This window comes from Streptomyces sp. NPDC046915 (assembly GCF_040644935.1).
In the GTDB taxonomy this organism is placed as follows: Bacteria; Actinomycetota; Actinomycetes; order Streptomycetales; family Streptomycetaceae; genus Streptomyces.
In genome coordinates this window covers 167,604-224,872 of sequence record NZ_JBEYXB010000011.1, presented here as the reverse complement: position 1 = coordinate 224,872, position 57,269 = coordinate 167,604, and the positions used below count along the sequence as shown (strand labels likewise).

General features: G+C 71.7%; 50 protein-coding genes (2 of these 50 cut by a window edge). 35 read left to right on the top strand and 15 right to left on the bottom strand.

Going from position 1 to position 57,269, the window contains the following annotated elements:
• From ABZ915_RS28080 to ABZ915_RS28060, 5 genes are all read left to right on the top strand, one after another.
• Positions 1-884, top strand: the 3' portion of a protein-coding gene (locus ABZ915_RS28080; protein ID WP_361808881.1) for a L,D-transpeptidase family protein. It extends 37 nt beyond the left edge of the window; 884 of the gene's 921 nt are visible here — the last part of the coding sequence; the start codon falls outside the window, past its left edge; it ends in the stop codon at positions 882-884.
• A 59-nt stretch (positions 885-943) separates the two neighbouring features.
• Positions 944-2,122 (top strand): alanine racemase, encoded by a 1,179-nt coding sequence (gene alr / locus ABZ915_RS28075; RefSeq protein ID WP_361808878.1) that lies wholly within the window; start codon positions 944-946, stop codon positions 2,120-2,122.
• A 79-nt stretch (positions 2,123-2,201) separates the two neighbouring features.
• Positions 2,202-3,470 (top strand): alpha/beta hydrolase, encoded by a 1,269-nt coding sequence (locus ABZ915_RS28070; RefSeq protein ID WP_361808876.1) that lies wholly within the window; start codon positions 2,202-2,204, stop codon positions 3,468-3,470.
• Entirely contained in the window at positions 3,436-3,948 is a 513-nt protein-coding gene (gene tsaE, locus ABZ915_RS28065; protein ID WP_361808873.1) for a tRNA (adenosine(37)-N6)-threonylcarbamoyltransferase complex ATPase subunit type 1 TsaE, read from the top strand. The genes ABZ915_RS28070 and tsaE overlap by 35 nt, the downstream gene beginning before the upstream one ends.
• 131 nt (positions 3,949-4,079) lie before the next feature.
• Positions 4,080-4,247, top strand: a complete 168-nt coding sequence (locus tag ABZ915_RS28060) for a hypothetical protein (protein ID WP_361808870.1) — start codon at positions 4,080-4,082, stop codon at positions 4,245-4,247.
• Positions 4,248-4,259: 12 nt separating this feature from the next.
• Here the strand turns inward: ABZ915_RS28060 and ABZ915_RS28055 are convergent, their stop codons facing one another.
• Positions 4,260-4,811 carry a hypothetical protein gene (locus ABZ915_RS28055; RefSeq protein ID WP_361808867.1) on the bottom strand — a complete coding sequence of 184 codons (552 nt, stop codon included), beginning with the start codon at positions 4,809-4,811 and terminating at the stop codon, positions 4,260-4,262.
• 138 nt (positions 4,812-4,949) lie between these two features.
• Between ABZ915_RS28055 and tsaB the strand changes: the two genes are divergently transcribed.
• Genes tsaB through ABZ915_RS28035 form a run of 4 tightly spaced genes read left to right on the top strand, consistent with a single transcriptional unit; the run spans position 4,950 to position 7,486 of the window.
• The gene (tsaB, locus tag ABZ915_RS28050) at positions 4,950-5,606 is read left to right on the top strand and encodes a tRNA (adenosine(37)-N6)-threonylcarbamoyltransferase complex dimerization subunit type 1 TsaB (RefSeq protein ID WP_361808864.1); all 657 of its coding nucleotides are present in this window, start codon (positions 4,950-4,952) and stop codon (positions 5,604-5,606) included.
• Positions 5,603-6,154, top strand: a complete 552-nt coding sequence (gene rimI, locus ABZ915_RS28045; protein WP_361808861.1) for a ribosomal protein S18-alanine N-acetyltransferase — start codon at positions 5,603-5,605, stop codon at positions 6,152-6,154. Before tsaB ends, rimI begins: the two co-directional genes overlap by 4 nt.
• Positions 6,147-7,232 (top strand): tRNA (adenosine(37)-N6)-threonylcarbamoyltransferase complex transferase subunit TsaD, encoded by a 1,086-nt coding sequence (gene tsaD, locus ABZ915_RS28040; RefSeq protein ID WP_361808858.1) that lies wholly within the window; start codon positions 6,147-6,149, stop codon positions 7,230-7,232. The genes rimI and tsaD overlap by 8 nt, the downstream gene beginning before the upstream one ends.
• Positions 7,229-7,486, top strand: a complete 258-nt coding sequence (locus ABZ915_RS28035; protein WP_361808855.1) for a hypothetical protein — start codon at positions 7,229-7,231, stop codon at positions 7,484-7,486. The genes tsaD and ABZ915_RS28035 overlap by 4 nt, the downstream gene beginning before the upstream one ends.
• 497 nt (positions 7,487-7,983) lie before the next feature.
• On the opposite strand, the gene ABZ915_RS28030 is transcribed toward ABZ915_RS28035, so the two are convergent.
• Positions 7,984-10,290: a glycoside hydrolase family 3 N-terminal domain-containing protein gene (locus ABZ915_RS28030; protein ID WP_361808852.1), complete on the bottom strand. Its 2,307-nt coding sequence runs from the start codon at positions 10,288-10,290 to the stop codon at positions 7,984-7,986.
• A 111-nt stretch (positions 10,291-10,401) separates the two neighbouring features.
• Here ABZ915_RS28030 and ABZ915_RS28025 point away from each other — a divergent pair, with 111 nt between their 5' ends.
• From ABZ915_RS28025 to ABZ915_RS28005, 5 genes are all read left to right on the top strand, one after another.
• On the top strand, positions 10,402-11,433 hold the full coding sequence (locus ABZ915_RS28025) for a LacI family DNA-binding transcriptional regulator (protein WP_361808849.1): 1,032 nt from the start codon (positions 10,402-10,404) through the stop codon (positions 11,431-11,433).
• A gap of 101 nt (positions 11,434-11,534) precedes the next feature.
• Positions 11,535-12,905: an endo-1,4-beta-xylanase gene (locus ABZ915_RS28020; protein WP_361808847.1), complete on the top strand. Its 1,371-nt coding sequence runs from the start codon at positions 11,535-11,537 to the stop codon at positions 12,903-12,905.
• Positions 12,906-13,019: 114 nt separating this feature from the next.
• Positions 13,020-14,069: an LCP family protein gene (locus ABZ915_RS28015; RefSeq protein ID WP_361808844.1), complete on the top strand. Its 1,050-nt coding sequence runs from the start codon at positions 13,020-13,022 to the stop codon at positions 14,067-14,069.
• A 115-nt stretch (positions 14,070-14,184) separates the two neighbouring features.
• A complete protein-coding gene (locus ABZ915_RS28010) occupies positions 14,185-14,538 on the top strand; it encodes a YciI family protein (protein WP_361808841.1) in 354 nt (117 codons plus the stop codon).
• Positions 14,539-14,670: 132 nt separating this feature from the next.
• Complete coding sequence (locus tag ABZ915_RS28005; RefSeq protein WP_361809109.1) at positions 14,671-15,894, top strand: RNA polymerase sigma factor; 1,224 nt, start codon at positions 14,671-14,673, stop codon at positions 15,892-15,894.
• A gap of 1 nt (position 15,895) precedes the next feature.
• Here the strand turns inward: ABZ915_RS28005 and ABZ915_RS28000 are convergent, their stop codons facing one another.
• Positions 15,896-17,074, bottom strand: a complete 1,179-nt coding sequence (locus tag ABZ915_RS28000; RefSeq protein ID WP_361808838.1) for a class I SAM-dependent methyltransferase — start codon at positions 17,072-17,074, stop codon at positions 15,896-15,898.
• Positions 17,075-17,164: 90 nt separating this feature from the next.
• On the opposite strand from ABZ915_RS28000, the gene ABZ915_RS27995 reads away from it, so the two are divergent.
• From ABZ915_RS27995 to ABZ915_RS27970, 6 genes are all read left to right on the top strand, one after another.
• The gene (locus tag ABZ915_RS27995; RefSeq protein WP_361808835.1) at positions 17,165-18,112 is read left to right on the top strand and encodes a polysaccharide deacetylase family protein; all 948 of its coding nucleotides are present in this window, start codon (positions 17,165-17,167) and stop codon (positions 18,110-18,112) included.
• A complete protein-coding gene (locus ABZ915_RS27990) occupies positions 18,109-18,816 on the top strand; it encodes a hypothetical protein (RefSeq protein ID WP_361808832.1) in 708 nt (235 codons plus the stop codon). The genes ABZ915_RS27995 and ABZ915_RS27990 overlap by 4 nt, the downstream gene beginning before the upstream one ends.
• 319 nt (positions 18,817-19,135) lie before the next feature.
• The gene (groES, locus tag ABZ915_RS27985) at positions 19,136-19,444 is read left to right on the top strand and encodes a co-chaperone GroES (RefSeq protein ID WP_132856129.1); all 309 of its coding nucleotides are present in this window, start codon (positions 19,136-19,138) and stop codon (positions 19,442-19,444) included.
• A 133-nt stretch (positions 19,445-19,577) separates the two neighbouring features.
• The gene (groL, locus tag ABZ915_RS27980; protein ID WP_361808829.1) at positions 19,578-21,203 is read left to right on the top strand and encodes a chaperonin GroEL; all 1,626 of its coding nucleotides are present in this window, start codon (positions 19,578-19,580) and stop codon (positions 21,201-21,203) included.
• Positions 21,204-21,438: 235 nt separating this feature from the next.
• Complete coding sequence (locus ABZ915_RS27975) at positions 21,439-21,717, top strand: type II toxin-antitoxin system Phd/YefM family antitoxin (protein WP_361808826.1); 279 nt, start codon at positions 21,439-21,441, stop codon at positions 21,715-21,717.
• The gene (locus ABZ915_RS27970; RefSeq protein WP_361808823.1) at positions 21,714-21,971 is read left to right on the top strand and encodes a Txe/YoeB family addiction module toxin; all 258 of its coding nucleotides are present in this window, start codon (positions 21,714-21,716) and stop codon (positions 21,969-21,971) included. The genes ABZ915_RS27975 and ABZ915_RS27970 overlap by 4 nt, the downstream gene beginning before the upstream one ends.
• 133 nt (positions 21,972-22,104) lie before the next feature.
• Here the strand turns inward: ABZ915_RS27970 and ABZ915_RS27965 are convergent, their stop codons facing one another.
• The 5 genes from ABZ915_RS27965 to ABZ915_RS27945 form a co-directional block, all read right to left on the bottom strand.
• Positions 22,105-22,668 (bottom strand): GNAT family N-acetyltransferase, encoded by a 564-nt coding sequence (locus tag ABZ915_RS27965; protein ID WP_361808820.1) that lies wholly within the window; start codon positions 22,666-22,668, stop codon positions 22,105-22,107.
• Between the two features lie 208 nt (positions 22,669-22,876).
• Positions 22,877-23,503, bottom strand: a complete 627-nt coding sequence (locus tag ABZ915_RS27960; protein WP_361808817.1) for a hypothetical protein — start codon at positions 23,501-23,503, stop codon at positions 22,877-22,879.
• 203 nt (positions 23,504-23,706) lie between these two features.
• Positions 23,707-24,414, bottom strand: a complete 708-nt coding sequence (locus ABZ915_RS27955) for an ester cyclase (protein WP_361808814.1) — start codon at positions 24,412-24,414, stop codon at positions 23,707-23,709.
• Positions 24,415-24,497: 83 nt separating this feature from the next.
• Entirely contained in the window at positions 24,498-25,271 is a 774-nt protein-coding gene (locus ABZ915_RS27950; RefSeq protein WP_361808812.1) for an SDR family oxidoreductase, read from the bottom strand.
• Between the two features lie 51 nt (positions 25,272-25,322).
• The gene (locus ABZ915_RS27945; RefSeq protein ID WP_361808809.1) at positions 25,323-25,991 is read right to left on the bottom strand and encodes an MOSC domain-containing protein; all 669 of its coding nucleotides are present in this window, start codon (positions 25,989-25,991) and stop codon (positions 25,323-25,325) included.
• 80 nt (positions 25,992-26,071) lie between these two features.
• On the opposite strand from ABZ915_RS27945, the gene ABZ915_RS27940 reads away from it, so the two are divergent.
• Entirely contained in the window at positions 26,072-26,968 is an 897-nt protein-coding gene (locus tag ABZ915_RS27940; protein WP_361808806.1) for a LysR family transcriptional regulator, read from the top strand.
• A gap of 80 nt (positions 26,969-27,048) precedes the next feature.
• On the opposite strand, the gene ABZ915_RS27935 is transcribed toward ABZ915_RS27940, so the two are convergent.
• The gene (locus ABZ915_RS27935) at positions 27,049-27,378 is read right to left on the bottom strand and encodes a WhiB family transcriptional regulator (RefSeq protein ID WP_361447963.1); all 330 of its coding nucleotides are present in this window, start codon (positions 27,376-27,378) and stop codon (positions 27,049-27,051) included.
• Between the two features lie 384 nt (positions 27,379-27,762).
• On the opposite strand from ABZ915_RS27935, the gene ABZ915_RS27930 reads away from it, so the two are divergent.
• From ABZ915_RS27930 to ABZ915_RS27915, 4 genes are all read left to right on the top strand, one after another.
• On the top strand, positions 27,763-28,374 hold the full coding sequence (locus tag ABZ915_RS27930; RefSeq protein ID WP_003948568.1) for a response regulator transcription factor: 612 nt from the start codon (positions 27,763-27,765) through the stop codon (positions 28,372-28,374).
• A 485-nt stretch (positions 28,375-28,859) separates the two neighbouring features.
• Positions 28,860-29,447 (top strand): sigma-70 family RNA polymerase sigma factor, encoded by a 588-nt coding sequence (locus tag ABZ915_RS27925; protein WP_361447966.1) that lies wholly within the window; start codon positions 28,860-28,862, stop codon positions 29,445-29,447.
• A 165-nt stretch (positions 29,448-29,612) separates the two neighbouring features.
• A complete protein-coding gene (gene guaB / locus ABZ915_RS27920) occupies positions 29,613-31,115 on the top strand; it encodes an IMP dehydrogenase (protein WP_361808802.1) in 1,503 nt (500 codons plus the stop codon).
• A gap of 128 nt (positions 31,116-31,243) precedes the next feature.
• A complete protein-coding gene (locus ABZ915_RS27915; RefSeq protein WP_361447972.1) occupies positions 31,244-32,368 on the top strand; it encodes a GuaB3 family IMP dehydrogenase-related protein in 1,125 nt (374 codons plus the stop codon).
• A gap of 150 nt (positions 32,369-32,518) precedes the next feature.
• Here ABZ915_RS27915 and ABZ915_RS27910 read toward each other — a convergent pair whose 3' ends face one another.
• Positions 32,519-33,049 (bottom strand): hypothetical protein, encoded by a 531-nt coding sequence (locus ABZ915_RS27910; RefSeq protein ID WP_361808799.1) that lies wholly within the window; start codon positions 33,047-33,049, stop codon positions 32,519-32,521.
• Positions 33,050-33,207: 158 nt separating this feature from the next.
• A complete protein-coding gene (locus ABZ915_RS27905) occupies positions 33,208-34,416 on the bottom strand; it encodes a nucleotide sugar dehydrogenase (protein WP_361808796.1) in 1,209 nt (402 codons plus the stop codon).
• 294 nt (positions 34,417-34,710) lie between these two features.
• On the opposite strand from ABZ915_RS27905, the gene ABZ915_RS27900 reads away from it, so the two are divergent.
• The 5 genes from ABZ915_RS27900 (at position 34,711) to ABZ915_RS27880 (ending at position 45,139) form a co-directional block, all read left to right on the top strand.
• The gene (locus tag ABZ915_RS27900; protein ID WP_361808793.1) at positions 34,711-36,417 is read left to right on the top strand and encodes a glycerol-3-phosphate dehydrogenase/oxidase; all 1,707 of its coding nucleotides are present in this window, start codon (positions 34,711-34,713) and stop codon (positions 36,415-36,417) included.
• A 217-nt stretch (positions 36,418-36,634) separates the two neighbouring features.
• Positions 36,635-38,815, top strand: coding sequence for a serine/threonine-protein kinase (locus ABZ915_RS27895; protein WP_361808790.1), 2,181 nt, complete (start codon positions 36,635-36,637; stop codon positions 38,813-38,815).
• A gap of 164 nt (positions 38,816-38,979) precedes the next feature.
• Positions 38,980-41,544 (top strand): protein kinase, encoded by a 2,565-nt coding sequence (locus ABZ915_RS27890; protein WP_361808787.1) that lies wholly within the window; start codon positions 38,980-38,982, stop codon positions 41,542-41,544.
• A gap of 147 nt (positions 41,545-41,691) precedes the next feature.
• The gene (locus ABZ915_RS27885; RefSeq protein WP_361808784.1) at positions 41,692-43,449 is read left to right on the top strand and encodes a serine/threonine-protein kinase; all 1,758 of its coding nucleotides are present in this window, start codon (positions 41,692-41,694) and stop codon (positions 43,447-43,449) included.
• A 76-nt stretch (positions 43,450-43,525) separates the two neighbouring features.
• A complete protein-coding gene (locus ABZ915_RS27880; RefSeq protein WP_361808781.1) occupies positions 43,526-45,139 on the top strand; it encodes a serine/threonine-protein kinase in 1,614 nt (537 codons plus the stop codon).
• On the opposite strand, the gene ABZ915_RS27875 is transcribed toward ABZ915_RS27880, so the two are convergent.
• Positions 45,132-47,183 (bottom strand): glycosyltransferase family 2 protein, encoded by a 2,052-nt coding sequence (locus ABZ915_RS27875; protein ID WP_361808778.1) that lies wholly within the window; start codon positions 47,181-47,183, stop codon positions 45,132-45,134. The genes ABZ915_RS27880 and ABZ915_RS27875 overlap by 8 nt on opposite strands.
• Positions 47,184-47,543: 360 nt before the next feature.
• Positions 47,544-48,458 (bottom strand): AraC family transcriptional regulator, encoded by a 915-nt coding sequence (locus ABZ915_RS27870; RefSeq protein ID WP_361809106.1) that lies wholly within the window; start codon positions 48,456-48,458, stop codon positions 47,544-47,546.
• Positions 48,459-48,530: 72 nt separating this feature from the next.
• Here ABZ915_RS27870 and ABZ915_RS27865 point away from each other — a divergent pair, with 72 nt between their 5' ends.
• From ABZ915_RS27865 to ABZ915_RS27850, 4 genes are all read left to right on the top strand, one after another.
• Positions 48,531-49,442 (top strand): MBL fold metallo-hydrolase, encoded by a 912-nt coding sequence (locus ABZ915_RS27865; protein ID WP_361808775.1) that lies wholly within the window; start codon positions 48,531-48,533, stop codon positions 49,440-49,442.
• Between the two features lie 47 nt (positions 49,443-49,489).
• Complete coding sequence (locus ABZ915_RS27860) at positions 49,490-50,404, top strand: serine/threonine-protein kinase (protein WP_361808772.1); 915 nt, start codon at positions 49,490-49,492, stop codon at positions 50,402-50,404.
• A gap of 104 nt (positions 50,405-50,508) precedes the next feature.
• Complete coding sequence (locus ABZ915_RS27855; protein ID WP_361808769.1) at positions 50,509-52,122, top strand: succinic semialdehyde dehydrogenase; 1,614 nt, start codon at positions 50,509-50,511, stop codon at positions 52,120-52,122.
• A 49-nt stretch (positions 52,123-52,171) separates the two neighbouring features.
• Positions 52,172-54,001: a GMC family oxidoreductase gene (locus ABZ915_RS27850; RefSeq protein ID WP_361808766.1), complete on the top strand. Its 1,830-nt coding sequence runs from the start codon at positions 52,172-52,174 to the stop codon at positions 53,999-54,001.
• Between the two features lie 82 nt (positions 54,002-54,083).
• On the opposite strand, the gene ABZ915_RS27845 is transcribed toward ABZ915_RS27850, so the two are convergent.
• Both ABZ915_RS27845 and ABZ915_RS27840 read right to left on the bottom strand, forming a co-directional pair.
• Positions 54,084-55,118, bottom strand: coding sequence for an LAETG motif-containing sortase-dependent surface protein (locus tag ABZ915_RS27845; RefSeq protein ID WP_361808763.1), 1,035 nt, complete (start codon positions 55,116-55,118; stop codon positions 54,084-54,086).
• A gap of 531 nt (positions 55,119-55,649) precedes the next feature.
• A complete protein-coding gene (locus ABZ915_RS27840; protein WP_361808760.1) occupies positions 55,650-55,952 on the bottom strand; it encodes a chorismate mutase in 303 nt (100 codons plus the stop codon).
• Between the two features lie 338 nt (positions 55,953-56,290).
• Between ABZ915_RS27840 and guaA the strand changes: the two genes are divergently transcribed.
• Positions 56,291-57,269, top strand: the 5' portion of a protein-coding gene (guaA, locus tag ABZ915_RS27835; protein ID WP_361808757.1) for a glutamine-hydrolyzing GMP synthase. Its footprint extends 599 nt past the window's final position; only the first 979 of its 1,578 coding nucleotides appear in the window; the start codon lies at positions 56,291-56,293; the stop codon falls past the right edge of the window.

Genomic DNA, 57,269 nt, shown 5'->3' with positions numbered 1-57,269 from the left:
ACCGGGTCATCGCCGTGCTCCTGGCCGCCGCCGCCACCGTCCTCCCGACGGCGGGGACCACCCGGGCCGCCGCCGCCCCGGCGTCCCCGCCGCCCGCCGCGGGCGCCACGACCGAACTGGTACCCGGCATCCCCCCGGGCCCGCAGCAGCCCTGGCAGTTCGACACCCCCGACCAGATGCTGCCGCCGAAGGTGTACACGCCGACCCCCGAGGAGGACGCCGTCGAGCCGCGGGAGGCGCCGCCGGGGACGTACGACCTCATCGAGTACGTGCCGCTCGGTGACGCCGTCGCCAAGGTGGCGTGCAGCAAGCAGGCCGGGCCCTACCAGCGGCAGGTCGAGCGGTGGCTGAAGCTCAAGGCGGACGGGAAGCAGTCCGCGGCGGACTGCAAGGCCATCCGGAACTTCCAGAAGAAGCACGGGATCAAGCCCGCGATCGGGTTCGCCGGCCCCGTCACCTGGGCGCAGATGATGCTCATCTCGGCCAGGAAGAACCCCAACGCGGCCAAGAAGTGCCCGGTTCGGACCTACCGGGTCGCCTGCGTGGACCTCGACCGGCAGGTCACCTGGGTGCAGAAGGGCAAGAAGGTGGTGTTCGCGCCGGTGCCGATGCGCAGCGGCCGCAAGGGGTACGCCACCCGGGCCGGCTGGCACACCGTGTACTGGCGGCACAAGAACCACTGGTCGACGCTGTACAACCAACCGATGCCGTACGCCCAGTTCTTCGACGGCGGCCAGGCCTTCCACGCCGTCTACGGCAGCATCCACACCACCGTCGGCTCCTGGGGCTGCGTGAACCTCAAACTGGCCGACGCGCGCAAGCTGTGGGGCGTGTTGAAGAAGGGCGACCGGGTATTCGTCTGGGGCCGCAGGCCCGGCTCCTAGACCGTGCGAGGGGCCTGCGCCCGGAGGTTGCCGGGGGCCTCTGAGACACTGGGGGCGCGATGACTGAAAGACCACCTGCGCCGACCGCGCCCCTGCGCGCCCGCGCCGAGATCGACCTGGCCGCCCTGCGGGCCAACGTGCGGGCGTTGCGTGCCCGCGCGCCCAAGTCGGCCCTGATGGCCGTGGTGAAGTCCGACGGGTACGGCCACGGTGCGGTGCCCTGCGCCCGCGCGGCCGTCGAGGCGGGCGCGAACTGGCTCGGCACCGCCACACCCGAGGAGGCGCTCGCGCTGCGCGCCGCCGGGCTGCCGGGGCCGATCCTGTGCTGGCTGTGGACCCCGGGCGGGCCGTGGCGCGAGGCGATCGAGGCCGGCATCGACGTGTCGGTCAGCGGTATGTGGGCGCTGCGGGAGGCCGTCGAGGCGGCCCGGCAGGCCGGCCGGCCCGCGCGCGTGCAGCTCAAGGCAGACACCGGACTCGGCCGCAACGGCTGCCAGCCGGGACCGGACTGGGCCGAACTCGTCGCCGAGGCGCTGCACGCCGAGCGTGAGGGGCTGGTGCGGATCACCGGGCTGTGGTCGCACTTCGCCTGTGCCGACGAGCCCGGACACCCCTCGATCGACGCCCAGCTCGTCCGCTTCCGGGAGATGCTGGCGTACGCGGAGGGACGGGGCGTGCGCCCCGAGGTGCGGCACATCGCCAACTCCCCGGCCACGCTCACCCTGCCGGAGACCCACTTCGACCTCGTCCGCACGGGCATCGCCCTGTACGGGATCTCGCCGAGCCTGGAGATCGGCAGCCCGGCGGACTTCGGGCTGCGTCCCGTGATGACACTGTCGGCGTCGCTGGCGCTGGTGAAGCACGTACCGGGCGGGCACGGCGTCAGCTACGGGCACCACTACATCACTCCGGGCGAGACGACCCTCGGCCTGGTTCCGGTCGGTTACGCGGACGGCATCCCCCGGCACGCCTCCGGCAGCGGCCCTGTCCTGGTCGGCGGCAAGTGGCGTACGGTCGCCGGGCGGGTCGCGATGGACCAGTTCGTGGTCGACCTCGGGGGGGACGAGCCCGAGGCGGGAGCACAGGCCGTGCTGTTCGGGCCGGGCGACCGGGGCGAGCCCACGGCCGAGGACTGGGCGCAGGCGTCCGGCACGATCGCGTACGAAATCGTCACGCGCATCGGAACGCGCGTTCCTCGCGTCTATGTGAACGGGGAACAGGACCGGCAGGACGGGTGACCCGCCCGGAGGGAACTCGCGGTGGCGTGGCCCCGGTGACGCCTGTGACGGCAGCAGCAGTCGTGATGAGGAGCGGTACGTGAGCGAGAGCAGTGCGGAGGTCGTTGCGGACGTGGCGGACGCCGCCGCGGCCGTCGTCGTCTCCGCCGCGGGGGCGGCCGGAAGCTGGCGCAGGGCGACCGGCCTCGCCGGTGCCGCGATAGGTGTGCTCGCCGCGGGCGCGGCGGCCGGTGTCGCCATCGAACGGATGACCGTCGGCCGGGGGATGCGCAGGAAGGCCCGGCTGGCGCTGGACTCGACGGGCCCGTACGGGGCGCTGCGCGGCACCCCGGGCAAGGCGCGCGCCGACGACGGCACCGAGTTGTACTACGAGGTCGACGACGTCGAGCCCGACACCGGTGGCCCGAACCTCTCCCCGCGCCGGCGCCGGCTCTTCGGCCGCAAGGCGCCCGCCCCGGTCACCGTGGTCTTCAGCCACGGCTACTGCCTCAGCCAGGACTCCTGGCACTTCCAGCGCGCCGCCCTGCGCGGTGTCGTACGCACCGTGCACTGGGACCAGCGCAGCCACGGACGGTCGGCGCGGGGAGTGGGCCAGGTCCAGGACGGAGTGCCCCTCACCATCGACCAGCTCGGGCGGGACCTCAAGGCCGTCATCGACGCGGCCGTGCCCGAGGGTCCGATCGTGCTGGTCGGGCACTCCATGGGCGGGATGACGGTGATGGCCCTGGCCGCGCAGTACCCGGAGCTGATCCGGGACCGGGTGGTCGCCACCGCCTTCGTCGGTACGTCGTCCGGACGGCTCGGCGAGGTCAACTTCGGGCTGCCCGTCGCCGGCGTCAACGCGGTGCGCCGGGTGCTGCCCGGGGTGCTGAAGGCGCTCGGGCAGCAGGCGGCGCTGGTGGAGAAGGGGCGGCGGGCCACCGCCGACCTGTTCGCGGGGATCATCAAGCGGTACTCGTTCGCCGGGCGGGACGTCGACCCGGCGATCGCCCGGTTCGCGGAACGCATGATCGAGTCCACGCCGATCGACGTGGTCGCCGAGTTCTACCCGGCGTTCACCGACCACGACAAGACCGAGGCCCTCGCCTGCTTCACCGACATGCCGGTGCTCGTGCTGGCCGGGGTCCAGGACCTCGTCACGCCCAGCGAGCACAGCGAGGCCATCGCCGACCTGCTGCCCGAGGCCGAACTGGTCCTCGTGCCGGACGCCGGGCACCTGGTCATGCTGGAGCACCCGGAAGTGGTCACCGACCGCCTCGCCGACCTCCTCACCCGCGCGGGTGCCGTGCCCGCAGGGGCTACGGTAAGTGGCTATGGAAGCACCAGCAGCACCGCACAACCCCGTTGAGACCCAGCTGACCGTCACCTCTCCGGAGCAGATGCGGGAGCTGGGCCGCCGCCTGGCCGAGCTGCTGCGCGCGGGCGATCTGGTGATGCTCAGCGGTGAGCTGGGCGCGGGCAAGACGACGCTCACCCGCGGGCTGGGCGAGGGGCTCGGTGTACGCGGCGCGGTCACCTCGCCAACCTTCGTGATCGCCCGTGTCCATCCGCCGCTGGGCGACGGCCCGCCGCTCGTCCACGCCGACGCCTACCGGCTGTCCGGCGGTCTGGACGAGATGGAGGACCTCGACCTGGACGTCTCGCTGCCCGACTCGGTGATCGTCGTGGAGTGGGGCGAGGGCAAGGTCGAGGAGCTGACCGAGGACCGGATGCAGGTCGTCATCCACCGCGCCGTCGGAGACACCACCGACGAGGTACGCCAGGTGACCCTCACCGGCCTGGGCGAGCGGTGGGCGTCCGTGGACCTGGAGGCACTGGCGGTCTGAGACCGCCCGACACTTTCCGACAAGCCGTCGGCAACATATTGCGCCGGGCCTGGCAGCCGTGATGACATGGTAGCCAGTCCGTAGTTAGGTCTGCCTAACTACACCCGCCCCCGCACCTCAGGAGGCGTCCCATGCCCGCTCCCCAGCCCACGGTGCCGTGGCGGCCGCCCATGTCCGCCGGGGTGTCCATGCGCGACCTGCTGGCCTCCTGCGCGGCGGCCGAGGCGATCTCGAACCCCCCGCGGAACCCCGAGCCGGAACAACTGGATCCGGCAGAGCGGCACCGCGACGCGGCATAGCGTTACCGCGCGCTACCGGACCACGACGACCGGCACCCCGATCGTCCCGAACATCCACATCGCCTGCCCGTCCGTACGGGTCTCCCTGATGCCGCCGGTGCGCACGGCCGGGTCCGGTGCCGGGGTCAGGTCCGGGTTCACCGCGGCGCTGAAGCCGATGGCGACGTCGTCCACGCTGGTGAAGCGCACGACGTGCTCGACGGGGACGCCGTCGGTGCCGGTGACCGCGTGCGAGCGGGACGTCACCACGTACGCGCCCGGGTACGGATCGACCCGGCCGGGCTTCACCTTGAAGGTGCGCACGACCTGGTTGTGCTCGCCGACCAGCCACACCCGGTCGTCGTCCACCGAGTACACGACCCGTTCACCCGATCCGGAGACGGCGGGCAGCGCGGTGGGATTCCTCCGGTCCCGGGGTGCCTTGGCCAGGAGTGACGCGCTCGCCCGGGGCTTGTCGCCGAGGCCGGCCGGGACCGTGGCGGAGGCCTGGTAGGCGAGGAAACCGACCGTACCGACGGCCGCCGCGGTGAGCCCGGCCACGATTCCCGCGCTGGTCCCTGCCACGTACGCCCACCTCTGTCTCGCGTCGCCGTATTACATCATTTGTCGTACTTCGTACAGAACTTTATGCAGACGGTAGCAGTCGGTGACCACCTGACCGGGACGGCCGCCGCGTACGCGCTGGAGCCGTAGGCTGTTCGCGTGCTCTTGCTCGCTCTGGATACCGCCACCCCCGCCGTCACCGTCGCGCTGCACGACGGCACGGACGTCATCGCCTCGTCGAGCCAGGTGGACGCGCGCCGGCACGGCGAGCTGCTGCTGCCGGCCGTCGACCGCGTGCTCGCCGAGGCCGGGCTGAAGCTCGACGCCGTCACCGGGATCGTCGTAGGCATCGGGCCCGGCCCCTACACCGGGCTGCGCGTCGGCCTGATGACCGCCGACACGTTCGGGCTCGCGCTCGGCGTGCCCGTGCACGGCCTGTGCACGCTCGACGCCCTCGCCTACGCGGCCGACATCGAGAAGGGCCCCTTCGTCGTGGCGACCGACGCCCGCCGCAAGGAGGTCTACTGGGCGAAGTACGCCGACTCCCGCACCCGGCTGACCGACCCCGCCGTCGACCGGCCCGCCGACATCGCCGAGCGGGTGACGGGGCTCCCGGCCGTCGGCGCGGGCGCCCTGCTCTACCCCGACACCTTCCCGCAGGCGCACGCACCCGAGCACGTCTCCGCCGCCGCCCTCGCCTCGCTGGCCGCCGGGAAGCTGGCCGCGGGCGAGGAACTCCAGGCTCCCCGGCCGCTGTACCTGCGCCGCCCCGACGCCCAGGTCCCCAAGAACTACAAGGTGGTCACCCCCAAGTGACCGAACCCGCAACCCCTCGACTGCGCGAGATGCGCTGGTGGGACATCGACCCCGTGCTGGAGCTGGAGAAGGGCCTCTTCCCCGAGGACGCCTGGTCGCGGGGCATGTTCTGGTCCGAGCTGGCCCACTCCCGGGGCGCCGAGGCGACCCGGCGGTACGTCGTGGCCGAGACGGGCGGCCGGATCGTCGGCTACGCCGGCCTGGCCGCGCAGGGCGAGTTGGCCGACATCCAGACCATCGCCGTCACCCGCGACCTCCAGGGCACCGGCCTGGGCGGCCTGCTGCTGGCCGAACTGCTGCGGGCCGCGACCGCCTTCGAGTGCACCGAGGTGATGCTGGAGTGCCGCGTGGACAACGTCCGCGCGCAGAAGCTGTACGAACGCTTCGGCTTCACGCCCATCGGCTTCAGGCGCGGCTACTACCAGCCGGGGAACGTGGACGCCCTGGTGATGCGCCTCACCACGGAACCCGACGGCGGCTCCGTCCCCGGTTCCGTCCCCGGTTCCACCCCTGAACAAGGAACAGAGAGCACAGAGAGCAATGGCTGACGAACCCTTGGTCCTGGGGATCGAGACCTCCTGCGACGAGACCGGCGTCGGCGTCGTCCGCGGCAACACCCTGCTGGCGGACGCCGTCGCCTCCAGCGTCGACGAGCACGCCCGCTTCGGCGGAGTGGTGCCCGAGGTCGCCTCCAGGGCGCACCTGGAGGCGATGGTGCCCACCATCGACCGCGCGCTGAAGGAGGCCGGTGTCTCCGCCAGGGACCTGGACGGCATCGCGGTGACCGCGGGCCCGGGGCTCGCGGGCGCCCTGCTGGTCGGCGTCTCGGCGGCGAAGGCGTACGCCTACGCCCTCGGCAAGCCCCTGTACGGCGTGAACCACCTCGCCTCCCACATCTGCGTCGACCAGCTGGAGCACGGCCCGCTCCCGGAGCCGACGATGGCGCTGCTGGTGTCCGGCGGCCACTCCTCCCTGCTGCTGTCCTCGGACATCACCTCGGACGTGCGCCCGATGGGCTCGACCATCGACGACGCGGCGGGCGAGGCCTTCGACAAGATCGCCCGTGTGCTCAACCTGGGCTTCCCCGGCGGCCCGGTCATCGACCGCTACGCCAAGGAGGGCGACCCGCAGGCCATCGCCTTCCCGCGCGGCCTGACCGGCCCGCGGGACCCTGCGTACGACTTCTCGTTCTCCGGCCTCAAGACGGCCGTGGCCCGCTGGATCGAGGCCAAGCGGGCGGCGGGCGAGGAGGTCCCGGTCCGTGACGTGTCCGCCTCCTTCCAGGAGGCCGTGGTGGACGTGCTGACCCGCAAGGCCGTGCGCGCCTGCAAGGACGAGGGCGTCGACCACCTGATGATCGGCGGCGGCGTGGCCGCCAACTCCCGCCTGCGCGCCCTCGCCCAGGAGCGCTGCGAGGCCGCCGGTATCCGGCTGCGCGTCCCGCGCCCCAAGCTGTGCACGGACAACGGCGCCATGGTGGCCGCCCTCGGCGCCGAGATGGTCGCCCGCAACCGGGCCGCCTCCAGCTGGGACCTGTCGGCGGACTCCTCCCTGCCGGTGACCGACCCGCACGTCCCCGGCCACGACCACGTCCACGAGGTCAGCAAGGAGAACCTGTACTCGTGACGGTCGCCCTGATGTGGGAGGCCCGCGCGGTGGCGGGGCGCGGCGGGGAACTGCTGGCCTGGGCCCGGGTGCAGAGACTCGCCCGGGAGCCGCTGCGCCGGGAGACCCTGCGCGCCCCGCAGGACCGCGTCCTCGTCATCACCTGGTGGGACGCGGAGTACGACGCCGAGCTGCCCGAACTGCCGGAGCCGGGCGGGGAGTTGGTCACGAGGGCGGTGCATCGGTGGCGGTTCGAGTCGGTGGGGTCCGACTGACGGGGGAGTAGGCCAGTCGCCACGGTTCGCTCGCGAAGGCCCCTCGCCACACGAGCCGGCCGTTCCTGCGTTCCCAGTGGGCGCACACCGCCGCCTTGGCCGGCCAGTCCAGTGACAGCAGCAGCAGGAACGGCCAGGACTGCGCCGAGAAGAACGTCAGTGCCGCCGTCGGCAGGGACAAGGACGAGCAGACCCGGGTCGAACCAACTGCGGCCCGGGGAGCGGCCGTCGGCCGGCAGGGGTGCCGCGGACTCGAACGTGGGGATGTCACCGATCCACTTGAGCCGTGAGGCCCGCAGGAGAACCGACAGCAGGAGGCACCCGGACGCGACGGCGGCCCAGAGTGCCACGGCCCCGGCCCGCACCTGCGGGATCCCGCGCACACCGGCCGCCACCGCGGAGCCGGCCACCATGCCGGTCAGCCAGGCCAGCGCGGCCATCAGCTCGTGGTGCACCAATCGGGCCACCGCGTCCCCCGTGTCCCCGCCCGCCGGGGGTCACCCCGCCCCCGACACCTCCGTCTCGCACCGCAGCCGCCGGCCGGCGCCGAGTTCCCGTACCGGACCCGTGAGGCTCAGCCGTGCCGTGTGCCGTACGTCCGCGCTGGATGCCGCCAACCGTAGTTCCAGGGCGCCCGGTTCGACCACCCTTGTACCCGAACGGCCGGTGAACGCCGACAGGTCCGTGTGGAAGCGGAAGGTGACCCGGACCGCCTCCCCGGGCTCCAGTTCCACCCGCCGGTAGCCGATCAGGCGGACGTCCGGGCGGGTCACGGAGGCCACCGGGTCGTGCAGGTACAGCTGGACGGCCTCCGCTCCGGCGCGGTCGCCGGTGTTGCGGACCGTGAGCGAGAGGTCGTACGACCCGTCCGTGCCGATCCGCGGATCCGTGCCCGTGAAGTCCTCCCACCCGAACGTCGTGTAGGAGCGCCCGTGGCCGAAGGGGTACAGGGGCGTCGGGTCGAGGTTGCTGACCTCGTCCGCCAGGCCCAGCGGCGGCTGGAGGTACGTCCACGGCTGGCCTCCGGGGACGTGCGGGACGCTCACCGGGAGGCGGCCCGAGGGGTTCACGCGGCCCGACAGCACTCCCGCCACGGCCGGCCCGCCCCCCTGCCCCGGGAAGAACGCCTGGACCACGGCGGCCAGCCGGTCGTGCCAGCGGCCGAGGGCGTACGGGCGGCCGGTCAGCAGGACCAGCACCACGGGGACGCCGGTGGCGATCAGCGTGTCCAGCAGATCGCCCTGCACGCCGGGCAGCCGCAGGTCCGTCACATCGCAGCCCTCGCCCGAGGTGCCCCGGCCGAACAGCCCGGCCCGGTCGCCGAGCACCGCCACGCACACATCGGCCTCGGCCGCGCGGGCCACCGCCTCCTCGAAGCCGGCGGTATCCGGGTCGGACACCCCGCAGCCTTCCGCGAACGTCACCTTGGCGTCGGGGAGTTCGGCGCGCAGGGCCTCCAGGACCGACGGGACGCCGATGCCCGTCGGCACCTCGGGGTGGTGCGTGAGGACATGGGAGGGGAAGGAGTAGCAGCCGAGCATCGCCAGCGCGTCGGCCGCGCGCGGGCCGACCACCGCGACACGGGTGCCGGGGGCCAGCGGCAGCAGGCCGTCGGGGTTGTCGAGGAGCACCACCGACTCCTCGGCCAGTCGGCGGGCCAGCGCCCGGTTCGCCGCCGAGTCCAGGTCGACCGGGCCGGCCGGCTCCGGCCGCCAGTCCTCGTCGAGCAGGCCCAGTTCGCACTTCTGCGTCAGCACCCGGCGGGCCGCCCGGTCCACCAGCGCCTCCGGGACGCTGCCCTCCCGTACCGCTGCCACCAGCGGCTTTCCGTAGCACTTGAGGGTGGGCAGCTCCACGTCGATGCCCGCCTCCAGCGCCAGCCGCGCCGCCTGGGCCTCGGTGCCGGCGACCCGGTGCAGGGTTTCGAGGAAGCCGATGCCGAAGTAGTCGGCGACCACCGTTCCCGTGAAGCCCCATTGCTCCCGCAGGAGTCCGGTCAGCAGGCCCGGGTCCGCCGACGCGGGGACACCGTCCGTCTCGGTGTACGCCGCCATCACCGAGCGCGCCCCGCCCTCGCGCAGCGCCATCTCGAAGGGCGGCAGGGTGACGTCCGCGAACTCCCGGACCCCGGCCCGCACGGGCGCCAGGTTCCGCGCGCCCGCCGAGGACGCGTACCCGGCGAAGTGCTTGAGCGTGGCGACGATCCCGGCGGACTCCAGGCCCCGCACATAGGCCGTGCCGATCGTGCCGACCAGGTAAGGGTCCTCGCCGATCGTCTCCTCCACGCGGCCCCAGCGCGGATCCCGTACGACGTCCAGCACGGGCGCGAGGCCCTGGTGGACGCCGACCGAGCGCAGGTCGTGGCCGATGCGCCGGCCCAGCTCCTCGACGAGGGGCGGGTCGAAGGTCGCGCCCCAGGCCAGCGGCACCGGGTAGGCGGTGGCGCCCCAGGCCGTGAAGCCCGCCAGGCACTCCTCGTGGGCGACCGCCGGGATGCCGAGGCGGCCCGCCGCGGCGATGCGGCGCTGGGCGCGGGCCAGTGCCTGCGCGCCCAGCGCCGGGTCGACGGGGGCGGTGCCGAAGGAGCGGGTCAGCTGGCCGAGGCCGAGCGTGATCAGCTCGTCCCAGTCGTAGTCGGCGGTCATCTCGCGCTGGAGCGGGGCGACGCCGTCGCCGTCCGTGGCGGCACCCACCCATACGCCGTACAGCTGGGCGGCCTTCTCCTCCAGGGTCATTCTCGCGAGCAGGTCGTCGACACGGGCGGCGGCGGGCAGGGCGGAGTCGCGCCAAGGAACGGTTGTCATGTAACTCCCGTCTCTGCTCACGAATGTTTCGGACTTAACATCGAATGTTCCGGGAACCTATGGCGGGACAAGGTCTTCGTCAAGAGGGTGTGCAGGGATACGATCGCCCGCATGAAGCCTCCGAAGCCCGCAGGAACGCAGACCGCGACCCTCGCCGAAATCGCTCGTCAGGCCGGTGTCTCCGCTCCGACTGTTTCGAAGGTGCTCAACGGCCGTGCCGACGTCGCCCCCGCCACCCGCACCCGCGTCGAGGAGCTCCTGCGCGCCTACGGCTACCGGCGGCGGCGCGCCGAGGCCTCCCGCTCGCCCCTGATCGACCTGGTCTTCCACGAGCTGGAGAGCGCCTGGGCGATGGAGGTCATCCGGGGGGTGGAGAACGTGGCCCGGGACGCGGGGCTGAGTGTCGTGCTCAGTGAGAGCGCGGGGCGGCTCACCCCCGGCCGGACCTGGGCCGACCAGGTCGCCGCCCGCCGCCCGCACGGCGTGATCCTGGTCCTCTCCGGGCTCGACGAGTCTCAGCGCGCCCTGCTGACCAGCAGGTCCATCCCGTTCGTGGTGATGGACCCGGCCGGTGACCCGGGCGCCGACGTGCCCTCGATCGGCGCCACCAACTGGCAGGGCGGCCTCGCCGCCACCCGCCACCTCGTCGAGCTCGGCCACACCCGCATCGGCGCGATCAGCGGCCCCTCCCGGATGATGTGCAGCCGCGCCCGGGTCGACGGCTACCGGGCCGCGCTGGAGACCGCCGGGCTGCCCGTCGACCAGGACATGATCAAGGCCGGGGACTTCCATCACGAGGCCGGCTACCGGCTGGGCCTGGAGCTGCTCGGCCGCCCCGACCGCCCCACCGCTGTCTTCGCGGGCAACGACCTTCAGGCGCTCGGGCTGTACGAGGCCGCCCGTGAGCTGGGGCTGCGCATTCCGGAGGACCTGAGCGTGGTCGGCTTCGACGACCTGCCGGTGGCCCGCTGGGTGGGGCCGCCGCTGACGACCGTACGGCAGCCGCTGACCGAGATGGCCGAGGCCGCGGCCAAGCTGGTGCTGGACCTCGGGCGCGAGGACGCCTCCACGGCGGCGACCCGGGTGGAGCTGGCGACGAGCCTGGTGGTGCGCAGCAGTACGACGGCCCCCGCCGCGCCGTGACGGGCGTGGCCGGAAGTTGACGTATTGACGGGTGGTGCGGGTGCGCCCACACTCCTCCGAAGTCAATCGGTTGCACGACCGAAACTTTCGGAGGCACCCGCATGAGATCCTCCAGAACTCCCTTGGCCAGGCGGCTGGCCGCGCTGGCCACCGGCGCCCTGACGGCCGTCGGTCTGTTCGCCGCCGGAGCCACGACCGCCCACGCCGCGGACACGCCCCTGCGTACTCTCGGGGCGGCGAAGGGCAAGGTCATCGGCACGGCGGTCACCGGCTCCAAACTCACCGGGAGCTACGGCGACATCGCGGGGTCGCAGTTCAGCTCGCTCACCCCGGGCAACGCCATGAAGTGGGGCTCGGTCGAGCCCACCCAGGGCAGCTTCAACTGGACCGAGGCCGACCAGATCGTCGCCTTCGCGCAGGCCCACAACCAGCAGGTGCGCGGCCACACCCTGGTCTGGCACAGCCAGAACCCGAGCTGGCTGACCAACGGCAGCTGGACGTCCGCGCAGCTCAGCAGCCTGCTCCAGAACCACATCAGCACCGAGGTGGGCCGGTACAAGGGGAAGATCGCGGCCTGGGACGTGGTCAACGAGCCCTTCAACGAGGACGGCACCTACCGTTCGACCCTCTGGTACAACGGCCTCGGCTCCGGCTACATAGCGAACGCTCTGACCTGGGCCCACGCGGCCGACCCGGACGCCAAGCTGTACATCAACGACTACAACGTCGAAGGCGTCAACTCCAAGAGCACCGCCCTCTACAACCTGGTCAAGTCCCTGAAGCAGCAGGGCGTTCCGATCGACGGCGTCGGCCTCCAGGCCCACCTGATCCTCGGGCAGGTCCCGTCGACCCTCCAGCAGAACATCCAGCGCTTCGCCGATCTCGGCGTGGACGTGGCGATCACCGAGCTGGACGTACGGATGGCACTGCCCGCCGACAGCACGAAACTCGCCCAGCAGGCCGCCGACTTCAAGTCGGTGGTGGCCGCCTGCGTGGCGGTCACCCGCTGCGTCAACGTCACCGTGTGGGGCTTCACCGACTCCGACTCATGGGTGCCGAGCACCTTCCCGGGGTACGGGGCGGCGACACCGTACGACGAGAACTACAGCCCCAAGCCCGCCTACTACGGCATCGCCGAGGCGCTCGGCGGCAGCGGCACGACCCCGCCGCCGACGAACGGCGCCTGTACGGCGACGTACAGCGTCACCAGTCAGTGGAACACCGGCTTCACCGGCCAGGTGAAGATCGCCTGCGCCGGGGCCTCGCTGTCCTCCTGGAAGGCGAGCTGGACCTATGGCGCGGGCCAGCAGATCACCCAGGCCTGGAACGCCGGCTGCACCCAGTCCGGTTCGGCCGTGACCTGCGCGAACGCCTCGTACAACGGGTCGGTCCCGGACGGCGGCTCGGTGACCTTCGGGTTCAACGCGTCCTGGAGCGGCAGCAATCCGGTGCCCACGGTGACCCTGAGCTGAGCTGAACTGAACTGAGCTGAGCGGGGGATGAGAAGCGTGAGATTCTCCGAAGAAAACCGCCTCGGGCGGATCTCGCTAACACTCTCCTAATAATTCGGACTTACGTTCCTCCTCGTGACGGGACACGACGGGGACAGACGGACGGGCCGGCGGCAGGCGGTAGTGAAGGCCGCCGGCCTCACCCTCGCCGCGGCGCTGGTGCTCGGCGGCGCGGCGGCGGGCTGGGCGTACTGGCACCTGAACAACAACATCCGCAGCGTCGACATCAACAGCGCGCTGGGCGACGACCGTCCGGCGAAGGCGGTCACCACCCCGTCCGTCTCCGCCTCCGCCTCGGCGTCCGCGTCCCCGCTGCCGACCGAGGCGCTGAACATCCTCGTCCTCGGCTCCGACTCGCGCAGCGGCAAGGCGAACAAGGAGCTCGGCGGCGGCGACAGCTCCGGCGCCCGCTCCGACACGGCGATGGTCGTGCACATCGATGCCGGCCGCACCGAGGCCACCGTCGTCAGCATCCCGCGCGACACACTGGTCACCCGCCCCTCCTGCCCGCTGTCGTCGGGCGGCTCGACCTCGGTGGCGTACAACGCCATGTTCAACAGCGCCTATTCGCTGGGCGGGCCGGTGTGCGCGGTGAAGACGGTCGAGTCGGTCACCGGCGTCCGCATGGACCACTACATCGAGATCGACTTCTCCGGTTTCGCCAAACTGGTCGACGCCCTCGGCGGGGTCACGGTCACCACCGGCCAGGACATCGACGACGACAAGAGCCACCTCCACCTCGCGGCCGGCACCCACCACCTGAACGGCAAGCAGGCCCTGGCCCTGGCCCGCACCCGGCACGGCATAGGCGACGGCAGCGACCTCGGCCGCATAGGCCTGCAACAGAAACTGGTGAAGGCCCTCCTGGAGCAGATCGCCGCCACCGACCTCCTCACCGACCCCGCCAAGCTCTACCAGGTGGCCGACGCGATCACCGGAAGCCTGACGACGGACACCGGCCTGAACTCACTGAGCGAGCTCATGCACCTGGGCCAGAGCCTGAAGGGCCTCACGGCCGACCAGGTCAGGACGGTGATGATGCCGGTCGTCACAGCCCCCTCCGACCCCAACCGGGTCATCGCGAAGGAACCGGCGGCGAGCAAGCTGTGGAAGTCGCTGCGCTAGGGCCACAAAAAAATCTTCGAAGAATTCCGGGGAGCCTGTCGATCCGGGTGTCTCCCGTTCGACGCAGGGGTGAGAAGGCGGGGAGAGCCCCCGCCGGCCCACCGAAGGAGTCACCATGCCCCGCTACCTGTCGCTCATTCGCATCGACGAGAACAACACCCCCGCCGAGGGCCCCAGCCCCGAGCTGATGCAGCGGATGGGGGAGCTGATCGAGGAGATCACCAAGGCCGGCGTGATGCTGGACACCGCCGGGCTCACCCCCTCCGCGCAGGGCACCCGGGTCCACTGGGAGAACGGGCGGCTCTCCGTCACCGACGGCCCCTTCACCGAGACCAAGGAGGTCATCGGCGGCTACGCCCTCATGCAGTGCAAGGACAAGGCCGAGGCGCTGGAGTGGACCAAGCGCTTCCTGAAGGTCCACGAGGAGTTCTGGACCGTGACCTGTGAGGTCCGGGAGATCGAGGGCTGATCGCTCATTGGCGCAGACCCGGCCGGGGGTGTTGCATGGTGGGCTGTGGAACAGCAGCCCACCGCCGCCCAGGCCGCCAAGACCGCCCAGGCCGCCAAGACCGCCGAGACCGCCGATGCCGTCGAGACGGCCATCGAGACCGTCTTCCGCCTGGAGTCGCCCCGCCTCATCGCCGGCGTGACCCGGATCGTGCGCGACATCGGGATCGCCGAGGAACTGGCCCAGGACGCGCTGGTGGCCGCCCTGGAGCAGTGGCCCCGGGACGGCGTGCCGGACAACCCCGGCGCCTGGCTCATGGCCACCGCACGGCGCCGCGCCGTCGACCTCATTCGCCGCCGCGAGAACTACGCCCGCAAGCTCGCCGAGATCGGCCGCGACCTGGAGACCACGGCCGGGCCGCCGGAACCCGCCGACCCCGAGGACATCGACGACGACCTGCTCCGCCTGGTCTTCACCGCCTGCCACCCGGTGCTGTCCCCCGAGGCCCGCACCGCGCTCACGCTGCGCCTGCTCGGCGGCCTGACCACGGCCGAGATCGCCCGCGCCTTCCTCGTGCCGGAGCCGACGATCGCCCAGCGCATCGTCCGTGCCAAGCGCACCCTCGCGACGCGGAACATCGCCTTCGAGGTCCCCTACGGCCCCGACCGCGAGGCCCGCCTGGGCTCCGTCCTCGACGTCATCTACCTGATCCACAACGAGGGCTACGCGGCCACCGCCGGCGACGACTGGCTGCGCCCCGCCCTGTGCGAGGACGCCCTCCGGCTGGCCCGCGTGCTGTCCGCCCTGATGCCCAAGGAGCCGGAGGTGCACGCCCTGACCGCCCTCCTGGAGTTCCAGTCCTCCCGCGCCGCCGCCCGCACCGGCCCGCACGGCGAGCCGGTCCTGCTGAAGGACCAGAACCGCCGCCGCTGGAACCGCATGCTCATCGCCCGCGGCGTCACGGCCCTCGGCCGCGCCGAGGCCACGGCCACCGGCGCCCCCGGCCCGTACGCCCTCCAGGCGACGATCGCGGCCTGCCACGCGCACGCCTACACCTACGAGGAGACGGACTGGGCGGCCATCGCCACCCTGTACGACCTGCTCGCCGCCCGAGCCCCGTCCCCCGTCGTGGAGCTGAACCGCGCGGTCGCCGTCTCGATGGCGCGGGGCCCGGCCCCGGCGCTGGAGATCGTGGACCGGCTGGCCGCCGAACCCTCCCTCCGCGACTACCACCTGCTCCCCAGCGTCCGCGGCGACCTCCTGGCCCGCCTGGGCCGCCCGGCGGAAGCACGCGCGGACTTCGAACGCGCGGCACGGCTGACCCGGAACGAGCGGGAACGGGAGATGCTGTTGCGGAGGGCGGGGGAGTGCGCGTGAGTCACCCCAGCGGGTGGCCGATCAGCATCGTCGGTGCCCCCGCCACCCGGGTGAGGAACACCGTCGCCGAGTTCGGCCCCTGGGGCTTGACCTTCCTGCGGAGCTCCTCGGGTTCGACCGCCGAGCCGCGCTTCTTCACGGTCAGGACGCCGACCTCGCGCTCCCTGAGCAGGGCCTTCAGCTTCTTCAGGTTGAAGGGGAGCCGGTCGGTGATCTCGTACGCGGAGGCGTACACCGTCGGCCGTGGGGCGTCCGCCGTGATGTAGGCGATGGTCGGGTCGATCAGCCCGCCGTCCACCTCCTCGGCGACCTCGGCCACCAGGTGCGCCCGGATGACGGCGCCGTCGGGCTCGTACAAGTACCGCCCCACGGGCCGTACTTCGGGGTCGGGGAGGCCCCGGGAGAGCAACGAGCGAGGCCCCGGCAGCAGCGTGGCCCGTACGGCCGCGCCGCCGGTGCCGGCGCCGAACCACAGCACCGCCTCCTTCACGTCCCCGCCGTCGGAGATCCACTCGGCCTCGGCCCGCGCGGGGACCGCCTCGTGCGGGATGCCGGGGGCGATCTTCAGGGCGGCCACCCGGGCGGCGGACGCCACGCCGACGGCCCAGGACAGGGGCGGCGAGTAGGCCTCCGGGTCGAAGATGCGGCCCCGTCCGCCGCGCCGGGCGGGGTCGACGAAGACCGCGTCGTACCCGGCGGTGTCGACCTCCGTGACATCCGCCTCCCGCACCTCGATGAGGTCCGCCAGCCCCAGCGCCTGGGCGTTCGCGCGGGCCACGGCCGCCGTCAGCGGATCGCGGTCCACGGCGAGGACGCGGATCCCGGCGCGGGCGAGGGCGATCGCGTCGCCGCCGATGCCGCAGCACAGGTCGGCGACGGACGTCACCCCCAGCTCTTTCAGCCGGCCGGCCCGGTAGCCCGCCACGCTCGTGCGGGTCGACTGCTCGACCCCGTTCGGCGTGAAGTACATCCGCTCCGCGTCCTCGGCCCCGAACTTCGCCGCCGCCCGCTGCCGCAGCCGGGCCTGGCCGAGGGCGGCCGAGACCAGGTCGGCGGGGTGGTCGCGGCGCAGGCGGGTGGCGACGGCGAGTTCCTCGGCCGGTGCCGTGCCGCGCACCTCGTCGAGGAGGGCGCGGCCCTCGGGGGTGAGCAGGGAGTGGAAGGGGAGCAGGTCGTTCACCGGGTCATTGTGGGCCAGTCGGTGGATGGTGCGCCCGCGGCGGCGGTGTCGGGCGGGTTCGGGTCGGGGGTACTGCGAAGATCCAGCACCATGCGAGTAGTAGTACAAAATGACAAAAATGGTGCATGGCGGAGGCGGGCGGCCTCCCGGACCGGCCTGGTCGCGCTCACCGTGGCCGCCGTCGTCTCCGGCGTCGTCGTCTCCGGCTGTACGGCACCGGACGCGGCCCCGGACGTCCGGCCCGCCCCGGGCCAGCAGCGCCACCAGGGGCCCGCCGAGGCCCTGGACTCCTACGCCTCGCGGCTGCGCGCCTCCCACACCGCCCTGGTCGCCGCCGCGAAACGCTGGGGCCTGGACGGGGTCCCCCTGACACCCCCGCCGCCCCCCGCCCGCAAACCGAGGATCACCGCCCGCGCCGGATTCGAGGTCCACGACCAGGAGGAACTGCACCTGCCCCCCGTCTTCACCACGATCCCCACCAAGCAGAAGGTCGTCTTCCTCACCATCGACGACGGCGCCGAGAAGGACCCGGCCTTCCTGCGCATGATGAGCGACCTGAAGATCCCCTACACCGCGTTCCTCAGCAACTACCTGGTCGAGGACGACTACGGCTACTTCCGCAGGATGCAGGCCAAGGGCATCACCCTCAACAACCACACCCTCACCCACCCCTACCTGCCCGGCCTGTCCTACGACGAGCAGCGGGACGAGATCTGCGGCATGCAGCGGATCATGCGCAAGCAGTTCGGCAAGAGCCCGACCGTCTTCCGCCCGCCCTACGGCAACTACAACCACGACACCCTCGTCGCCGCCAAGTCCTGCGGTATCAAGTACGCGCCCATCTGGGACGAGGAGGTCTTCGTCGACCACTGGGAGTACCGGGAGGACGACCGGAGCCTGCATCCCGGGGACATCGTCCTGACCCACTTCCGGGGACGGGACGACTGGAACGGCACGATGATCGACGACATGCGCCGGTTCCTGAACAAGGTCACCCGCGAGGGATACGCGGTGGCCCGCCTGGAGGACTACCTGTGAGGCGGCGGTGGCGGCGACACCGGGCCCAGGCCGCCGCCGCGCTCACCGGGGCCGCACTCCTCCTCGCCGGCTGCGCCCAGTCCGTCGACCCCATCGAGCGGCTGGGCGAGAAAGCGGCCCAGCGGGTACGCCACCCCGCGCCCGCCCGCGACCTCGCGTACCGCCACTGGGGCCTGCGAACCCCGCTGCCCCCCGCCCCGAACCCCCCGGCCCGCGTCCCCCTCCGCCTCCGCACGCCCCGCCGGAGGGGCCCGTACCTCCCCCCGGTCGTCGACCACGTCCCCACCCCCGACAAGGTCGTCTTCCTCACCTACGACACCAACGACACTCACGACGACGGAGAAGAGAAGGACCCGCGCTTCGCCGACATGGTCCGCGAACTGCGCCTCCCGGTCACCGCGTTCCGCACCGACAGCGCCGAGATCTGCGACCGCCGGCAGAAACTCCGCCCCCACCTCTTCCGCCCGCCCCACGGCACGTACGACACCACCACCCTGCACGCCGCCGCCGACTGCGGAGTCTCGGCCGTGGTCCTCTGGCGCGCCTCCATGACCACCGGCACCCTCACCTACACCAGGGGCCCCCACCACCTCCGCCCCGGCGACATCATCCAGATGGCCCCCGAGGCCCCCACCGCCCAACGCCTCCTGCGCAAGGTGCAGTCCCGGGGCCTGACGGTGGGCCGCTTGGAGGACTACATCTGAGGGGACTCCCAAACCTCGGCCGCGGCACAACTCAGCCCGTCCGGCGTTTGAGGGCGAGGCCGTTCAGGCCGATGGGGGGTCTGGGGGCGTGGCCCCCAGCAGAGGCCCACTGAGCCCACCCCCACAGCAGACGCGCCGCACGGCAATTGGCACTCCGCTTGACCGAGTGCTAATCGCGGTCATAGTCTCGGCTCTGGCACTCGACAGAGGAGAGTGCCAACACAGCGACGGGCAGGTCCGGCACCCGCGACGACGGATCGACCTGGTCGCCACCTCAGACAGTTAACCCCGTGAGATCTCCGAAGGGGGAGGTCGGATCGTGACGACCGCCAGCTCCAAGGTTGCCATCAAGCCGCTCGAGGACCGCATCGTGGTCCAGCCGCTGGACGCCGAGCAGACCACGGCTTCGGGCCTGGTCATTCCGGACACCGCCAAGGAGAAGCCCCAGGAGGGCGTCGTCCTGGCCGTGGGCCCGGGCCGCTTCGAGGACGGTAACCGTCTTCCGCTCGACGTCTCCGTCGGCGACGTCGTGCTCTACAGCAAGTACGGCGGCACCGAGGTGAAGTACAACAACGAGGAGTACCTCGTTCTCTCGGCTCGCGACGTGCTCGCGATCATCGAGAAGTAATCACCTCGAGCATTCCTGCTTCGAGCTGCGCCCTCGGCCCCCGCGACCGTTAACAAGCCGGGCGCCGGGGGCGCAGTTCGTTTGACCGACAGCATTGTTTGCACCCTAGATTTCCCGAGAGGGCTACGCTCCCATGGCGAAGATCCTGAAGTTCGACGAGGACGCCCGTCGCGCCCTCGAGCGCGGCGTCAACAAGCTCGCCGACACGGTCAAGGTGACGATCGGCCCCAAGGGCCGCAACGTCGTCATCGACAAGAAGTTCGGCGCCCCGACCATCACCAACGACGGCGTCACCATCGCCCGTGAGGTGGAGATCGAGGACCCGTACGAGAACCTCGGCGCCCAGCTGGTGAAGGAGGTGGCGACCAAGACCAACGACATCGCGGGTGACGGTACGACCACCGCCACCGTGCTGGCCCAGGCGCTCGTCCGCGAGGGCCTGAAGAACGTCGCCGCCGGTGCTTCCCCGGCCGCCCTGAAGAAGGGCATCGACGCCGCCGTCGCCGCGGTGTCCGAGGACCTGCTCGCCTCGGCCCGGCCGATCGACGAGAAGTCCGACATCGCCGCCGTCGCCGCGCTGTCCGCCCAGGACCAGCAGGTCGGCGAGCTCATCGCCGAGGCGATGGACAAGGTCGGCAAGGACGGTGTCATCACCGTCGAGGAGTCCAACACCTTCGGTCTGGAGCTGGACTTCACCGAGGGCATGGCCTTCGACAAGGGTTACCTGTCGCCGTACTTCGTGACGGACCAGGAGCGCATGGAGGCCGTCCTCGAGGACCCGTACATCCTCATCAACCAGGGCAAGATCTCCTCGATCCAGGACCTGCTGCCGCTGCTTGAGAAGGTCATCCAGGCGGGTGCCTCCAAGCCGCTGCTGATCATCGCCGAGGACGTCGAGGGCGAGGCCCTCTCCACCCTCGTCGTGAACAAGATCCGCGGCACCTTCAACGCGGTCGCGGTCAAGGCCCCCGGCTTCGGTGACCGCCGCAAGGCGATGCTCCAGGACATGGCGGTCCTCACCGGCGCCACGGTCATCTCCGAGGAGGTCGGCCTCAAGCTCGACCAGGCCGGTCTGGACGTGCTGGGCTCCGCCCGCCGCGTGACGGTCACCAAGGACGACACGACCCTCGTCGACGGCGCCGGCAACTCCGAGGACGTCGTGGGCCGCGTCAACCAGATCAAGGCCGAGATCGAGAACACCGACTCCGACTGGGACCGCGAGAAGCTCCAGGAGCGCCTCGCGAAGCTGGCCGGCGGCGTGTGCGTGATCAAGGTCGGCGCCGCCACCGAGGTGGAGCTGAAGGAGAAGAAGCACCGTCTGGAGGACGCCATCTCCGCGACCCGCGCCGCGGTCGAGGAGGGCATCGTCTCCGGTGGTGGCTCCGCGCTCGTCCACGCCGTCAAGGTCCTCGAGGGCAACCTCGACAAGACCGGCGACGAGGCCACCGGCGTCTCCGTGGTCCGCAAGGCCGCCGTCGAGCCGCTGCGCTGGATCGCCGAGAACGCCGGCCTCGAGGGCTACGTCATCGTCTCCAAGGTGGCCGAGCTGGAGAAGGGCAACGGCTACAACGCCGCCACCGGTGAGTACGGCGACCTGGTCAAGGCCGGCGTCATCGACCCGGTGAAGGTCACCCGCTCCGCCCTGGAGAACGCCGCCTCCATCGCCTCCCTCCTGCTCACGACCGAGACCCTGGTCGTCGAGAAGAAGGAAGAGGAAGAGCCGGCCGCCGCGGGCCACGGCCACGGTCACGCCCACTAGGCGCTGCGCTTTGCTTTGACCGGTGCCCAGTCCCCTGCGGGGGGCTGGGCACTCGGCGTTGTCCCCGGCGGGTTCACGTCTGCCGGGGCGGGCTCGTTGCCGGGTGCGGGTTCGCCGGGGTTGTTCGCGCAGTTCCCCGCGCTCCTTTGGGGCGCGGGGACACCACATGCTTGTACCATGTGACTGGTACGGCATTCCCGTACCAGTTCTGTCGATCCCATGGAGGGAGAGGGCCGTGTCCATCACTGCCAGCGAGGCCCGGGCCAGGCTCTTCCCGTTGATCCAGCAGGTCAACGACGACCATGAGCCCGTCGAGATCACCTCCAGGGGCGGCAACGCCATACTGATGTCCGCCGACGACTTCCGCTCCTGGCAGGAGACCGTCTACCTGCTGCGTTCGCCGGCAAACGCCGCCCACCTCATGGCGGCCGTCGCCGCCGACAAGGCGGCCGACACTCCGATGATCACCAAGGGCATGGAGGAACTTCAGTCCCTGGCGGAGGACGGGGAGTGAGGGACGTACGGTTCCGTCCCACCGGGTGGGAGGACCTCCTGTACTGGCAGGACGCCGACAAAAAGCTGTTCCGTAAGCTCGTCCGCCTCATCGGTGAGATCCAGCGTGACCCGTTCACGGGCATCGGTAAACCGGAACCGCTGAAGGGTGACCTGTCCGGCTACCGGTCTCGCCGGATCGACGACGAGCACCGGCTCGTCTACCGGGCCACCGAGAAGGAAGTCGTGATCATCAAGGCCCGGTACCACTACTGACGGACGACGGCCCAGACGGTCTTGCCGGGAGCGCCGATGGGCGCCTACAGGCGCCTGACCAAGAGAAACGGGCCTACAGCGGGATTCTGTGTAGGCGACGCCGGGGTGTGGGGGCTGTCGGTCCCCCGGAGGACTACAAGCCTCGGCGCGCCGTCGAGCGCGGCTCGTCGAGGGTGATCCAGTAGCGGCGCTTGACCCAGATCCCGGTGCTGCGTACCTCTTCGAGGACGCCGCCGTTGCTCTCGATGGTGCGCGCCGACCCGGCGTTGCCGTCGTCACAGGTGAGCAGGACCCGGTCCAGGCCCAGCGCCGGCGCCCTGAGCAGAACCGCTCCCAGCGCCCACGTGGCCAGTCCGCGTCGTCTGGCGGAAGGCCGGACGCTGTAGCCGATGTGTCCGCCGCCTTCCAGCAGCACGGCGTTCAGGTAGTGCCGGAGGTCGATGGCCCCGAGATACGTCTCGCCGTCGACGATCCACCAGTGGGTGGCGTGGACGCGTCCCTCCCCGACAGGCAGCGACCGGTCCGACTGCTGCCGCAGGCGCTCGACCCATGAGGCGAACCCGTCCGGGCTGTCGAGGTCATCGTCACCGACCAGACGCAGGCCGGTCCCGTCCTGGTGAGCACCGGGCTGCCACTCGCCACGCGCCGTGAGCCACGAGGAACGCAACCGTGCCGTGGGAGCGATCAGTTCAGCCATGCGGGGGACGATAACACCGCAACTCCCTTTGCGATCAAGCCCTTTGAAGATGGGCCTCTGCCTGATGACCGTCCAGGACTCGGTCGCGGAGGTCACCGACGCACAGGCGCGCTGGCTTGACGAGGTCGGTCTTGGAGACTCCTGCGTCCGTACGGCCCGACTCCAGGACGGCCTGGAACTCCTCGGCGGGGTTGCCCTCCCGCACTGGTCAGCCCAAGGACCAGAGCAGGGCTGCCAGGCCGTTCGGCCGGACCTCTCGCCGGGTGAAGCCGGTGGCCGCGCAGAACGCCTTCAGGACTGAGCGGACCGGGCGCCCTGGGTCGGCGTGGCGGAGCCCGACGGGCCCCGCCGCACCCGCGGCGACGACGAGGGCGACCTCATCGCCGGAGGCGAGCCGTAGCAGGAGGACGTCCCACTCCCTGCCGTCCTGCTGGACGGTGTCCCACCAGCCGATCCGCGCGCCGATGTGATTGCGGTCCATCGCTATCCGGGCGATCTCCCGGGCGCCGGAGAACTCCTCCGGGAAGCGGTGCCCGTCCAGCCGTAGGTAGGGCGGATTGGACCACGGGCGAAGGGTGTCCATCCGGGCAAGCACCCGCCGCAGGAAGTCCCGGATGTCCTCGCCGCTGTGCTGCTCGGCGATCGGGGAGGCGAGATCCGCGCCGGACTCGACCGCCTGGAGAAGCGCCTGGTACTGCTCCTCCCGCTCAAGTCGGTACAGGGGCTGCCTGAGCAGCACCCCAGTGACCCGTTCGACCACGGCGTCGTCGAGGTCCCGATCGAAGATCAGGGAGTACGCGACCCCGCTCACCACACCCCGCCAGTCCTCGGCCAACCCGCGGCCCTCCCCCTCGGCGAGCTCTGGAGGCCCGCATTCATCGAGGGGCGAATCGTAGGGGACGAATGCGTTGAGCGGTCAAGAAGGGAGACCCGGGAGAAGAAGGAGGCGGCACGCCTGGCGAAGGAGGCGGCGCAGACGGCGAAGAAGCCCGGTCCGGCCCGCCCCGTCGGCAGCGGGTAGGCCCTTCGTGATCTTCTCTACCGCTCCAGCGCGTCCAGCGCCCCCAGCTGCTGCATCAGCCCCAACTGGTCGTGCTGCCACCAGGCCTCGGCGATCTTCCCGTTGTCCCCGAAGCGGAACACGGTCGTCCCGGTCATGGTGACCGGCTTTCCGGTGGCGGGAATCCCCAGGAAGTCCCTCTTGTGCGTGGCGTTCCAGGTCCACCGCGCGCAGGCCCGGTCGCCCTGGGCGATCACGTCCTCGACCGTGAAGGCGAAGTCGAAGGCGGCCCGCCACATCCGGTACTCGCTCCGGGCGGCGTCCAGCCCGATCGTGTCCTGCGGGTTGATCGGATCGTGGCTGTGGATGTCCTCGTCCAGCAGGTCGTTGAGCGGCGGCAGGTCACCCGGGGTGGCGAGCGTCTCGTAGAAGCGCCGGACGGTCTGCGTGCACAACGGCTCGTCCCGCACCACGTCCAGGTCGGTGAACGTGGGCATCTCGTCGCACAGGGCGACCATGGCCCGGAAGATCCGGTCGGTCTCCGGGAGGTTCGAGTTCCGCATCGCCTCCTCGTACGACGGGAACTCCACCACCTCGACGATGTGCGCCGCGTCCGAGCGGTCCTTGCCGACGACCGCGTGCATCGCGGTCCGCTTCCCCTTGGTCTGCTCGACCCAGTCGTCCAGGAGCCGGTTCATCTCGTCCAACCGGCTGGTCTTGCACTCGATGAGCTGTACGAAGGTCATGACGCCGCCTCCGGCCCCCCTGGTCCGGTTCCGTGTTCCGTCATGCCCCATTTTCGCACCGGACCGACGGCGCCACCCGTCCGCTACTGGGGCCCGTACTTGCGTCCCGTCCGCGAGCTGATCCCGCCCAACAGCCCGCGCGGCGCCACCTTCACCAGACCCATCAGCGCCTTGTAGCGGGGGTCCGGGATGGACAGCGACCTGCCGCGCGCGAGATCGGCCAGCGCCGCCGCGACCAGTTTGTCGGCGTCCAGCCACATCCAGTTCGGGATGTTGTCCGTGCCCATGCCTGCCCGCTCGTGGAACTCCGTGCGCACGAAGCCGGGGCACAGCGCCATCAGCCGTACACCGCTGCCCGCCAGGTCCTTCGCCGCGCCCTGGGTGAACTGCACGACCCACGCCTTGGACGCGCCGTACGTGCCACGCGGCAGGAAGGCCGCCACCGAGGCCACGTTCACCACGCCGCCGCGCCCGCGCTCCCGCATCGCCTCGGCCGCCGCCGACGTCAGCCGGAGCACCGCCTCGCAGTGCACCTTCAGCATCCGCAGCTCGTCCGCCATCGAGACGTCGAGATAGCGGCCCTTGTTGCCGAAGCCCGCGTTGTTGACCAGCAGGTCGACCGGGTTCCTGCGGTCGCCCAGGCGGGTCGCGACCACCTCGATGCCGTCGTCCGTCGCCAGGTCGGCGGTCAGCACCTCCGCCTCGATGCCGTGCCGGTCGTGCAACTCGGTCGCCTGCTCGCGCAGCCGCTTGGTGTCCCGCGCCACCAGGACCAGATCGTGCCCGTCCGCCGCCAGCCGCCGTGCGAACGCGGCGCCGATGCCCGCGGTCGATCCCGTAATCAGAGCCGTTGTCATGGCCCAAGGGTAGTTACCCGGACTGACGGCGTCCGCTACGGTGACAGGCCCTCAGCGGCCCTGTTCGGCCACGTACTTGCGGGCCGCCGCCAGCGCCTCCGGGTGCAGCGCCGCACCGGCGACGAGCAGGCGCGGCAGCAGTTCCCGCTCCGTGGTGACCGCACGGAACTGCATCGCCGCCGTCACCTCGTGGTCCGGCCGGTGCGCGATCTCGATCGGATCGCCCGCCCGTATCTCACCCGGCTCGATCACCCGCAGGTAGGCACCCGTCGCGCCCTTCCGGGTGAACCTCTTCACCCAGCCCCGTTCGCCCAGGTGGCCCTGGAACGTACGGCAGGGGATCCGCCCCGAGGTCACCTCCAGAACCACCTCGGAACCGATCCGCCAGCGCTCGCCGATCAGCGCCCCGGAGACGTCCAGACCGCTCGTCGTGAGGTTCTCGCCGAAGCGGCCGCCGGCCAGCGGCCGGCCCAGTTCGCGTTCCCAGGCGTCGAGGTCCTCCCGCGCGTACGCGTACACCGCCTGGTCGTCCCCGCCGTGGTGGCGCAACTCGCACACCGCGTCCCCGGCGAGCCCGCTCCCGCCCACTCCCTTGGGGCCCGGAGCCGCCACCCGCACCGGCCCGTCGGCCGGGCGCTTGTCGATGCCCGTCACGCCCGCGGGCTGGTCCGTGTACGGCACCGCCCGCGGACAGCCCAGATTGACCGAGAGAAGCTTCATGGCCGCACGGTACGGGACCGCTTCCCAAAGCGTCCACGCATTATTGGGCTCCACACCCAAGGGAGGCTTATGCTCGTGGGGTGATAGAGGCCCGTCATCTCCGCGTCCTGCGCGCCGTCGCCACCACCGGCTCCTTCTCGGCGGCGGGGCGCGAGCTGGGCTGCACGCAGCCCGCGGTCAGCCAGCAGATGAAGGCCCTGGAGGCGTCGGTCGGCACCCCGCTGCTGATCCGCAGCGGCCGGGAGATGCGCCTGACCCAGGCCGGCGAGGCACTCGTGCGGCACGCGTCCGGGATCCTGGCCGGGCTCACCGCCGCCGAGGAGGAGGTCGCCGCGATCGCCGGGCTGCGGGCCGGCCGGGTACGGCTGGTCTCCTTCCCCAGCGGCAGCTCCACCCTCGTCCCCACCGCCCTCGCCGCGCTGCGCGCCGCCCACCCCGGCACCCGGGTCTCCCTGGAGGAGGCCGAGCCCCCGAAGTCCGTCGAACTGCTGCGCGAGGGCGACTGCGATGTGGCGCTCGCCTTCCGGTACGAGGGGGCCGCGGGTGCCGAGGAGTGGGACGACCTCGTCGTACGGCCGCTGCTGAGGGACCGCCTGGTGGGTCTCGTACCCGAACGGCACCGCCTCGCGCGCGCGGAGTCGGTGGCCATCGGCGAACTGGCCGGGGAGCCCTGGATCGCGGGCTGCCCGCGCTGCCGGGGGCAGCTGGTGGAGGTCTGCGAGAGCGCGGGCTTCACGCCCCGCATCGACTTCGCCACCGATGACTATCCGGCGGTGGTCGGCCTGGTGGGCGCGGGTCTGGGGGTCGCCGTGCTGCCTCAGCTCGCGATCGAGTCCGTACGGCCCCGGGGTGTCCGCGTCCTCGCCCTGGAACCGGCGGTGCGCCGGGAGATCGTCGCCCTCACCCTGCCCGACCTGGCCCAGGTGCCGGCGGTGGCGGCCACGCTGGAGCGGCTGGCACGGGCCGCGCGTCGCTGAGCTGTCGCTCCGCAGAGAAATGGGCACGCGTGTGCGTGCCCATGGGGCTGGGATGGTGCTGATAGCGCAGAATCGTTCCTTCAATTGTTCGGGGCGGTGTCCCCGCTGGCCGACGATGCCGACACCAGCCGGTTCCGGGCCCGCCCCATGAGCTCCTCGCGCTCGTCCTCGGTCAGGCCGCCCCACACGCCGTACGGCTCGCGCACCGCCAGGGCGTGTGCCGCGCACTGCGCGCGGACCGGGCACCTCATGCAGACCTCCTTGGCCGAGTTCTCTCGAGCGCTCCGAGCCGCCCCGCGCTCGCCCTCCGGATGGAAGAAGAGCGAGCTGTCGACCCCGCGGCAGGCAGCCAGGAGCTGCCAGTCCCACAGGTCCGCGTTCGGTCCGGGAAGGCGGGAGAAATCTGCCATTGCGTGACCCCTTGTAGCCGTTCTGGGCGGATACGGTGCCAACGACCGTACATCTCCGGTCTAAGGAGATGAAAATATGACTCATTGCGAATCTAGCCCCAGACACCGAAAAACGGTACGAAAAACGGCTGAATGGGGCATAGGTTGTGATGAAAAGTTGAGGGTCCGCCGGGCATGTCTCCACCGTGTCGGCTCCCTCACGTAGAGTGCCGAAGATGGCATGCAGCCCCGTAACTCTTTCGAGTGACCGTCGTTGAGAGTGCGGAGGCGGTTGAAAACACAAGTGCTCGGGCAGACGTCCGAGACGTTCGACCGCACAGGTGACGATTCCGTACCAGCCTGGAGGCTCAAGGTGACGCGCATCAGCTGCGGAGGGCGGCGGCCATGACATCCGTCCTCGTCTGCGACGACTCCCCGCTTGCCCGAGAGGCGCTGCGCCGCGCGGTCGCGACCGTGCCCGGCGTCGAGCGCGTGACGACCGCGGCCAACGGCGAGGAAGTCCTCCGCCGCTGGGGCGCGGACCGCTCGGACCTCATCCTGATGGACGTGCGCATGCCCGGCCTGGGCGGCGTCGAAACCGTGCGCCGGCTGCTGTCCGCCGACCCGGGCGCGCGCATCATCATGCTCACCGTCGCCGAGGACCTCGACGGTGTGGCCCTGGCCGTCGCCGCCGGCGCCCGGGGCTACCTGCACAAGGACGCCTCCCGCGCGGAGCTGCGGGCCACGGTGACCCAGGCCCTCGCCGACCCGACCTGGCGACTGGCCCCGCGCCGGCTGCGCTCCGCCGAGATGGGCGCCGCGCCCACGCTCACGGCGCGCGAGATCCAGGTCCTGGAGGGCATGAGCCACGGCCGCTCGAACGCCGAGATCGGCCGCGAGCTGTTCCTCTCCGAGGACACCGTCAAGACCCACGCCCGGCGCCTGTTCAAGAAGCTCGGCGCCTCGGACCGGGCACACGCGGTCGCGCTCGGTTTCCGGTGGGGACTGGTCCGGTAGGACGGTGAGCCCTGGGGCCTGTGACGAAAGTCCCGTCGTCCGCCCGAAAGGCGGGCCCGGCACCCGTCACGACGGGGGTGCCCCCGCGCGAGCCCGTTGTAGCGCGGGGGAGACCGATGCCGCGGTCGGTGCGTGCTCTCGGCGTGCCGACGCGCAGGTCCCCGTACTGGTAGAGGCCGACCGTGCCCGGCGTCGCCGGGCCGGGGGCACCTGCCGGCCGAGGGCCGGGCGGACCTTCGCGACCGGCCCCGACGGGGGTGCCCGGCGGCCCTCCGGACCGGCCGGTGACGAGGTCTGTCGGGTGACCGACGCTTGTTTCGGCGCGGATGCCGCATCCTTGAGGTGTGGAGTTCCTCGGGGACGAGTCGGTCGAGCGGAAGGGGAGGGCGCAGGGAATGAGTGCCGGCGCACCTGCTCATAACGCTTCGGTGCACAACCACGAACACGATGCGACGGACCGGACGGCCGCAAGGCACCATGGACCGATGCGCGACGACGAGGCGGGCACGGCTCAGGGGACGTTCGGTGCGCTCGTGCATCGCGCCGTCGACGGGGACGAGCAGGCCACGCACGACCTGCTCGCCCATGTCCACCCCCTCGCGCTGCGCTACTGCCGCACCCGTCTGTCCCGGCTCCCGGGCGACGCGCGCCACTTCGTCGAGGACCTCGCGCAAGAGGTCTGCGTCGCGGTCCTGCTCGCCCTGCCGCGCTACCGGGACACCGGCCGGCCCTTCGAGGCCTTCGTCTTCGCCATCGCCTCGCACAAGGTCGCCGACCTCCAGCGCGCCGCGATGCGCCACCCCGGCTCGACGGCCGTCCCCTCGGACGAGATGCCGGAGCGCCCGGACGACTCCCTCGGCCCCGAGGAGCGCGCCCTGCTCAGCAGCGACGCCGAGTGGGCGAAGAAGCTGCTGGCCAACCTCCCCGAGAACCAGCGCGAGCTGCTGCTGCTGCGTATCGCGGTGGGCTTGACTGCGGAGGAGACGGGCCAGATGTTGGGAATGTCACCCGGCGCGGTCCGGGTGGCTCAGCACAGGGCGCTGAGCCGGTTGCGGGCGCTCGCCGAGCAGTGACCGCCGGTGGCCCAGGAGGCCGTAACCGCCTTCCTTGAGCAGGCGGCCGGCCCATTCCGTATGAACATACGAAGCTCGAGGTCCTCCGGAACCGTGGAATTTGCTAGCCGCGCTTCCCGTTAGCATGGACATCCGCACCGATCAAGGCCATTTGGGGAAGGTGTCATGACTGCAAACGTCGACGGAGTGCCCGGTAAATTCGCGACACTCGGGCTGACCTACGACGACGTGCTGCTGCTGCCGGGCGCATCCGAGGTGCTCCCCAACGCGGTCGACACCTCGTCCCGCATCTCCCGCAATGTCCGGGTCAACATCCCGCTGCTCTCGGCGGCGATGGACAAGGTGACCGAGTCCCGGATGGCCATCGCGATGGCCCGCCTCGGCGGTGTCGGCGTCCTGCACCGCAACCTCTCCGTCGAGGACCAGGTCAACCAGGTCGACCTGGTCAAGCGGTCCGAGTCCGGCATGGTCACCGACCCCATCACGGTGCGCCCGGAGGCGACGCTCGGCGAGGCGGACGCTCTGTGCGCCAAGTTCCGCATCAGCGGCGTGCCCGTCACCGACCCGGCCGGCAAGCTGCTCGGCATCGTCACCAACCGCGACATGGCCTTCGAGTCCGACCGCAGCCGTGAGGTGCGCGAGGTCATGACGCCGATGCCGCTGGTCACCGGCAAGGTCGGCACCTCCGGCGTCGAGGCGATGGAGCTGCTGCGCAAGCACAAGATCGAGAAGCTTCCGCTGGTCGACGAGGCGGGTGTCCTCAAGGGCCTCATCACGGTCAAGGACTTCGTCAAGGCGGAGAAGTACCCGAACGCCGCGAAGGACGCCGAGGGCCGGCTGCTCGTCGGTGCCGCGGTCGGCGCCAGCCCCGAGGCGCTGGAGCGGGCCCAGGCGCTCGCCGCCGCCGGCGTGGACTTCCTGGTCGTCGACACCTCGCACGGCCACAGCAGCAACGCCCTCGGCTGGATGTCGAAGATCAAGTCGAGCGTGTCGGTCGATGTCATCGGCGGCAACGTCGCCACGCGCGACGGCGCGCAGGCGCTGATCGACGCCGGTGTCGACGGCATCAAGGTGGGCGTGGGCCCCGGCTCCATCTGTACGACCCGTGTCGTCGCCGGCATCGGCGTCCCGCAGGTCACGGCCATCTACGAGGCCTCCCTCGCCGCCCGCCCGGCCGGCATCCCGCTCATCGGCGACGGCGGCCTCCAGTACTCGGGCGACATCGGCAAGGCGCTCGCCGCCGGTGCCGACACGGTCATGCTGGGCTCCCTCCTCGCAGGCTGCGAGGAGTCCCCCGGCGAGCTGCTCTTCATCAACGGCAAGCAGTTCAAGTCGTACCGCGGCATGGGCTCGCTCGGCGCCATGCAGTCCCGCGGCCAGGGCAAGTCGTACTCGAAGGACCGCTACTTCCAGGCGGAGGTCTCTTCCGACGACAAGCTCGTCCCCGAGGGCATCGAGGGCCAGGTTCCCTACCGCGGCCCGCTGGCCAACGTCCTGCACCAGCTCGTCGGCGGCCTGCGCCAGACCATGGGCTATGTGGGCGCCGCGAGCATCGACGAGATGGAGTCCAAGGGCCGCTTCGTCCGGATCACCTCCGCGGGCCTGAAGGAGAGCCACCCGCACGACATCCAGATGACGGTCGAGGCGCCGAACTACAGCCGCAAGTGAGGCGCACGCGCGCGTGAGGCGTGGCGTAAGGCGTACCGAGGGCGGCCCCGGAGCATCCGGGGCCGCCCTTGTCGTACCCGTCGGCGATACTGGAAGGCGCTGAACGCTTTCGTGGAAAGGCCACAGACGTGACTGAGATCGAGATCGGGCGCGGCAAGCGCGGCCGCCGGGCGTACGCCTTCGACGACATCGCCGTCGTCCCCAGCCGCCGTACGCGGGACCCGAAGGAGGTCTCGATCGCCTGGCAGATCGACGCCTACCGCTTCGAGCTGCCCTTCCTGGCCGCCCCCATGGACTCCGTCGTCTCCCCGGCCACCGCCATCCGCATCGGCGAGCTGGGCGGTCTGGGGGTGCTCAACCTCGAGGGCCTGTGGACGCGGTACGAGGACCCGCAGCCGCTGCTCGACGAGATCGCCGAGCTGCCCGCCGAGGCGGCGACCCGCCGCCTCCAGGAGATCTACGCGGCTCCCATCAAGGAGGAGCTGATCGGTGCGCGCATCAAGGAGGTGCGCGACTCCGGCGTCGTCACCGCCGCCGCGCTCTCCCCGCAGCGCACGGCCCAGTTCTCCAAGGCCGTCGTGGACGCGGGCGTGGACATCTTCGTCATCCGGGGCACCACGGTGTCCGCGGAGCACGTCTCGTCCTCGCACGAGCCGCTGAACCTGAAGCAGTTCATCTACGAGCTCGACGTCCCGGTGATCGTCGGCGGCTGTGCCACCTACACCGCGGCCCTGCACCTGATGCGCACCGGCGCGGCCGGTGTCCTGGTCGGCTTCGGCGGCGGCGCCGCGCACACCACGCGCAACGTGCTGGGCATCCAGGTCCCGATGGCCACGGCCGTGGCCGACGTGGCCGCCGCCCGCCGCGACTACATGGACGAGTCCGGCGGCCGGTACGTGCACGTGATCGCGGACGGCGGTGTCGGCTGGTCCGGTGACCTCCCGAAGGCGATCGCCTGCGGCGCGGACTCGGTGATGATGGGCTCCCCGCTGGCCCGCGGGACGGACGCGCCCGGCAAGGGCCACCACTGGGGCATGGAGGCCGTCAACGAGGAGCTGCCGCGCGGCAAGAAGGTCGACCTCGGCACGGTCGGCACCATCGAGGAGATCCTCACCGGCCCGTCCCACTTCCCCGACGGCTCGATGAACTTCTTCGGCGCCCTGCGCCGCGCCATGGCCACGACCGGCTACAGCGAGCTCAAGGAGTTCCAGCGGGTCGAGGTGACGGTGGCGGACAGCCAGCACAAGCGTTGACGCTCCGCTGGTTTGGCGGTTCGTTCAGCGCGGGCTGGTGAGGGCTGGTCGCGCAGTTCCCCGCGCCCCTTTCGGGGCGCGGTTGCCGCGCGCGTGTGACGTGAAGGGCCCGTCCACCTTGGGTGGACGGGCCCTTCGGTTGTTCTGGTGTCAGGCTGCGGCCTTCTTGGCGCCCGAGAAGGCCGCGAACGCGGCGATGGCGAAGAAGACGAAGGTGAGCGGGTCGGCGTCCGCCTTCCAGGCGTCCTGGACGAGGCCGAAGTGCTGGAAGAACAGCTTGGAGAAGCTGACGCCGACCTCGTCGGCGCCGATCATGGCCTCGCCGACCAGCTGGCCGATGTAGACCGAGCCCAGCGCGAGCGCCGCGCTGACGACCCCGAGGGCGGGGTTGCGGCCGCCCACCTTGCCCGCCGTGAGGCCGATGACGAAGCCGACGCCCACCGCGGCCCAGCCGATCTCGTGCTTGGTCAGGCCGATGATGACGCCGTAGAGGGCGGCGGCGACCAGGGCCGCGCCGACGGCGGCCGCCAGGCCGAGGCCGACGTTGTCCTTCTGCGGCGCGGGCGGCGGCACCGGCGGGGCGAACGGGGCCCCGGCGGGGGCCTGCTGGGCGTACGGGTTGGCGTCGGCCGGCTGGGGCTGCGGCTCGGAGTGCGGCGGCGGTGGAGCTGACTGGCTCATGACAGGAATCCCCCCGAAGTAAGGCGCGCACGGCTGTGCGACGAGTGGGGACATTAGCAGGCACCGGCGACAACACCGACGGCCTTTTTCGCCCGGAACGGCGGCGTTATGCGCCCGGAACGACGGCGTTATCGGCCCGGAATCCCCACCCGGCCGGCTCAGAGCCGGTGCGCGGTCCCCGCCGGCGTCGCCCCCCGCGTGTCCAGCAGCAGCTGGGCCTTCACCGACAGGCCCTGGAGGTCGTACGTGCGGTGCTGCTGGAGCAGGATCGTGAGGTCGGCCTCGGCGGCGGCCTCGTAGAGGGCGTCCGCGCGCGGGACCGGACGGTCCAGGACGCTCCAGGAGCCCACGTACGGGTCGTGGTAGCTGACGACGGCACCCAGCTCCATCAGCCGGGCGGCGATCTCCCGCGCGGGCGTCTCCTGCTGGTCGGCGAGGTCGGCCTTGTAGGTGACGCCCAGCAGCAGCACGCGCGCGCCCCGGGCCGACTTGCCGTGCTCGTTGAGCAGGGCGGCGGCGCGCTGGACGACGTACCGGGGCATCCGGCTGTTGACCTGCTGGGCCAGTTCCACCATGCGCAGATTGCGGCCGGTGTGCCCGGTCAGGTCCTGCGCGAGCCCGTGCCCGCCGACGCCGGGGCCCGGCCGGAAGGCCTGGAAGCCGAACGGCTTGGTCTCCGCGCAGCGGATGACGTCCCACAGGTCGACGCCCAGGTCGTGGCAGAGCACGGCCATCTCGTTGACCAGTGCGATGTTCACGTGCCGGTAGTTGGTCTCGAGCAGCTGCACGGTCTCCGCCTCGCGCGGGCCCCGCGCGCGTACGACCTTGTCGGTGAGCCGTCCGTAGAAGGCGGCGGCCGACTCGGTGCAGGCGGGGGTGAGACCGCCGATGACCTTGGGGGTGCCGGCCGGGGTGAAGTCGCGGTTGCCGGGGTCCACGCGGCTGGGGGAGTAGGCGAGGTGGAAGTCGCGGCCCGCGCGCAGTCCCGAGCCCTCCTCCAGCAGGGGGCGGAGGAACTCCTCGGTCGTGCCCGGGTGCACGGGCGACTCCAGGATCACCGTGGTGTGCGGGCGCAGCCGCTGAGCCAGGGTGCGGGCGGCCGTCTCGACCTGGCCGAGGTCGAGCCCGCCGTCCGCACCGCGCGGGGTCGGCGCGCAGATCACGGCGGTGCGCACCCGGCCGAGCGCCGCGGGGTCGTCGGTCGGCCGGAAGCCCCGCGCGAGCATCCGGCGCAGCTCGGCGGGGCTGAGGGAGCCGGAGTCGGGGCCGGCGGTGTATCCGAGCGTGGGGATGCCGGCGGCGACGGCGGCCTGGGCCAGGGGGAGTCCGTAGGGGCCGAGTCCGATGACGGCGAGGTCTGCGGGCATGTGGCGTGAGCCGTCCTTCCCAGTAGCCGAAGCGGGACAGGTGCGCAAGCCCGGTGGACAAGATGGACGGGCGCAATGTCAGACTAGGAGTAAATATGACCTTGATGCGGGATTGCGTTCTTGTGTCTTCCGCGTCTTCCGCTGGTCATGTGCCGGTTGTCCACAGGCTGGGGGCGCGTGGTGGCTGAAGTGGGGCAAGCCGGTCAGAATTTTGGGCATGGGGGGGGAGAGGAACCGGCCTTCGCCCACCGGGTGCGGCCGACGCGACCGATGACGGAGTAGCGGGAGGCAGCGGTGAGGACAGCGACACTGGGGCCGGCGCAGCGCGCCGAGTCCCTGGCGGCCATGGCCGAGCGTGAACTGGACGTGCTGGTCGTCGGTGGCGGGGTGGTCGGCGCGGGCACCGCGCTGGACTCCGTCACCCGCGGCCTGTCGACGGGACTGGTCGAGGCCCGCGACTGGGCGTCGGGCACCTCCAGCAGGTCCAGCAAGCTCATACACGGCGGCCTGCGATATCTGGAGATGCTCGACTTCGCGCTCGTCCGCGAAGCCCTGAAGGAACGCGGGCTGCTGCTGGAGCGCCTCGCCCCGCACCTGGTCAAGCCGGTGCCGTTCCTGTACCCGCTGCAGCACAAGGGCTGGGAGCGCTGGTACGCCGGCTCGGGTGTCGCCCTCTACGACGCCATGTCGATGGCCCGCGGCCACGGCCGGGGCCTGCCCATGCACCGCCACCTGAGCCGCCGTCACGCCCTGCGGGTGGCGCCCGCCCTGCGCAAGGACGCGCTGGTCGGCGCCCTCCAGTACTACGACGCCCAGATGGACGACGCCCGCTTCGTGGCGACCCTCGTGCGCACGGCGGTGTCCTACGGCGCCCGGGCCGCCAACCGTGCGCGCGTGACCGGATTCCTGCGCGAGGGCGAACGGGTCGTCGGCGCCCGGGTGCAGGACGTCGAGGGTGGCGGCGAGTACGAGATCCGCGCCAAGCAGGTGGTCAACGCCACCGGAGTGTGGACCGACGACACCCAGGCGATGGTGGGGGAGCGCGGGCAGTTCCACGTCCGTGCCTCCAAGGGAATCCACCTGGTCGTCCCCAAGGACCGCATCCACTCCACGACCGGGCTGATCCTGCGCACGGAGAAGTCGGTCCTGTTCGTCATCCCGTGGGGCCGGCACTGGATCATCGGGACCACCGACACCGACTGGGACCTCGACAAGGCCCATCCGGCCGCCTCCAGCGCCGACATCGACTACCTGCTGGAACACGTCAACTCGGTGCTCTCGGTGCCCCTGTCGCGCGACGACGTCCAGGGCGTGTACGCGGGGCTGCGCCCGCTGCTCGCCGGGGAGTCCGACGCGACCAGCAAACTCTCGCGGGAGCACACCGTGGCGCATCCGGCGCCGGGGCTGGTGGTCGTCGCGGGCGGCAAGTACACGACGTACCGGGTGATGGCGAAGGACGCCGTCGACGAGGCGGTGCACGGGCTCGACATGCGGGTCGCCGAGTGCGTCACCGAGGACGTCCCGCTGCTCGGCGCGGAGGGCTACCGGGCGCTGTGGAACGCGCGCGCCCGGACGGCCGCGCGGACCGGGCTGCACGTGGTGCGGGTGGAGCACCTGCTGAACCGGTACGGCTCGAACGCCGAGGAGGTCCTGGACCTCATCGCCGCCGACCCCGGGCTCGGCGAGCCGTTGCAGGCCGCCGACGACTATCTGCGCGCCGAGGTGGTGTACGCCGCTTCCCACGAGGGCGCCCGGCACCTGGACGACGTGCTCACCCGCCGCACCCGCATCTCCATCGAGACCTTCGACCGGGGCACCCGCAGCGCCCGCGAGGCCGCCGAGCTGATGGCGCCGGTACTCGGCTGGGACAAGGACCAGATCGAGCGCGAGGTCCAGCACTACGAGAAGCGGGTCGAGGCCGAGCGGGAGTCGCAGCGCCAGCCGGACGACCTGACGGCGGACGCGGCGCGGCTGGGGGCGCCGGACATCGTGCCGTTGTAGGCCCACGGGGGCCCGCGCGCGATGCGTACGACCCGATTTCGTACGGCCTGATACGGGATCAGTCGCCACCCCTCATCCCGACATGCCGAACCCGCACCTCACCCGGCCCGCACGTCCCACGGGCCTCCGGCGAAGTGCCGGGGCCCCCTGGGCGTCGAGCACTTGTCGGGTGAGGGACAATGGAGGCTCTGTCAGGGCGGGTTGCATGAGGGGACGCATGTCGGAGGCGGAGCGGGCGGGGACATCCCGTCAGGAGACTCGTCAGGACAAGAACGAGCGGCGTCTTCTCGCGGGGCGGTACCGGCTGGGTGACGTGCTCGGCCGCGGCGGCATGGGCACGGTGTGGCGCGCCGAGGACGAGACCCTCGGGCGGACGGTCGCCGTCAAGGAACTGCGGTTCCCGACGAACATCGACGACGAGGAGAAGCGGCGCCTGATCACGCGCACCCTGCGCGAGGCCAAGGCGATCGCCCGGATCCGCAACAACAGCGCGGTGACGGTCTTCGACGTGGTCGACGAGGACGACCGGCCGTGGATCGTGATGGAACTGGTCGAGGGCAAGTCCCTCGCCGAGGTCATCCGCGAGGACGGCGTGCTGGAGCCCAAGCGCGCCGCGGAGGTCGGGCTGGCGGTCCTCGACGTGCTGCGTTCGGCGCACCGCGAGGGCATCCTGCACCGGGACGTGAAGCCGTCCAACGTGCTCATCGCCGAGGACGGCCGGGTCGTGCTCACCGACTTCGGCATCGCGCAGGTCGAGGGCGACCCGTCCATCACCTCGACCGGCATGCTCGTCGGCGCGCCCTCCTACATCTCCCCGGAGCGTGCCCGCGGCCACAAGCCCGGCCCCGCGGCGGACCTGTGGTCCCTCGGCGGACTGCTGTACGCGGCGGTCGAGGGCGCACCGCCCTACGACAAGGGGTCGGCCATCGCCACGCTCACCGCGGTGATGACCGAGCCGCTGGAGGAGCCCAAGAACGCCGGCCCGCTCAAGGACGTCATCTACGGGCTGCTCAACAAGGACCCGGCCAAGCGGCTCGCCGACGCGGGCGCCCGGTCCCTGCTCGACGCGGTGATCAACGCCCCGGGACCGGACGCCATGGACGCCACCCGCGTCGTCCCGCTCCCGGCGCAGCCCGGCGGGTCCGACGACAAGGGCGGCGCGGGCGACGGCGGTTCGGGCAAGGAGCCCAAGGAGCCCAAGGAGCCCGGGGAGAAGCTGCGCGGGGCACTGCGTTCCGTCCGCAAGGCCGTGGCGACGGGGACGGCCACTTCGGGCTCCGCGTCCCGGACGAAGAGCGGTAACGGCAGCGGCGGCGGCAACGGCGGCGCGGCTGCCGCGGCGTCCGGCGGTGCGGCCGCCGGAAAATCCTCCGCGGGGAAGTCGACCGGTGCCGCGTCCGGCAAGGCGTCCGCAGCCGCGACCGGGGCGTCGTCGCCCTCGTCTCCGCCCCCGCCTCCGCCCCTGTCCTCAACCTCGTCCCCGTCCTCGTCCTCGTCCGCGCCGGGGCAGTGGTCGGGCGAGGGGCCCAAGAAGCCCAGTTCGGGGTGGCCCGTGGTGCCGCCGCCGGACCTGGATCTGCCGCCCAGGCCCGTACCCAGGGCGCCGCTCACCGACGTGGTGCCCAAGCGGACGCTGGTGATCATCGCGGTCGTCGTGGCGCTCGCCGTGCTCGGCACGGTGCTGGCCCTGATGTTCGGCGGTGACGACAGCGACTCCTCCAAGGGCGCGAAGAGCGGCGGCGGCAAGGCCGTGGCGAGTGCGAGAGCGGGCGCGAGCGGCGGTGCCGGCGGGAACTCGGGCCCCGACACCAAGAAGGACACGAGCGGCGGTACGCGTACGGACGGTGACGATTCCGCGTCCACCACGGCCGGCACGGCCACGACGTCGGGGACGGCCGCGAGCGCCGATACGGCCGGCAGCGAGAACGGCGACGGGTCGTCGGGTTCCGGCGGTGGCTCCAGCGCGCCGGCGGTGTCGACGTACAAGGGCGGCCAGGGCTACTCGATCGGCTTGCCCAAGGGCTGGAAGTTCCAGTCCTCCGGCGCCGCGGGAGACCGTTTCACCGGGCCCGACGGGCAGACGCTGCTCGTGGCCTGGACGAGCACGCCCAAGAGCGACCCGGTGGCGGACTGGAGGAACCAGGAACGCTACATGGTGAAGGCGCAGTACAAGCGGATCCGCATAGAGTCCGTGCACTACCGCGGATGGAACACGGCCGACTGGGAGTTCACCTACGCCGACGGCGGGACGAAGTACCGGACGATCGACCGCGGGTTCGTCGTCAACAGCCATCAGGCGTACGCGCTGATGTACACCGCGAAGGCGGCCACGTGGGGCGGCGAGCTGCGCAAGGACACCTGGAAGACCCTGACGAAGACCTTCCAGCCGAAGAAGTGAGCTGATCCGGAGCTGGTTTGGGGCGTGAGAATCCGGCATCCCTCAATGCAAGTTGCCTCCGGCACGTATCGTGAGTGGTTGCGGACCGTACGCATCCAGGTATGCATACACAACGGGCCGCGCCGCGAGCGGATTTGACCAACCGGGTGGCCGGGGGAGGCACAGTGGACGACTATGCGGGTCGGGTACTCGCCGACCGCTACCGCCTGCCGCTGCCGCCCTCCGACGAGTACGAACTCACCGAGACCCGGGCCTTCGACACCTACAGCGGGCAGGAAGTCCTGGTCCGCCAGGTGCCGTTGCCGGAGATCGTCGAGGCCGAGGTGCTCGACGCGGAAGGGCTGCCCGACGGTTTCACGGCACGTCAGACCGGTGCGCGGCGGCCTCCGGCGACCCGGGCCGCCACCCGGCAGCCCGCCGACCCGGCGGTACGGCGGGCCGTCGAGGCCGCGCAGGCCGCGGCCCGCATCCCCGACCACCCGCGGCTCGACCAGGTCTTCGACGTGTTCGCCGAGGGCGGCTCGCTGTGGATAGTGAGCGAACTGGTCGCGGCGCGTCCGCTCGCCGCGCTGCTGGCGGAGCGGCCGCTGACGCCGTACCGGGCCGCGGAGGTCGCCTCCGACGTGCTGATGGCGCTCAGGGTGCTGCACGCCCACGGCTGGGTCCACCGCAACATCACCGCCCGCACCGTCCTGATATGCGACGACGGGCGCGTGATGCTGACCGGTCTCGCGGTCGGCGCGGCGGAGGAGGCACTGTCCGGGTACGACCCGGTGCCCGCCCAGGACGGCTTCCCCGAGCGGCCGGCCGGGGGTGACACCGAAGGCCCCGACGGTCCCGACGGTCCCGACGGTCCCGCCGGTCCCGTCGCTTCCGGAGCCCCCCGTGGGGCGGCTGCCGTCGAGGTGGATCCCGAGGCAGCCCGGCGCGCCGCGATCCAGGCACGGGCGGCCGGGGGGCTCGCCCCCGGCGCGCAGGAGACGGACGCCGACCCGGGTCCGGGTGCGCCGGCCCGCCGGGCGCTGGAGAGCGGCGGGGACATCAGGGCCGCGCGGGCCGGGGCGATCGCCGCGTATCGCGCGGGCGCGCGGGCCGCGGCACGCGTGCAGGAGGCACAGCAGAACGGACGGGCCGCGCTGCCCGGCGCCCGCCCGCCCGCCGAGGACGACACCGGCGTCACGGGCCGGGCGAACGGCGCGGCCCAACCGCCGTACGTCGTCCCGGGGCAGGGCACCGACCAGCGGACCGGCACGACGCCCCCCGGCCAGATCGCCGACCCCTACGGTGTGCGGGCCGCGCCCTGGCACGGCGCCGTCCCGCGCGGCGCCCCCGAAGCCACGCCCCCGGCCGTGACCGGCGGTCAGCCGCGTACGGCACTGCCCCCGGGCGAGACCACCGCCATGCCCCTGCCCGCCGCCGGCCCGTCCGCCCCCGGCGAGCCCCACTGGGGCGCCCCGGCCCGCCGCACCCCCTCCGTCCCCGCCACTCCCCTCGCCGTGGAACGGGCAAGGCAGGTGCGGATGACCGTGGTGGGGCCGGTGACCGAGCGGTGGGCGCCGGAGCAGGCCGGGCCGGTGCACGAGAACTGGCAGCTGGCGGCTCCGATCGGCCCGGCCACCGACCTGTGGGCGCTCGGTGCGTTGCTCTTCCGGGCCGTACAGGGACACGCGCCGTACCCGGAGGACTCGACGGCCGAGCTGGTGCAGCTGGTGTGTGCGGAACCGCCCGCCTTCGCGGAGGAGTGCGGGCCGCTCAGGCCGGTGGTGGAGTCGCTGCTGCGCCAGGACCCCACCGAGCGGCTCGACTTCGAGGAACTGGGCGGCTGGCTGCGCTCACTCGTGCGTTCCGCGCCCGAACCGGAGGCCGGTACGCATGTGATAGCGGCGCCGCCCCCCGACCCGAGCCGGCTGCCGATCGTGCGCCGGCGCGGCGAGCTGGTGCGCAGGCGGCGCGCCGGGCTGCCCGCGAACAGCGCGCACGGCCGGCACAAGCGGGCCAGGCAGGAGGAGGGCTCGCCCCGCAGCCTCGGCCGCACCCTGCTGTTGCTGATACTGCTCCTGCTGGCCGGCGCGGTCGCCTACGCCATGCTGTTCATGCCGAAGTCCGAGAACAGCGGCGGAGCGGCGAGCGGCGACCGTACGGGAGCCGTGGGGGACGCGAGTCGGGCACCCACCCCCAGCGGCTCGCCGTCCTCGGCCGGGACCTCGCCGAGCACGGACCCGAGCCCCTCCCGGTCGGCCCCCTCCACCGAGACCCAGACCACCACGAACCCGGACGTCGCGGACGGATTCACCCTGAGCAAGGACTCCGAGGGCTTCCAGCTCGCCGTCGCCAAGGGCTGGGCCCGCACGCCCAAGAACGGGCGCGGGGAAGTCGTCTACTCCCACGGGAACTTCGAGCTCATCGTCGTACCGGGGCGGGACGGCGCGTCGAAGTACGGCAGCGATCCGATGGTGTACCAGCGGGACAAGGAGAGCGAGCTCCAGCCCTACCGCGACTCCAGCTGGGCCACGGCCACCGGCCTGAGGACCATCGAGGTGGGCGGACGGACCATGGCCGAGGGGCAGTTCACCTGGACCGACGGGGGACGCGACCTGTTCGTACGCAACATCGCGATCCTCATCGACGGCCGCTACCACATCGTGCAGGTCCGGGGCCCGGAGGCGGAGCGGGACGAGGTGACGCGGCTGTACGAGCAGGCGTCGGCTACTTACCGGTACACCGGGTGACGCCGCGACGTCGCCCCAGGGTTGCCCTCGGTCCCGCAAAGCGAGAACCGTCACAGTGCTGTCTCCATGACCCCCCACTTGTTCCCTGTCGGCAGGCGGGTCCTTAGTCTGACCCTGTCAAGACCATTGCGGGGCAACGTGAATCAGATGCAGGGCCTGCTCATCGCGGGCCGCTACCGGCTCGCCGACTCCATCGGCAGCGGTGGCATGGGCCGGGTGTGGCGCGCCCACGACGAGGTGCTGCACCGGACGGTCGCCGTCAAGGAGTTGACCGCCGCGCTCTACGTGTCCGAGAGCGACCAGGCGGTCCTGCTCGCCCGTACCCGGGCCGAGGCCCGCGCCGCCGCGCGCATCAACCACTCGGCCGTCGTCACGGTGCACGACGTGCTGGAGCACGACGGCCGCCCGTGGATCGTGATGGAGCTGGTCGAGGGCAACTCGCTGGCCGACGCGGTCAAGGAGCAAGGGCGCCTGGAGCCGCGGGAAGCGGCCCGTATCGGCCTGTGGGTGCTGCGCGCGCTGCGTGCCGCGCACGGCGCCGGGGTGCTGCACCGGGACGTCAAACCGGGCAACGTCCTGCTCGGCCGGGACGGCCGGGTCCTGCTCACCGACTTCGGCATCGCGCAGATCGAGGGCGACACCACCATCACCCGTACCGGAGAGGTCGTCGGCTCGGTCGACTACCTCGCCCCCGAGCGGGTGCGCGGCCACGACCCGGGCCCGTCCTCCGACCTGTGGGCGCTAGGCGCCACCCTGTACACGGCGGTCGAGGGCCGTTCGCCCTTCCGCCGCACCTCGCCGCTGTCCACCATGCAGGCGGTCGTCGAGGAGGAGGCCGGCGAGGCGCAGTACGCCGGTCCGCTCGGGCCCGTGATCACCGCCCTGCTGTCCAAGGACCCGGCGCAGCGGCCCGGCGCGGACGAGACGGAGCAGATGCTCGCCGAAGCGGCGGAGGGTCGGCGGCCGAGCGCGGCTCAGGCGTTCGTACCGACGCGGCACGACGGTTCGTTCACGCGGACCGGACCGCAGCATCCCGCCGGGACGGAGTACTCCAGCGGGTCGGGGTCCCCCTACTCCAGCGGGTCGGGGTCCCAGTACTCCAGCGGGACGGGGACGCCGTACCCGCCGGAGACGGCTGCGCCCCCGTACGGCCAGAACCACAGCCAAAGTCATGGCCAGGGCCCCGGCACCACGCCGACGACGGTCGGCCCCCCGGCCGTCACCCAGCCCCCGGCGACCGTCCGTCCCCGGCGCCGCCGCCTGCGTACGCTCGCGCTCGTCGTCGCCTTCGCCGCCGTCCTCGGTGGGGTCGGCGCGGTGGCATGGCAGAAGTACGGCTCCGGGCAGCAGCAGGACGACACCTCCGGCGCCGCACCGGCTCCCGGGGACTCGGGCTCCTCCTCCCAGGCTCCGGCCGGAGGCATCCCGGCCGGCTGGATCACCAAACACGACCCGCTGGGCTTCAGCATCTCCCTGCCCTCCGAGAGCTGGCGGCGTTCGGCGGACACCTTGGCCGGCGGCATCAAGCAGATCGACTACTCGCCCGACGGCGGCAAGCACTTCGTCCGCATCGCCGTCGACACCTCACCGGACTTCCTCGACGCCAACTCGCACCAGAAGGACCTCGAGGACTACCTTCGGCAGCACCTGGTCAACTACCAGCAGGCCACCCTGAAGGCCAACGTCTACCGTGACTGCAAGGGTTCGCTGTGGGAGTACACCTGGAACGCGCTGGCGAAGGACCCGCCGTACGTGGCCGGGCCGCGGCACGCCATCGAGGAGACGTACTTCTCGCGGGAGGGCACCGAGTACGCGATCTACATGTCCACGCCCCAAAAGGACTGGGCGAGGACGAGCAAGCAGTTCAAGTGGGTGTTGCAGAGCTGGCAGCCGCCCGTCGCCTGACCTTTCGGGCGTCGGTTGTCGGCCACCCGGGCGTACGGCCCGGAGCGGTCGCGTCCGTGTGGGGCATGATGGGCCCATGGGGACCGAGGGGGACGACTTCCGTGTGATCGCGGGCCGGTACCGTCTGGAGGCGCGGATCGGGCGCGGCGGTATGGGTGTTGTGTGGCGGGCGACCGACCAGTTGCTGGGCCGCCGGGTGGCGGTGAAGGAACTGGCCCTGGAGGCCTCCCTCTCGGCCGAGGAGGCACGGCAGCAACGCGACCGCACCCTGCGTGAGGCCCGTGCGGTCGCCCAGTTGCGCCATCCGCACATCATCGTCGTGCACGACGTCGTGGAGGACGGCGTGGCGGACGACGAACGCCCGTACATCGTCATGGAGTTGATCGACGGCGGTTCGCTCGCCGACCGGATCGCGGCGCGCGGCCCGGTCGACGCGGCCGAGGCCGCCCGGATCGGCATCGACCTGCTGAGCGCGCTGCGCACCGCGCACGAGGCCGGCGTCCTGCACCGGGACATCAAACCCGCGAACGTGCTCGTCGAGTCCGGCACGGACCGCGTCGTCCTCACCGACTTCGGGATCGCGCAGGTCGCCGGGGCCACGACGCTCACCGAGACCGGCTCCTTCGTGGGCTCGCCCGAGTACACCGCGCCCGAGCGGATGTCCGGGGCGCGGACCGGACCCGCGTCCGACCTGTGGTCGCTGGGTGCGCTGCTGTGCGCCGTGCTGAGCGGCGAGTCGCCGTTCCGCCGGGACTCGCTCGGTGGCATCCTGCACGCCGTCGTCGCCGCCGAGATCCGTCCGCCCGCGCAGGCCGAGCCGCTGCTGCCCGTCGTACGGGGCCTGTTGGAGCGGGATCCGGACCGGCGGCTGGGCGCGGCGGAGGCGGAGCGGATGCTGCGGGCGTTCCGGGAGACGGGCCGCACACCGGGGCCTGCGGTGCCGTACACGCCGACCCAGCGGGACGTCCCCCACCGCACACCGCCGCTCTCGCCCCCACCCCCGCCCTCGCCGGCTCCGGCCGGGCACTCCACGCGGGGCGTGCTGGTGGCGGCGCTGCTGGTCGCCGCGATGGCCGGGGCGGGCGTGTCGGCGGCGGCGCTGCTGATGCACGGGGGCGACGGGGACGGCGGCGGTACGCCGACGAGCTCGGCGCCGGGCCCCACGACGAGTGCGTCCGTCTCACCCACCCCCACGGTCACCGTGACCCGGGGCGCCGCCACCAGCCCGGCCGCCGCGAACTCCCACACCGCGCCCTCCGGTTACCGCCTCGCGCGGGACCCCGCCGGCTTCTCGCTCGCGGTGCCGGAGGGCTTCACCCGGGACCCGCAGGGCGAGCGCGTCTTCTACATGTCGCCGTGGGACACCTTCCGCCTCGGCATCAAGGCGGCCGACCCGCAGACCGGCGGCCCGCTGGCGGTGATGAGCCGCTCCGCAGCCAACGGCGCCAGCACGAACCCGGGTTACCACGACGGTCGGGTCACGCGGACCACGCACGACGGAAAGCCCGCCGCGCTCTGGGAGTTCACCTGGAACGGCTTCAGCGCGTCGGAGGGCCCCCGGCACACCTACGACCTGTGCTGGGAGGAGGACGGCCGGATGTACGACGTGTGGGTGTCGGCGCCGGTGGGGAAGGTCGCGGAGGCGCGGGAGTACTTCGACGTCGCGGTCGACACGTTCGCGCCTACCTGACCCGGAGCCGCCCCACGACCGCCTTCACGAGGTCGGTCTTCGCCACCTGTAGCGCGAACCGCCCGCCGCGGTCCGGGACGGGTTTGGCGTACCAGGGCAGGGAGCGTCGGTGCCACTTGGCCGGGACCAGGTTCGGGGGCGGTCCGGGCAGTGGCAGCACCCACTGCCCGAGGCGCAGTTCCCCGCTCCAGACCCCGGCGGGCAGCCCGGTCACCGGGACGCGGGCCACGAAGTCGGGGGAGTCCGGGACGCGGCGGGCCGGGAAGGCGATGGTGTGGTCCGCACCGTCCGTCAGCTCCACCACCAGAGCGCCCTCCGGGTACCCGGCGAGCGCGCACCAGCCGGTGACCTCCAGCTCGGTGGCTGCGTCGGCGGCCCAGCGGATGTCGCCGAGACCGAGACGCGGGAGCACCTCATGCTTGCGCTCATCGAGGTCGAGGGTGAAGTTGCCGTGCGGCTTGGTGGTGTAGAGGGTGACGGCGCGCAGTTCCTCGCCGGTACGGGCACCGGCACCGGCACCGGCACCGGCACCGGTGCCGGCACCGGTGCCGGGGACCACGTGCGTGCTCGCCTCGCCGGAGACGTTCTCGGCCCGCTTGCTGCCGATGCGGACCTCTTTGGACAGCCCCTGGGCGCCGATGGCGAGGGAGATGTCCCAGAGCCCGCCGGTGAGGGGCCTGCCGTCCGCGGCGGTGGTGATGTCGACGGTGGCTTCAAAGCCGGCGAGGTCGTAGGCGAAGCGCCCGTCGTCCTCGGCGGCCCCCAGTCCGGGCGTCGCGGTGTGGGTGACGGGCAGCCGGTACTCGACCTTGCTGCCACGCTCCCGCAGCACCAGCTCGGTGGCGACCTCGCGCGTCTCGACACGGTGGAGGTAGCCGTGGCCGGCCAGGTGGAGCGTGGTGCCGCGCGGCTCCGCGCGGGTGACGCGGTGCAGGGTGCCGAGCTGGGCGGTGACGTCGTAGCAGCTGTCCGGGACGGGGTGTGGGGGGTCGCGGAGGAAGGGGTAGCGGGCGTAGGCGCGGCCGGCTTCGACGAGGAGCGGGGTGGCCGCCTTGCTCCGGGCGAGCCCCTTCTCGAACTCCACCAGTTCCAGCAGCTCGTCGAGCATGCGGTTGCGTACGAGGTACAGCCGTAGCCGCGCCATCGCCGACAGCCGGTCGTTCAACCCGTCGTGCCACAACGGCTCGATGGCCTCGGCCAGTTGGCCGAGCATCTTCTCCTGGATCTCGCGGTGCTCGAAGACGAGCTGGTCCGCGAGGATCTGCTGGACCTCCACGGTCAGATGCCGGTGCGCCAGGTGGTCCCGGCCGGGGCCCGGCGGCACGTTCTCCAGGATCAGGTCGACCACGCGCGGCAGGAACCGCAGCCGCGGTTCCGAGCCCTTCAGCCTGCGGGTGATGTTTCCCTCGTCCTCGCGCAGCACCCAGAACAGGCAGTCGTAGTCGGCCACGACGGAGATGCCGGAGGCGTGCAGGTAGGCCGCGCCGACGAAGAGCTGGTCCTCGCCGATGGCCAGGTCGGTGGGGAAACGCAGCCCGTGCCGCTCCAGCAGCTCCCGGCGGAAGAGCTTCATCGGGTTGAGCGTCCAGTAGACGCGGGAGGAGAAGACGTCGGTGCGGGGCTGGTTGCGCTTGAACATCGACGTGGGCGCGCCGCGTCCGCCGACGCCGACCATCTTGCCGAGGACGACGTCCGTGCCGTTGTCCTGCGCCATGCGGACCATGCGTTCCAGGGCTTCGGGGCCGAGGTGGTCGTCGGCGTCCAGAAAGAACACGAACGTACCGCCGGCCAGCTCCAGCCCGGCATTGCGCGGCGCGGACGGACCACCCGAGTTCCCCTGGTGGACGACGCGCAGCAACCCCGGGTAGAGCCCGCTCAGCCGGTCCAGCTCGGCCGCCGTCCCATCGGTCGATCCGTCGTCCACCACGATGATCTCAAGCTTGTCGGGACCGATGCTCTGCTCGGCGACAGAGGTGATGCAACGCGTCAGATAAGGCATCGCATTGTACGCGGCGACAATCACCGAAATGGTGGGCTCAGCCATCTGGTGTTCTCCGGAGAATACTGGGCGTACCCCAGTCGATAGGGGCTCCAATATTCCTTGGAGACGCTATTCATGCGGGGGAGACCTGACGGAATGTGAACCTACCATGCGTCAATGGCGGTTGAAGCGCGAGTAGGTTGAAGGGCGCGCTTCTTCAAGCCGAGTTGACGGATGTGATTGGCGGATATAGGCCATGTCCAAGCGTGTTGACCTGTGACTTTGCTGGACGGACCCGGCCCGTATCTGCCAGTTGCTGAGCGACTGTGACTCATATCTCCGACCTTTGGATGAACGGTTGGAGTGCGAATGACAATCAGGGGGCCGAATCGGTTCGGGGCGGTGGTGGGGATCGATTGCGGCTCATGCACTCCGAACGCCCTGCCGATACCTCCCCGGAGTGACCCCGAACTCCCGGCTGAACGCATGTGACAGGGCGTACGGGCTGGCGTAGCCGGAATCGCGGGCCACGGTGGCGAGGGAGGCGTCCGTGTCGCGGAGGCGGGTGGCCGCCAGGGTGAGGCGCCACCAGGTGAGGTAGGCCATGGGCGGGCGGCCCACCAGGGAGGTGAAGCGGCGGGCCAGGGTCGCGCGGGAGACGCCGGCCTCGGTGGCCAGGCGGGCGTTGGTCCAGGGGGCCGAGGGGGCGGCGTGCAGGGCGCGCAGGGCCGCTGTGGTCACCGGGTCGGACAGGGTCGCCGACCAGGCGCCGGTGCTCGCCTCCGCCAGCCACGCCCGGACCATGTAGACCAGCAGGAGGTCCAGCAGGCTCGGCAGGGCGAGGGTCGCACCCGGGCGGTCGCCGGTCAGCTCGCGGGCCAGGAGGTCCACAGCGGCGCGGAGTTCGGGATGGGCGCCGACCCGGTTCGGCAGATGGACCACCTCGGGCAGTTCCGCCATCAGCGGGTGCACCCGGGCCCGGTCCAGGCGGTACTTGCCGCACAGCAGTTCCACGTGGGGCCCGCCACCGACCCGCCGTACGTCCGCCTCGGTCACCTCCTCGAACGGCACCGCCCGCCGCACATCCCCCGCCGGCACCGGCCCGTCCGCCAGCACATGCCCCGCCCCGTGCGGCAGCAGCACCACGTCACCCGCGCCCAGCGTCACCGGTTCGCCGCCCCCGTCGGGCAGCAGCACGCAGCCGCCGCCGAGCACCACATGGAAACCCGCCCCCTCGTACGCGGACAGCCGCACGCACCACCGCCCGCCCACCCGCAGCCGGTTGGAGGACGGCCGCCCGGTACGGACGACGGAGATCGCGTCGCTCACCACATCCATGAGACGCGAGCGTATCGACATGAGCCGTACGGGCATTGGAACGCTCATGCCCGTGCTCCTAGCCTCCGAGTCATGGCTGAAGACAGCGTGCAGAGATTCGTGATCGGTGATGTCGAGGTCCTCCGGATCGTCGAATGGCAGGGCCCCTTCGTGCCCGCGCCCGACCTCGTCCCGGGCGTCGGACCCGAGCTGTGGAAGGAGTACGAGGAGCAACTCGCCCCCGACCACTGGGAGCCCGGCAGCGACCGGGCGGTCGCCGCGATGCAGACCTGGGTGCTGCGCAGCGGCGGGCGGACCGTGCTCGTGGACACGGGGGTGGGCAGGGGGCGGGAGCGGCCCGGGAATCCGCTCTTCCACCAGCGGCAGGGTGACCTGCCGGGGCTGCTGGAGCGGGCCGGGGTGCGGACGGGGGACGTCGATGTCGTCGTCAACACCCACATCCACGCCGACCACGTCGGCTGGAACACCCACGACGCCGGCGGCGCATGGGTGCCCACCTTCCCCGACGCCCAGTACCTCCTCCCGGCCCCCGACGACCTCCACTTCGGGCCGGAGGGCGGGTACGGCGGATACGGCGGGGGCGAGCGCGTGGACGAGCGGCTCGTGTACGAGGACAGTGTCGCGCCCGTGCACCGCGCGGGGCTGGCGGTCCGCTGGGAGGGGGAGCACCGCATCGACGAGCACCTCACCCTGGAGGCCGCCCCGGGCCACACCCCCGGTTCGTCCGTGCTCAGGGTCGCCTCGCGCGGTGAACGTGCCGCCTTCGTCGGGGACTTGCTCCACAACCCGGTGCAGATCCTTCATCCGGAGTGCAGCAGTTGTTTCTGCCTCGATCCGCGACAGGCCGCCCGGAGCAGGCGACGGGTCCTCGAAAGGGCCGCTGACCAGGGGGAGTTGGTGATCCCGGCACACTTCGGCGGGGGCGGCGCCGTGGAGGTGCGGCGGGTGGGTGGCCGGTTCTCCCTGGGCCGCTGGGCGGCCTGACCCCGTCCGCGTCGACAAGGGCACGGTGTGCACGGTACTCATGGGACATGAGCGAAGACGGCGAACGTGTGCCCGGCGTACGTCTGCTCGGTGGGCGCTACCGGTTGATCGAGCGCATCGGCATCGGCATCGGCGGCACGGGCACCGGCACCGGCGCCGAGGGCGGTACCGGCACCGTATGGCGGGCGCTGGACCAGTCCACCAGGCGGTACGTCGCCGTCAAGCGGCCCCTGCCGCCCGGTGATCCGGAGGACGAGGAGCACACGCGGGCCGCCCACCGGCTGTACCGCGAGGCCCGCGCCGCCGCCCGCGTCGACCATCCGGCCGCCGTGCGCATCCACGACGTCGTCCTCGAGGACGGACTCCCCTGGATCGTCATGGAGTTCGTCCTCGGCGAGTCCCTGCACACGATCCTCGAACGAGGGCCCCTGCCCGACGCCGAGGCCGCCCGGATCGGTCTCGCCGTCCTCGGCGCCCTGCGCGCGGCGCACGCGATCGGCATCGTCCACCGCGACGTCAAGCCCGCCAACGTCCTCCTCGAATCCGGCACCGGCCGCGTCGTCCTCACCGACTTCGGCATCGGGCACGCCCACGGCACCGGTTCCCCGTCCGGCACCGACACCGGCACCGGCTTCGTCGCACCCGAGCGGAGGGTCGAGCCCGGCGCGGGCCCCGCCTCCGACCTGTGGTCCCTGGGCGCGCTGCTGAGCGCCGCCATCGGAAACGAGCCGGCCCCGGGCGGCAACGAGCCGGTCCCGGCCGGAAGCGGACCGGTTCCGGGCGGCAACGAACCGGTCCCGGGCGGAGTCGCCGCCGGTCTCCGCCCGCTGGTCGCCCGCCTGCTGGCGCCGGAACCGGCCGGGCGGCCGGAGGCCGAGGAGGTGGCCGCCGTGCTGGACGCCATCGCAGAGGACGCCGGGCAATCCCCGCCCGCACTCACCGCCACCCCCACAACGCCCTGATCAGCGCATTCACTGCCAGTGGTCACTGGCGTCGTGTGAGCAGTCGGTGAATCCCCGTTACCCACGGGTACCCAAAGGTGTGGTTCCGGCATACCCTGCGCCTCATGACGGACTCGCAGGCCCCGGAAAAGACCGGCACCAACCCCCTCGCCCCCGCCCCGGAGGGCGCCCGTACCGCCGCCGATGTGGTCACCCCGGAGCTGATAGCCCAGCTCACCAAGGGCGTCGTCGGCTCCGGCAAGACCGAGAGCCACACCCCCTTCACCGGTGACAAGCTGGCCGACCTGCCCGAGTCCACCCCCGAGGACGTGGCCGACGCCTTCGACCGGGCCCGCGCCGCCCAGGCCGTCTGGGCCCAGACCCCGGTACGGCAGCGTGCCGCCGTGCTGCTCCGCTTCCACGACCTGGTGCTGGAACGCCAGGCCGAGGTCCTCGACCTCATCCAGCTGGAGACCGGCAAGGCCCGTCTGCACGCCCACGAGGAGGTCCAGGCCGTCGCCGTCGCGGCCCGGCACTACGGCCGCAAGGCACCCTCGTACCTGAGGCCGAAGCGGCACACCGGCGCCGTACCGACCCTCACGAAGGTCACCGAACTGCGCCACCCGCGCGGTGTCGTCGGCCAGATCGCCCCCTGGAACTACCCGCTGGAACTGTCGGTCGGCGACGCGCTCCCCGCGTTCGTCGCGGGCAACGCGGTGGTGATGAAGCCGGACACGGAGACCTGCCTGACCGCCCTGTGGGCCCGCGACCTGCTCATCGAGGCCGGACTGCCCGCCGACGTCTTCCAGGTCGTGCTCGGCGAGGGACCCGTCGTCGGCCCGGAGGTCGTCAAGCACGCCGACTACGTCTCCTTCACCGGCTCCACCCGCACCGGCCGCGAGGTCGCCCAGGGCGCCGCCGCCCGCCTGGTCGGCGTCTCCCTCGAACTCGGCGGCAAGAACGCCATGCTGGTCCTGGAGGACGCCGACCTGGACAAGGCCGCGGCGGGCGCCGTCCGCGCCTGCTTCTCCTCCGCCGGCCAGCTGTGCATCTCCATCGAGCGGCTGTACGTCCACGAGTCGATCGCCGACGCCTTCCTGGAGCGCTTCGCCGCCCGCACCAAGGCCATGCGGCTGGGCAAGTCCCTCGCCTACGGCGCCGACATGGGCTCACTGGTCGGCGACCGGCAACTGGAGGCCGTCACACGGCACGTGGAGGACGCCGTCGCCAAGGGCGTCACGGTGGTCGCCGGCGGGGTCGCCCGCCCGGACATCGGCCCGTACTTCTACGAGCCGACGATCCTCGACGGCGTGACCGAGCCGATGTCGGTGTGCACGGAGGAGACCTTCGGCCCCGTCGTCTCCATCTACCGCTTCAGGACCGAGGACGAGGCGGTCGAACTCGCCAACTCCACGCCGTACGGCCTGAACTCCTCGGTCTGGACGAAGGACGGCGGCCGCGGCCGCGAGGTCGCCGCCCGGCTGCGCACCGGCACCGTCAACGTCAACGAGGGTTACGCCCCCGCCTACGGCAGCGTCCAGTCCCCGATGGGCGGCATGAAGGACTCCGGCCTCGGCCGCCGCCACGGCTCCGAGGGCATCCTCAAGTACACCGAGGCCCAGACGATCGCCCAGCAGCGGCTGCTGCCGATGGCGCCCTCGCTGGGCATGGACGACGAGAAGTACGCGGCGTTCATGAGCACCAGCCTGAAGCTGATGAAGGCGTTCCGCCTCCGGTAGCCGGCCAACCACCCAGCCCGACAGCACCCGTTCTCGACGAGGAGAGCACGTGTCGCAGGAGAAGTCTGTCCAGACCCGGGACGAGGACGGGTACGACGGTCACGACGAAGACGGTTACGACTACGACGTCATCGTGGTGGGATCCGGGTTCGGCGGGTCCGTGACCGCCCTCCGCCTCACCGAGAAGGGCTACCGCGTCGGTGTCCTGGAAGCCGGCCGCCGCTTCACCCGCGGCTCGCTCCCCAAGAACTCCTGGGACCTGAAGAACTACCTCTGGGCCCCCAAGCTCGGTATGTACGGGATCCAGCGCATCCACCTGCTGGGCAACGTCATGGTCCTGGCGGGCGCGGGTGTCGGCGGCGGCTCCCTCAACTACGCCAACACCCTCTACGTACCGCCGAAGGCCTTCTTCGACGACCCCCAGTGGCGGGACATCACCGACTGGCAGGAGGAGCTGAAGCCGTACTACGACCAGGCGCGGCGCATGCTCGGCGTACGGCTCAACCCGACGATGACCCCCTCCGACGTGCACCTGAAGGCGGCGGCGCAGCGGATGGGTGTCGGCGACACCTTCCACCTGGCGCCGGTCGGGGTGTTCTTCGGGGACGGCGAGGACGCGGACGGGACGGCGAAGGCCGAGCCGGGGGGGCCGGTCGCCGACCCCTACTTCGGCGGCGTGGGGCCGGACCGCAAGGCCTGCACCGAGTGCGGTGAGTGCATGACGGGCTGCCGGCACGGCGCGAAGAACACCCTCAACGAGAACTACCTCCACCTCGCCGAGAAGGCGGGGGCGGTCGTGCACCCCATGACGACCGTCGTGTCCGTCACCGACGACTCGCGCGGCGGACACGCGGTCGCCACCCTGCCCACGGACCAGAAGAAGAAGGGCAAGGGCCGCACCTTCACGGCCCGCCGGGTCGTCCTCGCCGCCGGCACCTACGGCACGCAGACGCTGCTGCACCGCATGAAGGCGCACGGCCAGCTGCCGTACCTCTCCGGCCGGCTGGGCGAGCTGACCCGCACCAACTCCGAGGCCCTGGTGGGCGCCCAGACGGACAACCGGCGCTACCGCAAGGCGCACGGCACGCCCGAGGCCGACTTCACGCGGGGCGTGGCGATCACGTCCTCCGTCCACCCGGACGAGAACACGCACATCGAGCCGGTCCGCTACGGCAAGGGCTCCAACGCGATGGGCGGTCTGTCCATCCTCCAGGTGCCCTACGCGGAGGGCTCCTCCCGCGTCCTGGCCTGGCTGGCGAACGCGGCCCGGCACCCGCTGCTGGTCGCCCGTTCGCTCTCCAACCGCCGCTGGTCGGAGCGGACCATCATCGGCCTGGTGATGCAGTCGCTGGACAACTCCCTGACGACGTATCTGAAGCCGGACGGCGTCGGCAAGGGTCTGCTGACCGCCCGCCAGGGCCACGGCGCGCCCAACCCCAAGCAGATCAGGGCCGCGTCCGAGGCCGCCTCCGCGCTCGCCGCCGAGATCAACGGCTTCGCGGGCAGCAACGTCGGCGAGCTGATGGGCACCCCGCTCACCGCCCACTTCCTCGGCGGCTGCCCGATCGGCGACTCCCGCGAGACGGGCGTGATCGACCCGTACCACCGGCTGTACGGCCACCCCGGCATCTCGGTCGTCGACGGCGCGGCGGTCTCCGCGAACCTGGGTGTGAACCCCTCGCTGACCATCACGGCGCAGGCCGAGCGGGCGATGTCGTACTGGCCCAACCAGGGCGAGGCGGACCCGCGTCCGGCCCAGGGCCGCCCGTACGAGCGGCTGAAGCCGGTGGAGCCGGCGAACCCGGTGGTCCCGGCCGACGCCTTCGGCGCCCTGCGGCTGCCGTTCCTGGGGATGCCGGCGGTGCCGCCGAAGAAGTAGGCACATGAGAAAAGAGGGACCTGCACCCCCCTCCGAGCGCAGGTCCCTCTTTTGTCTTGCGGCGTGTTACTCAGGCACTCGCTTACGCGCCGGCCTGGGCCTTGCGCCGGCGCACCGTGTACACGGCACCGGCACCGGCGACGACGGCGAGACCGCCGACCAGGCCGATGACGGGCAGGGCGGAGCTGGAGCCGGTCTCGGCGAGGTTGCCGGTCGGCAGGTCGGAGACGTTGCCCTGCGGCTTCTTCACCGGGTCCTTGCTGCCCTTGTCGTTCGGGGTGGCGTCACCGGGCTCGGGGTTGGAGGCACCGGCCTTCAGCACCTCGAAGTCGTACTGTGCCCAGCCCTCGGCGATGCAGTCCTGGCCCTCGACGTTGTCGAGGTAGGCGCCGGAGCCGAAGGAGTAGGCGTCACCGGCCGGGGCCTTGGCGTCGATGCTGACGCGCAGGTCGAGCGACTTGCTGGCGCCCGCCTTCAGGCTCTCCACGTAGAAGAAGTAGTCGCCGGCCCAGTCGTCGGTGCCGATGCGGTCCCAGGTGCCGTCCTCGGGGTTCTTGAACTCCAGGTCGACGTACGGGCTCAGGTACTTGGACTCGTCGAGCTCGTAGTTCTCCACCTCGGCGTAGAAGGCGACGCCGTCCACCTCGGTCTTCGACTCGTTGGTGACGACCAGCTTGAAGCCGTGGAAGCCGTCACCCGCGACGATCTTGCCCGGCAGGCCCTTGATGTCGGCGGACACCTTGGCGTCGCCGAAGTCCTCGTCGAGGTCCTCGCAGTACGGCACGTCGGGGTCCGACGGGTCCTCGCTCGGCTCGGCCGTGGTGGGCGTGGCCGTGGTGGGCGTGGGCGTGGCGGTGTCGGTCGGGGTGCCCGTCGCGCTGGTGGGGTCGGTGGGCAGGGTGGGGCTGGTGGGCGTGCCGGTGTCGGTCGCGGGCGACGTGGGGGCGGTCGGCGTCTCGGTCGACGGCGTCTCGGTCGCCGGCGTGCCGGTCGCCGTCACGGTGTCGGTGGGGTTCGGCGTCGACTCCTCCGCGAACGCGGCAGGCGCGGACAGCAGCGCGAGCGGGGCTATGGCAGCCGTCGCGGCCGCTGTGGCCATGGCACGGCGAAGCTTCATGAAGACCTCGGGGAGTCCGGTGTGCTGTGGTGGCAGCACGGTTGGTGGAGGGTGGCTTCGCGTGTGGGGCGCGGGTGACCCTTGGTTCTGCTGTGGTGTTTGATCCACGAGGTCTGTGAAGGGTTGCACCGCTGCTCACAGAATTTTTATGTGGCCTGGGTCACAGCCGCGGGGCCGCCATGGGAATGCCGTGGGAACGCCGTGCCTCCGTGGGAACGCCGTGCCTCCGTGGGAAGGGCATGACGAAGGGCCCCGCGGGACGGATCCGCGGGGCCCTTCGGGTGTTCCGGCGGCCGGCCCCGGGCGTCCCCGGAACCGACCGTTCTCCTGGGTGACCGGTCTGCTGTCCCCTGCCGTCCGGTCACTGTGCCGGAGCGATGTCCCACGACGCACGGCAAGATCCGTACGCCTCATCACTCCGGCGAGCCACGCGTGGTTCTTTCGGGCCCGCCCCTGGCTGGCACGGACACCCGGACCAACGAAGCGGTCGGCAGGGCGTCACGCGCCGTACGGGTGAGAGGAGGGCCGAACTCAGATGCGACCCCGGCACAGTTCGAGGAGGGTCATGGCGAGGGGGGTGCCGGGCTTGCCCAGGGCGTCCCTGTAGCGGCCGAGGATCTCCATCTCCCGGGACAGGTGCACGCGCCGCCCGCCGGAGGCGATACGGGTCTTCTGCACGACGGCGGACACGGCCATCCGCTCCTGGATGAGGCCGATGATCCGGTCGTCGAGCGCGTCGATGCGCTCCCGGGCGTCCGCGATGGTCCGGTCCGCGCCGGTGGTCTGTTCCGTGTCGGTGGTCTGTTCCGTGTCGCTGGTGGCGGTGGTCGTCATGTCGGGGGCTCCTCACAGAGATGTCCGGATGGTGTCCGGAGGGGGTGCCCCGGAGCGGCAGGACCCGGGAAACGACAGGCGCCCCGGGCCTTGTCGGCCCGGGGCGCCTGGGAAGTCGCTTGGCGGTTAGCTCAAGCAGCACGACCATGGCAGCCGGCGGGCCGGATGCCATAGGTAAAGAGGAAGGTCGTCTGCGTGAGCATGCGGCCAGTATGCCGTGCCGTCCGGGCGCGTCCAAGCCGGTTCGCATCCTGAGACGGGGCTTGCCCTCGGAGCCCTCCCGACGAGCCCGGTAGACTCGACGCATACACATCTCGCTCACCGCCGGAAGGCAACCCGTGTCCTCAGCGAACCCCGCAGCCGCTCCCGACACCGTCCTGGTCGTCGACTTCGGCGCGCAGTACGCCCAGCTCATCGCCCGTCGCGTCCGCGAGGCGCGGGTCTACAGCGAGATCGTGCCGAGCACCATGCCGGTCCAGGAGATGCTCGCCAAGAACCCCGCGGCGATCATCCTCTCCGGCGGCCCCTCGTCCGTGTACGAGGAGGGCGCCCCCCGCCTCGGCCGCGAGCTCTTCGAGGCCGGCGTCCCCCTCTTCGGCATGTGCTACGGCTTCCAGCTGATGGCGCAGACCCTCGGCGGCACGGTCGACAACACCGGCTCGCGCGAGTACGGCCGTACGGACCTGCACGTGTCGAAGTCGTCCTCCACCCTCTTCGAGGGCACCCCGGCCGAGCAGGCGGTCTGGATGTCGCACGGCGACGCCTGCTCCGCCGCCCCCGAGGGCTTCACCGTCACGGCCTCCACGGACGTCGTCCCGGTCGCCGCCTTCGAGAACGACGAGAAGAAGCTGTACGGCGTCCAGTACCACCCCGAGGTCATGCACTCCACGCACGGCCAGCAGGTGCTGGAGCACTTCCTCTACCGGGGCGCGGGCCTCAAGCCCGACTGGACCACCGGCAACGTCATCGAGGAGCAGGTCGCCGCGATCCGCGAGCAGGTCGGCGACAAGCGGGCCATCTGCGGCCTGTCGGGCGGCGTCGACTCCGCCGTGGCCGCCGCCCTCGTGCAGAAGGCCATCGGCTCCCAGCTGACCTGCGTCTACGTCGACCACGGCCTGATGCGCAAGGGCGAGACCGAGCAGGTCGAGAAGGACTTCGTCGCGGCCACCGGCGTCCAGCTGAAGGTCGTCGACGCCGAGGAGCGCTTCCTCACCGCACTCAAGGGCGTCTCCGACCCCGAGGAGAAGCGGAAGATCATCGGGCGCGAGTTCATCCGCGTCTTCGAGCAGGCCCAGGCCGAGATCATCGCGGACGAGG

What these genes read in the sequence shown, in the direction of transcription:
- alr (WP_361808878.1), top strand. Translation starts at nt 944, where the DNA reads ATGACTGAAAGACCACCTGCGCCGACCGCGCCCCTGCGCGCCCGCGCC.
- tsaE (WP_361808873.1), top strand. Translation starts at nt 3,436, where the DNA reads ATGGAAGCACCAGCAGCACCGCACAACCCCGTTGAGACCCAGCTGACC.
- ABZ915_RS28060 (WP_361808870.1), top strand. Translation starts at nt 4,080, where the DNA reads ATGCCCGCTCCCCAGCCCACGGTGCCGTGGCGGCCGCCCATGTCCGCC.
- tsaD (WP_361808858.1), top strand. Translation starts at nt 6,147, where the DNA reads ATGGCTGACGAACCCTTGGTCCTGGGGATCGAGACCTCCTGCGACGAG.
- ABZ915_RS28030 (WP_361808852.1), bottom strand. Translation starts at nt 10,290, where the DNA reads ATGACAACCGTTCCTTGGCGCGACTCCGCCCTGCCCGCCGCCGCCCGT.
- ABZ915_RS28025 (WP_361808849.1), top strand. Translation starts at nt 10,402, where the DNA reads ATGAAGCCTCCGAAGCCCGCAGGAACGCAGACCGCGACCCTCGCCGAA.
- ABZ915_RS28020 (WP_361808847.1), top strand. Translation starts at nt 11,535, where the DNA reads ATGAGATCCTCCAGAACTCCCTTGGCCAGGCGGCTGGCCGCGCTGGCC.
- ABZ915_RS28010 (WP_361808841.1), top strand. Translation starts at nt 14,185, where the DNA reads ATGCCCCGCTACCTGTCGCTCATTCGCATCGACGAGAACAACACCCCC.
- ABZ915_RS27995 (WP_361808835.1), top strand. Translation starts at nt 17,165, where the DNA reads ATGCGAGTAGTAGTACAAAATGACAAAAATGGTGCATGGCGGAGGCGG.
- groL (WP_361808829.1), top strand. Translation starts at nt 19,578, where the DNA reads ATGGCGAAGATCCTGAAGTTCGACGAGGACGCCCGTCGCGCCCTCGAG.
- ABZ915_RS27965 (WP_361808820.1), bottom strand. Translation starts at nt 22,668, where the DNA reads ATGGCTGAACTGATCGCTCCCACGGCACGGTTGCGTTCCTCGTGGCTC.
- ABZ915_RS27955 (WP_361808814.1), bottom strand. Translation starts at nt 24,414, where the DNA reads ATGACCTTCGTACAGCTCATCGAGTGCAAGACCAGCCGGTTGGACGAG.
- ABZ915_RS27950 (WP_361808812.1), bottom strand. Translation starts at nt 25,271, where the DNA reads ATGACAACGGCTCTGATTACGGGATCGACCGCGGGCATCGGCGCCGCG.
- ABZ915_RS27945 (WP_361808809.1), bottom strand. Translation starts at nt 25,991, where the DNA reads ATGAAGCTTCTCTCGGTCAATCTGGGCTGTCCGCGGGCGGTGCCGTAC.
- ABZ915_RS27935 (WP_361447963.1), bottom strand. Translation starts at nt 27,378, where the DNA reads ATGGCAGATTTCTCCCGCCTTCCCGGACCGAACGCGGACCTGTGGGAC.
- ABZ915_RS27930 (WP_003948568.1), top strand. Translation starts at nt 27,763, where the DNA reads ATGACATCCGTCCTCGTCTGCGACGACTCCCCGCTTGCCCGAGAGGCG.
- ABZ915_RS27925 (WP_361447966.1), top strand. Translation starts at nt 28,860, where the DNA reads ATGCGCGACGACGAGGCGGGCACGGCTCAGGGGACGTTCGGTGCGCTC.
- guaB (WP_361808802.1), top strand. Translation starts at nt 29,613, where the DNA reads ATGACTGCAAACGTCGACGGAGTGCCCGGTAAATTCGCGACACTCGGG.
- ABZ915_RS27910 (WP_361808799.1), bottom strand. Translation starts at nt 33,049, where the DNA reads ATGAGCCAGTCAGCTCCACCGCCGCCGCACTCCGAGCCGCAGCCCCAG.
- ABZ915_RS27905 (WP_361808796.1), bottom strand. Translation starts at nt 34,416, where the DNA reads ATGCCCGCAGACCTCGCCGTCATCGGACTCGGCCCCTACGGACTCCCC.
- ABZ915_RS27895 (WP_361808790.1), top strand. Translation starts at nt 36,635, where the DNA reads ATGTCGGAGGCGGAGCGGGCGGGGACATCCCGTCAGGAGACTCGTCAG.
- ABZ915_RS27885 (WP_361808784.1), top strand. Translation starts at nt 41,692, where the DNA reads ATGCAGGGCCTGCTCATCGCGGGCCGCTACCGGCTCGCCGACTCCATC.
- ABZ915_RS27880 (WP_361808781.1), top strand. Translation starts at nt 43,526, where the DNA reads ATGGGGACCGAGGGGGACGACTTCCGTGTGATCGCGGGCCGGTACCGT.
- ABZ915_RS27875 (WP_361808778.1), bottom strand. Translation starts at nt 47,183, where the DNA reads ATGGCTGAGCCCACCATTTCGGTGATTGTCGCCGCGTACAATGCGATG.
- ABZ915_RS27870 (WP_361809106.1), bottom strand. Translation starts at nt 48,458, where the DNA reads ATGGATGTGGTGAGCGACGCGATCTCCGTCGTCCGTACCGGGCGGCCG.
- ABZ915_RS27865 (WP_361808775.1), top strand. Translation starts at nt 48,531, where the DNA reads ATGGCTGAAGACAGCGTGCAGAGATTCGTGATCGGTGATGTCGAGGTC.
- ABZ915_RS27860 (WP_361808772.1), top strand. Translation starts at nt 49,490, where the DNA reads ATGAGCGAAGACGGCGAACGTGTGCCCGGCGTACGTCTGCTCGGTGGG.
- ABZ915_RS27855 (WP_361808769.1), top strand. Translation starts at nt 50,509, where the DNA reads ATGACGGACTCGCAGGCCCCGGAAAAGACCGGCACCAACCCCCTCGCC.
- ABZ915_RS27845 (WP_361808763.1), bottom strand. Translation starts at nt 55,118, where the DNA reads ATGAAGCTTCGCCGTGCCATGGCCACAGCGGCCGCGACGGCTGCCATA.
- ABZ915_RS27840 (WP_361808760.1), bottom strand. Translation starts at nt 55,952, where the DNA reads ATGACGACCACCGCCACCAGCGACACGGAACAGACCACCGACACGGAA.